The sequence below is a fragment of the Glutamicibacter soli genome (assembly GCF_003309065.1).
GTDB classification, from domain to species: Bacteria; Actinomycetota; Actinomycetes; order Actinomycetales; family Micrococcaceae; genus Glutamicibacter; species Glutamicibacter soli.
The window spans coordinates 115,344-172,364 of record NZ_POAF01000004.1; the positions used below are offsets into that span (position 1 = coordinate 115,344).

The following is a 57,021-nucleotide window of genomic DNA, read 5'->3' on the forward strand; positions in this document are numbered from 1 at the left end:
AGACAAATTTTCCTCAAAGCGCGCTGAGTCCAGGGCCCACTCATTGCTTTAATGTGTGACCCGAATTACAATCGAAACGATACGAATCGAACTTTTGGGGAAACACTTCGTTAGCTGCAACGTTCGTTACTACTAAGGAACAAATATGTGTGTTGATATACCGAATGAAATTCGTGCAGGCATTGGCCGACGTAGTCTCATGGCCGGGCTCGGCCTAGGCGCCGCAGGACTTGCACTCACTGCTTGCACCCCAAGTGAGACAAAAAAGGCGCAAGCCGGAGAGCAACGGCAGTTTGCCCCGGTGCCGAGCGTCGGCGCGAGAACTCGACTCGTCCTACTTGGTACGGCAGGCGGACCTACCCAGTTCCCGGGTAGCGAACATGCAGGCATAGCGTCCGCGTTGGCAGTTGGCGATCGCTACTACCTTATCGATACGGGACATGGAGTACTTTCGCAGTTGCACAAGGCAAATCTAGGCCCAGAGCATGCCTCGGCCCAAGACGGACCGCTTGACGTGTTGGGAGGTATATTCCTGACGCATCTGCACTCGGACCACGTGGTGGATTTGAACAATATCCTGGTCAATGGAATATACAACGGTTTGCAGAGCGTGGAAAAAATCCCTGTTTGGGGCCCCGGCAATCGCAACGCGCTGCCACCGTTGTTCGGCAAGGGGCCTGCACCTTCGCCAATCAGTCCGGCCAACCCAACGCCGGGTACCAAGGAAATGACCGAACTGATGGTGCAGTTATTTGCCACGGATTTGAATGACAGAATCTTTGACAACAGAAAACCTTCACCCGCTCAATTATGGGAGGGCATGGATGTTCCCGTTCCAGAAAAGTACCTAGCCAACCCCAATGGTGCCCCGGCTCCAAGCATGGAACCGTTCACGTTTTTCGAGGATGACCGGGTCAAAGTCTCCGCCATACTTGTGAATCATGCCCCGGTGTTCCCGGCATTGGCCTACCGCTTTGACACGGACGACGGATCCGTAGTGTTTTCCGGGGATACTGCCAGATGCTCGAATCTCATCCGGCTGGCCCAAGGCGCCGACGTGCTGGTGCATGAGGTGATCGATGAGGATTGGGTGGCCCAATTGTTCCCGGAACCACGTGATGAAGCAAGCGAGGGTTTGTATCAGCACCTACTGCAGGCACACACTCTGAAGACCGAGGTCGGACCTATTGCCGCCGAAGCGGGTGTGGGCACTCTTGTGCTCTCGCACCTCGTCCCTGTGGTGCAACCCGAATCCGTGTGGGCAGCCTGCGCCAAGGGATTTGACGGTCAGCTGGTTGTTGGCCGCGATTTAGATGTCATTGACGTTGGAAAGTAGCGCAGACAGTACTCGCCAATGCCTCCGGGCTAGGTGACTGAGAAGGTTTCACGCTAAGCAGCTAGCCGGGCATCCCGCGGTGAGTAACCATATACTTCGCGGAACGCCCGGCTGAAGCTTGCCGGGTGCAGATATCCCCATTTGGCCGCAATCGAGGCAACGGAACTTTCCGGGAAACGTCGTAGTTCCCCGGCGGCGCCTTCCAGACGGCGTTCGCGAATCCATGCCGAGACGCCTAGCCCGGTTTGCGCGAAGAGCTTGTGCACGTAGCGGGTCGAAACGTAGTGGGCCTGTGCGATCAGTTCGGGCCCGAGCTGCGGATCGTGGAGTTGGTCCAGCGCGAAGCGTTGCATCTGCGCCAAGAGAGTCTGCGGCCGGGTGGCTAATGCCGAAGGTTTTTCTCGTTCGAACATGCTGGACAGCATGGGCAGTAGCATTTGTGCGGCGCTTGGTCCGTCCCGTTCATCCAAGTTGCCGCCGAGCGCGGTGCGTGCCAGGTTCGCCAAGAACGGTGCCGTCAAGGTAGTGAGGCCACCTCTACTGCCGCCGCCAACCCGAATGGCGGTCTGGCCGACGATGGTTTCAGCCCGAGTCCCAATGAACCACTTGGGAACGCTGAATACAAGCACCTCGAAGCCCCCGCGGCTTTCAAAGATTGAGGGAGTTGAGGTGTCTTGGCAGGCTAAGTCGCCGGGTCGCAGCAGGCATTGGCGCTCATCTTGCCCTATGAGAATCTCGCCCTTAGTGAGCAAATAGAGCAAGATGCTTTCCGGGTCGGCTGCAGCGATCATCTGCTGGGTGCGTGCCACTCGGTGTGCGAGTCCTTGGATGGACTGCACTGCCACCGAGCCAAGCTGGCCGCTGGCCAAGCGTGCTTCGAAAGACGGGGACACAAATTCCTCGACGCGCATGGGGAAGAAGCGTTCGGCAATCCCTGCGGACCAGTAATCCCGGCGCTCGGCGGCGGGCACCGAACGGGTGTCGAGTACGGCGGTCATCGTTGCGCCCCGAAGGAAAAAATGAGCATGGTTGCCATGACCTTTCCCCAAAAGTTCGATTCGTATCGTTTCGATTGTAATTTGGGTCACAAGATAAAGCAATGGGCCCTGGACTCAGCGCGCTTAGAGGAAAATTTGTCTTTGAGTTGAACGGGGATAGTCAGCTTGGTTCGCTGGCCTCCAACGCCTCGATGGCATAATCGATGATGGCTCGGGCGCGGGCGCTGGGTGCAAATCCTGTCGGCCAGACGGCAACCACCGAGGTCACTCCGCCGCGCGGATTTAGGTGGCGCGTCACCAGGCCCAGCCCCTCGCTGGACACCGGGATCTGGTTGGGACGTGACATCAGCAGGCTGTAGCCAAGGCCGCGCCCGACCAATGCACGCACGAGGTCGATCTGCGGAACGATGGCGCCGAATATCGGGGTCAGCTCGCGCTGGGAGAACATCAATTGCGTGTAATCAGAGCTTGGGGCGGTATCGAGCATGATCAACGGCTTTTCTGCCAAATCGGCCAGATCGATAGACTGCGCACTAGCCAGTGGATCGGACTGCGCAAGCACCGCCATCACTTCAGTTTCTTAAACAACACTGCGCTGCAAAGTTGCCGGCAACCCGATATCGTAAACGACCGCAACATCGAGCGAACCGTCCGCCAAGGCGGGCAGAAGGTCGGAGTGGTCTCCTACGGTGATGCGGATTTCCACTTCAGGGTGCAGTCTTGCAATCCCTTCCAGTACCGCTGGCAGGACGTTGCTGGCTAATCCCGTATAACAGACCAGTGAGACCGGGCCGCGCAATTCACCGCTGACTTCGGAGAGCTCTCCAGCCAAGGAATCAGTGGCACGCAAAATTTCGCTGGCCCGCGAGGCGAAATGCGTTCCGGCAGGGGTGAGGTACATGCCGCGCGCCTTGCGCCGCACGCAAAGCTGCTCACCTACGGCCGTTTCCAGTTCGGTGATCGCGTGAGACAGCGCAGAATCTGACATGTGCAGGGACTGCGCAGCGGAGCTCAAAGTCTGGTGCTTAGGCAGCTGGGCAAATAATTCCAATTGGCGCAGGGTGAATTTAGCCAACGGCTATTTCCTAACTAATCGAAGAAGTATCGCTAATATTCGCAGTTTACTGTTGGTTAGTCCGATGTGACACTTAGTGAAACAACGAACCCAGGCCCAAGCTAGGAGCCAACCATGAGCGCGAACACAGCCCGTTGCCCAATGGGACATGGAACTACCGAACTGCCCGAACAAGCCGAGAGTCGCCCGACGCATGTAGGCGGCGTACAACATTCTGGAGCAAAAGAGGTTCCGGTAGTCAATTGGCTTCAACCGGCGCAGCTGCTCGCAGATCCGTATGGGAGTTATGCCCGGCTGCGCACCGAAGCCCCGGTCGCCTGGGTTCCGATGCTCAACAAATTCCTCGTCACCAGTTATGCCGGATGCCATGAAATTGAGCAGGATCAGAGCATCTTCAACGCTAATGTCTCCGGATCAACCATGAATCGTGCCATCGGAGCGCACCCGATGCTGCGCAAAGATGATCCGGAACACGCCACTGATCGACTTGCGGTCAATCCGGTACTGCGACCGAAGAACATCAAGGAAGCCTGGGCAGAGGTGTTTGCCCGCAATGCTGATATCTACCTCGATGAGTTGGAGGACGTTGGTCCGGATAACGCCGATCTTAACCGCGACTATGCAGCCCCGTTGGCCGCCAAAAACCTCGGAGATTTGGTGGGTTTGAAGGACGTCGATGTTCAAACGGTACGCACCTGGTCGCACGACTTTATTGCCGGGATAGGAAATGTCTTAGATGACCCGGAGATCTGGAGGCGTTGCGAGGCATCCACGGAGCAAGCCGACGCGCTGATCAACGAACTCATTCCGCACTATCAACTGCACCCCAATGCTTCCATGCTTTCGGCCTGGGCCAACAGTGGTTTACCCGATGCAAATATCGCGGCCAACGTGAAGCTAAGTATTTCCGGAGGCATGAATGAACCGCAACATATGGTCACCAATATCGTGTGGGCACTGAGCAATCATCCCGACCAACGAGAGCAAGTCCTGGCTGATCCTACGGGGTGGACCGCGGTCTTTGATGAGGCGGTGCGATGGCTCTCTCCTATCGGCATGTACCCACGAGAAACCACCGTGGACACGGTGTTGGAAGGGGTTAGGATTCCGGCCGGCTCGGGTATCGCAGTGGTGGTTGCCGCGGCCAATCATGACCCTGCCCAGTTCGGGGAAAACGCGGAGGACTTTGATATCAGCCGGCCTAAAAAATCACACCTCGCCTTTGGTGCCGGAGTGCACCTGTGCGCGGGGCATTGGGCGGCGAAGAGTGCCATCGGCCAAATCGCCGTGCCGAAAGCCTATGAACGATTCCCCGGGCTGCGCATTGAAGAATCTCGCCCCGGGCAATGGGCAGGTTGGGTCTTCCGTGGGTTGACCAGCCTACCGGTCACCTGGAACTGAGCAACCAAGAAACTTTTACAGGAGCAAACATGCCTAGCATTACCTTTACCCAGCCAGACGGAACCGCGCAACGACTCGAAGTTGAGCAGGGAACCACCTTGATGCGCGCTGCGGTGAGCAATGGAATTGACGGAATCGTGGGGGAATGCGGCGGACAGGCGATGTGCGCAACCTGCCACGTGTACATCCGTCCGGAATATGCGGACGCGCTTCCCGAACTCGGAGCAGACGAGGACGAAATGCTTGACTGCACTGCGGCAGAACGCACCGAACGTTCACGGTTGGGCTGCCAGATCAGCACCGGGGCATCGCTGCCCGAAATTATTGTTGATATTCCCGCGGGCCAGGTGTAGTCATGAGCGTAGTAATCATAGGCGGCGGTCAAAGCGCGCTGCAGGTTGCAGATTCGCTGCGCGGCAACGGATATACCGAGCAGATCACAATTGTTGCCGATGAGGCCGGGCTTCCATACCAGCGGCCACCGTTGTCCAAGGACTTCCTCTCTCCGCAAGGCACACCCAAGCCATTGCCGCTGCGTGGTGAAAATTTCTTTTCGCAGAAGAGCATCAAACTGCTCGACGGCGTTAGCGCCACCGACATCGACCGTCCGAACCGCCAGGTGGCACTGTCCAACGGAAACTCCCTGGGGTATACGCATTTGGTACTCGCTACCGGTGCGCGTAACAGGCTCATTGAATGTCCGGGTTCGAAGCTCGATGGCGTGCATTCGCTGCGCACGTTGGACGATGTGCAGGATCTGCACGCTGCGTTGCCCGCGGCCAAAAATGTGGTGGTCGTTGGGGCGGGATTTATCGGGCTCGAATTTGCTGCGGCCGCCAGAGCCCACGACTGCCATGTGACTGTGCTGGAATTCGCCGCACGCCCAATGGCCCGTGCGCTCAGTGAGCCGATGAGCCAGTGGTTCGCGCAAGCTCACCGGGACCTTGGTGTCGAGTTGCGGCTGAACGAGGGAATCGAAAGATTCGAAGCGGCGGGCGGGGGAGAAGTAATGGCTGCGGTCTCGAGCACCGGGCAGCGATACCCGGCGGATCTGGTGTTAGTGGGCGTTGGAGTTTTGCCCAACGTAGCTCTGGCTGAAAATGCCGGGTTGGAGACCTCGAACGGAATTGTGGTGGATCAGTGCCTGCGCACCTCGGATCCCAGCATCTTTGCCTTAGGCGACTGCGCCAATTTCCCTAATGTGCATTCGCCGGGCCGAACACGGCTTGAATCGGTGCAAAATGCTACGGACCAAGCTAGGCATTTAGCCGGCAGTATTCTCGGCGACGAGAGCCCTTATGCGGATCTCCCATGGTTCTGGTCCACCCAAGGACCTTACCGCTTGCAAATAGCTGGCCTCAGCCAAGCTGGTGACGATACCCTGGTGCTCGGCGATCCCCGGACCGCGAAATTTTCGGTGCTGTGTTTCCGAGGTGAGGCCTTGGCGGCGGTCGAATCGGTCAACTTGCCGGCAGATCATCTGGCAGCCCGGAAGCTGATCGGAGCAGGAACCCGCATTACCCGTGCCGAGGCCGAAGAAGCAGGATTCGCGCTGAAAAATCGGGCGCGAGTTATTGCAGGAGCCGTCTGATTGGATTATCGCTGATGTTTGGTTTGGGTTCTTCCTTGTGGAAGCCGACGGAAGCGCAAAATCTTGGAAGCGCCAGAGTGATTGTGTACGTTTCGTATTGAATGCGAAAACGCGTATGGTTGTGCCATGGCAATTAGAAGTGAAGGTAGTCGTCGAGCGATTCTCGAAGCAACCATGAAGTTGCTCGACAATTCAGGGTCCGCCGGTGTTTCCGTTCAGAAACTATCAATCGAGCGTATCGCCCGCGAGGCCGGAGTCAGCAAAACCACCATTTACCGTTGGTGGCCTAGCAAGGTTGCGGTGGTCATTGATACGTTCTTGGATAATCACGTAGCTCGCACTCCGGTTCGTGAAGATATCCCGGCTATCGATGCTCTGCGCGAGCACCTCAAATCCCTGACGGAGGTCTATGCCGGCGGCGAGGGCCGCCTGGTGGCCCAGCTTGTCGGTGAGTGCCAGCAGGATCACGCGGCACTGACTGAGTTCAAGGATCGTTTCTGGAATCCGCGAGCGGCAGCGGTAAGTGCGCTCATTGAACGTGTTATGGACGAAGGTGCGATGCGCTCGGACCTTGATCCGATGATGGTGACCGAGATGCTTTATGCTCCAGTGTATTTCCGACTGCTTGTTGAGTCTGGACCTCTGGACGCGGCCGCGGTTAACGAGATTTTGGAAACCGCCCTGGAGGGTCTCGCGGTGAGAAAATAAGACTCAAGAAATCCCTGCACCTTCACGAGCTCTGCTCGTGAAGGTGCAGGGATTTCTTCATGAGAAAAGAAGTTCACATTAGCCATAATCGATCATTGTGCTTGTAGGATACGATACGGTTCGTATATATTTATTTCAGAGCGCATTGATGGAACTTTTTCTACTCTATGGCGCAGGCCAGAGCTATTTTCATGCCAATCAAAACATTTCACGCGGTCTGCGGAGCTGAACCAGGCATGCTGCCGCCATGAAAGGAATCGTCAACGTGAGTACAGCCATTGCAGCGAATGATGCGGTGATAGTCGCCTATAGCAGGACGCCTATCGGTCGTGCACGCAAGGGTTCCCTTGCGGGGGAACGCCCGGAAGATCTTGGGTTAGCCGCAGTGCGCGGTGCTATGGCCAAGCTCCCGCAGCTTCAGGGCGAGCATATCGCCGACTCCTACTTCGGCTGCGCCATGCCGCAGGGCGCGCAAGGGGACAATGTGGGCCGCCGAATTATGGTGCTCGCCGGACTGGACAATGTACCCGCGGCGACGGTGAATCGATTTTGCGCATCCTCGTTGCAAGCTACCGCTATGGCAGCCCAAGCGATCCGTGCAGGAGATGGAGAGGTGTTCGTGGTCGGAGGCGTTGAGTCAACGAGCAGCACCCCACCGATCACCGACTCTCCATACCCCGGGTTCGCGCAATCCGCCCACCGTGCTGACGAGCTCTTTGAATCCGGTGCGCAGTGGAGCGACCCGCGAACCGCAGGCCAACTGCCTGATATTTACATCTCCATGGGCAAGACCGCAGAATTTGTTGCCCGGAAAACAGGTACGACAAGAGCGGACCAAGATCAATGGGCGCTGACCTCTCAACTACGCGCTTCCCAAGCAGTTAAGGACGGGTACTTCGCACGGGAAATCACGCCGTTCACCACCGATGCCGGCATGCTGGTGAAAGATGATGACGGGCCGCGGCCCAGCACCAGCTTGGAAACGCTATCCGGACTAAAACCGGTATTCCATGAATCCGGCACAGTGACCGCCGGCAATGCAAGCCCGTTGAACGACGGAGCCTCCGCGTTAGTCGTGATGAGCGCACAACGCGCGGATGAACTGGGATTGACTCCGCTGGCACGTATTCTGGGCAGCGCAGCCAGCGGACTGTCCCCTGAAATTATGGGTCTAGGACCTGTGGAGTCGTCCCGGCGCCTGCTGCAGCGACTGGGCTTGGGAATCAATGACATTGACATTGTGGAACTCAATGAAGCATTCGCCGCACAGGTAGTTCCTACGGTGCGGGAATTGGGTGCCGACCCGGAGAAGGTCAACCCCTTTGGCGGTGCCATTGCTCTGGGTCACCCATTTGGTGCCACAGGTACCAGGCTTGTGGGCACTCTGGTTAATGGATTGCAAGCCAAGGATGGAGCTCTCGGTTTGGCGACGCTTTGCGTGGGTGGCGGCCAGGGGATGGCGATGGTTGTGGAGCGTTTATCATGAGTCAACAAGCCCAGATTGCCGAACCGGCACACTCGATGCTTGCCGCAGACAAGAGTCTGGAACGGCTGGGGATCCGCGTGTTGAGCGCCAGCGAAGGGCGCGCCACCGCGGTGTTGCAGGTGGAAGCCGATATGGCCAACGGACACGGCATTGCCCACGGTGGCTACGTTTTTGCCGTGGCGGATACCGCATTTGCCATGGCTGCGAACACCTTCGGCGCGGGCATTGCCACGGCCGAGGCCGATATCTCTTATCTCAGCCCGGCCCATATTGGCGAAGAGCTGGTGGCGCAGGCCGAAGTGAGTTTCCATGAAGGGCGGCGAATGATTGTCGACGTCCTGGTGCGTGCCGGAAAGCGAACCGTGGCGGTTTATCGGGGCAGTGGACGAGCATTGCGCACGGGGACCGAACCGACCATGTAATGTCCAACGACAAGGCACCCGAGGAATGCTCAATCTCCTCGGGTGCCTTTTGTACTTCAATGACCAGAAGCACATAGCAAAACTGCGCCCGAGTTCCGTCTGGAATCCGGATGCAGTTTCCTAGTGGACTACTTCTTGGCGTCCTTGGCCATCTTGGCGTTGGCCAGCTTGTCGGCAAGGCCCATCAGCGACGGCGACCCTGCTGCGGCAATGACAAAGGCATCTACCGGACGCTTCAGTTTGGTAGCCAAGGATTCTTCGGCACCGGCCAGTGCCGCTTCACGACCCATGGCAGGGTTCAGGTGGCAACGAACCGGGACGTTGAGAATCAATCGACGCAAGCATGAATTGTCATGGTCGCACCAGTTGATCTTTTCCTGTTGGCCTTGGAGTACCTTATTGGGGAATTCGGGGTCGGCCAGCAGCTGGCGGGCGAGCATAATTCCGTCGGCATAGCCGTCCTCGATTGCTTGCGCAGCCTGCTGCGGTTCGTAGGTGTTGCTGAGCAAGAGCGGAACATTCGGCAAATACTTGCGGAAGATCTGCGGCTCGCTGTGCGCCAGCATCTGTCCGGAAGAGGACGGGAGATTGTCGTCCATCGACTCGTAATTCGCATCGGTCAGCGCGATGTACCCGACACCTTCCTTGACGACATAGGTCATGACCTCGGCAAAACCTTCCGGACCCTGCCCATCGGGCAGATGGTCGTTCACGCTCATGCGTACGCCCACCGGGTAGTCGGGGCCGACTTCGGCACGTATCGCTCTAATGGTGTCCGCTAGGAAGCGGGCGCGGTTCTCCGCGCTGCCACCGTACTCATCGCTGCGCCAGTTGGTGCGGGGGGAGAAAAAGGATGAGTAGAGGTAGCGCATATGGGCACCGATCTCGATCCCGTCGAACCCCGCTGCCTTGGCGCGAAGTACCGCGGCGACGGTCTCGTTCTGGACCTCGAGCAGCTCTTCCCTGGTGATTTCTTCAGGAGTTGGGTTGGTCCGTCCGCCGGGGATATACATTCCATGGGGCAAGCGCGGTGCCGCCATGCGCACCGGCTTCGGGCTGGCGGCGCGGGTGGTGCGTCCCTCTCCCGGTACTCCCATGGCGCCGAAGGCCGGAAAGATCTGCGCGAAGAGAGGAACGCCGTACGCGTGGACCGCGTCTACCATCTTCTTGAGTCCTGGAATGAACCGGTCATTATCAAAACGCATGAGTGGCTGGAAGGGTGCCTCCGCATATCCGCTTTCGGTGGCCACGGTGCCGCCAACGATCAGCAGACCCGCGCCGCCCTTGGCGCGGGTGGTGAGGAAAGCGATGGTCTGTTCGCTGGGACTTCCGTCCTTGGTTGGCTGCAGCACTGCCATCGGGCTGAGCACAAAGCGGTTCTTGATCGTCAGCCCGTCGATTTTCCAGGAGCTGGAAAGAACCTTGGAGGCGGACACGGTGCTGGTCTCGGTAGACATTTTTCTCCTTGAAAGGACTGCAAACGTTCGGAAAGCTCATCAGTAATTGAATTCGACTCGTTTCGTATCGTATCGCGTTTGTGACCTGGCGCATATCATTTTCGAGAATTTTTCAGACTATGACCTGCTGAAGACTTCCGCTCAGCTGGCGGAAAATGGGCCAACGAATCGCCGACTTGGGGTAATGGCCTCAATTCGCCGGAGGGGCAAGGGGCCGACGTTGACAATGTGCCCTAAGCCGCTAGCCTCCACCCACTCTTTTGCGTTAACCGCCGGGGCGCATTTGATGGAAGGATGTTTTGCCGGAGCAGGCTCATTCGACCACCGAATCAGAAACAGTGCCTTTCGCCGTGTGAGTCACCACCACAGTCGACGCCGCACACGTGGATGTCGCCAAGGTGCAAGGCTTCTTCAAGGAAGTAGGACTGGATGCCATGCCAACGATCATCCAAACCGCTGTGACTGTCGTCCTTCTCTGCTCAATGATGAACTTCAGAATGTGCTGATGGCTTCGGTTACAACCGTGGCCGCGACGTGGCGGAAATTGCCGGGGCCAAGCATCTGGTCCTAATCCATCTTGCTCCGGTCGATACTCCGTTCTCGCTATGGGGCAAGTCTCAGCAGGGGAATTCGGGCTGCTCATCGTTGGGGCTGAACTTCATGAGCTTTGGTGTGGGCTCTCTTAAGGGATCCCGCAAACCGCGGGAGTTATAGCAGACGAATCAAAGCAGGCGGTTGCCCAGGCCAAATGGCCTGGGCAACCGCCTGCTTTGTATTGTGCGAAAACGAGACTTTGCTTAGAACCTGTTGCGTACGTGCCGTTCGCGTCCATAGAGCGAAACCACGGCGAGGATGATGACGCCGAACACGATGCGGCTTTGCGCCTCGGATAATCCATTGCTCACAATGATCGTCGAAAGCAAGGTGAGAATCAGTGCGCCCAGCAGCGTGCGGGTATAACTGCCGTGGATTGAGCCGAAGATCGTTCCACCAACCAGCACCGCCGCTAGTCCGGAAAACAGGTAGGGATCGCCGATGGTCTGTGACCAGCCCGAACCATAGGCGGCAATGAATACCCCGGCAAGGCCAGCGAAGGCACCGGAAGCGGCAAAGACCAGAACCCAGACGATTGAGGTTCGTATTCTTGTCAGTCCCGCGGCTCTGAAGTTAACTCCCGTCGCATAAAGCCGGCGTCCTGCGGTGGTGCGGTTCAAGAAGACCCACAGGGCGACACCGAGCAGCAACACGATCAGAATGATTGGTGGGAACGGAAGCCCGAAGGTCGTTGCGCGAAGGCTGGCCAGGGAACGCAGCGAATCATGGGGTACCGAGGAATAATCGCCATCCGCCAAGAACAGCGTGGCGCCGGTTAGAGCTGCGCCGGTGCCCAGAGTGACTACCAGTGGTTGGACGGCAAAACGATGGCAGATCCAGCCAATCAGGGCGCCGATGCCGCCACACACGAGGATGGTGAGCAGTATTGCCAGCATTGGCGACAGGCCCAGTTTGCCCGTGGCATTGGCTGCCATGAAGGCGCCAAAGAGTATGTAGCCAGGCGTTGCAAGATCCAATCCACCAAGAATGACGACCAATGTTTGGCCCATCGCCGCTAGTGCCAGCAAGGATGCGATCAACAGCAACGAGGTCACCGAACGTGGGTTGAAGATGGAGGGAATGCTGATCAATAGCCAAGCCGCCAAGACGAGCAAGACCAAGGCTTGCAATACTGGCAGCTCAACAAGTATCCGCTTGATCTTCGGGCCGAGGCGTCGTTCTGCCGAGGCCGTTTGCTTTCTGATGGTGGTGCTCTTGCTCATGATCGAACCTTCTTTAACCGTGGAGTAAGTAACGTGGCTCCCAAGACGACACCTACGACGAGCAGAGCGCCGTAGGCGAACTGAATCAGGCTAGGTGCGACGCCGGAGGCGGTCAGCAGCTGTTGGAGCAGGTAGATGCAGATGGCCCCGAACAGTGCGCCGAGCAACCCGCCTCGGCCTCCGGCCAGGCTGGTCCCGCCAAGCACCGCCGCCGCCAATCCCAGCAGCGCGTAGGTGGTGGCCAAGGAAGACTGTGAGGACTGCACAATGGCAGTTAGCGCGATACCGGCGATACCGGCGAACAAGCCGCCTACCGAGTAGGCGAGAATGCGCACCGCGGTGGTATTCACTCCAGAGCCGAACGCCGAAATATCACTTTCGCCCGTGGCCAGCAGGTTGCTGACAAAGGCAGTACGGCGCAGTCCAAACCAAATCAGAGCGGCGGCACCGATGGAGATCAGTGCGCCAGGAATGATTCCAACGCTGCCTGCGAAGACCTCGGTCCAGTTATCCGGGGCTGCAATCGGGTTCTGCGCGATGGTCAGCGACAATCCGATGAGCAGGAAGAGCATTCCGGTGGTGGCGACCACGGGGTGCAAGCGCAAAACTGCGATCAGTACCCCATTGATTGCCCCGATGGCTGCGGCCAGCAATAGCACGAGGGGCGCAGCCACCTGCCAGTTGCCCAGCCCCGCGGGAATCAGGATGGCGACAAAGAAGCAATTGATGAAAGTTGCCAGCGGGCCCACCGAAATATCGATGCCTCCAGAGAGGATGGCCGGCGTTGAGGCAAACCCTACGAGCACAAACGGGGCCAGTGTGGAAAGCGTGGCGGGAAGCCGTTGCGGGGATAAGAAGGACGGGGAAATAAGGAGATTCAGTACCAGCAAAACGAGTGCAAGCAGCAGTGCAAAGGCGAAAGGCCAGCGTTGGAGGAGCTGTTGGACGCGGCTCATGAGTGCACCTCTGATTTCTGGCCGAAGTAGGCCGCGACAATTGATTCGGTGGATAGCTCGGGATGGGCGATTTCGGCAAATACTTGCTGATCGCGGAAGACCAAAACTCGGTCCGCCAGGTCAACGAGTTCGTCGACTTCACTGGAGAGCACCACTACGCTGAGCCCTTCGGCGCTGAGTCGGTCCAAGATTGCATAGATCTCCCGCTTGGTGCCGATATCTACTCCGCGAGTCGGGTCGTTCAGAAGCAATACCTTGGGGTCGGTGGCGAGCCATCGGGCGAGCAAGACCTTTTGCTGGTTGCCTCCGGAGAGGGTGGAAATCGCGTCTTTGGCGGTGCCGAAGCGAAGTGCCAGCGATTGGGCGAATGCGTTGAATCTCTGGGAGATGCTCTTAGTGTTCAGCAGCCCGCGGTGGCGATCTTGATGCAACGTGGGCAGAGCGAAATTCTCTTGGATGGACATCGACTCGAATAGCGATTCGCCGCGGCGTTCACGTGGCAGATAAGCCACGCCGAGGCGGTCGCCATTACGAGCAGTCAGCGGTGTCTGCGTATCTTTCTCCCCGGTGCGCACTACCGTTCCCGGACCGGAGGCAACACCTGCGAGGCGTTTGATGAATAGATCTTGGCCGTGGCCTTCGAGCCCGGCCAGTCCCACGATTTCACCGGCGCGCAGTTCCAGATTGATGGCTGTCGACGTGGGCGTCAGCCGCAGGTCAAGACTTCGAAGGAGCAATTCTCCGGGCGTATGAGGTTGGCGTACCGTCACCTCGTGATCGGAGCGCCCGGTCATTTCGGAAATAAGGGCGTCGATTGACAGGTTGTCGCGTTCAACGGTGAAGACGCTGTGCCCTGAGCGCAGCACTGAGACTCGATCCGAAATTTCTGCCACTTCGTCCATCCGGTGGGAAATGAAGAGAATCGCGGTGCCGAGTGTAGTGAGTCGACGCATCTCAGCAAAGAGACGGTCCCTGGTTTGTACATCCAAGGATGCCGTCGATTCGTCCAGCACAAGAACTTTCGGGCCTCGGACCAGTGCCCGGGCGATGCACACCGCTTGACGTTCGGACAGTGAAAGTTGTCCCGCCGGCTGGTCCAAATCAATGTTTGGGACGATGCGGGTGAGTACTTCCTGGGCAAGCATGCGCTGTTTGGTGCGGCTTAATTTGTGTCGAAAAATGCCGTGTGAACCAAGCCAGACGTTGTCGAGTACCGTTTGGCTCCCGGCGGTTAAGACTTCTTGGAATACCGTAGCGATTCCCAAGTCCGCCGCTTGTTTGGGTGAGCGGCTGTAGACCGGTTCGCCATTAAAAGTCAGGGTTCCCGAATCTGGCCGGTGCACCCCGCCAATGATCTTTACGAGGGTGCTTTTGCCCGAACCGTTTTCGCCCAAGAGTGTGTGAATCTCACCGGGTCGGAGGTGGAGCTGGCCGTCGCTCAGTGCTTGTGTAGCGCCGAAGCGTTTGCTCACCCCTTTGAGCTCTAGGCCTGCTGGCTGATGTGTCACTGGTGGTCCCCTTTTGTGAAAATTTGTGATGCCCGCTACATTCGAAACTAGACGAACCGTACCGCGTGTGTCTAGTCTTATGCGATACGCTACGAAGCGTTTCACTCGATGAGGAGTTCGATATGCAGAAAAACACCAAAATTCCACGAATCTCAAAGCTTGGGGCAGCGATTCTGGGAATTAGTGCCCTGGCATTGACGGGTTGTGCGGGAGGCACCAGTGCGGATCCTGCCGCCGACGGTGCGGCAGCAAGCAACCAATCCGGGCCTGTCGCAGACGGCGCATGTGGTTCGGTTCCCAAAGGTGCAGCCAATGATCCCAACGGTCTGTTGAAAGATTTCTCGCCAGAAATCGCTGATGGGTACTCCCTGCATCCGGACGAGGTACGCACGTCGGCGTGGGCCGACTATAAGTCAAAGAAGACCGAGGGCTTCACCGCCGCCGTGGTGGGGATGCCACCTGCCAGCCCCTTTATTGCCTCCATGTCCGAGTCGATTCGTGCGAGCTTGAAGAAGGCGGACGTTGAGGTTCTGGGCGAATTTGCTCCGGATGATCCATCCAACGTGCCACTGCAACTCCAGCAGTTCAATGAGGCCCTTGCCCTGAAGCCGGATGTCATCATCTATACGGCAATCGCTCCGGAACCATCGGTTGCACTGGCAAAACAGGCCTTTGATGCCGGTATCCCGTTGGTTGCCGCCCAGGTGCCTATCGACTCCGAATATGCCGTCACCGTAACGCGCAATGTGCCATTGGCGATTGCCGAAGTCACCGCCGGAACTATGCGTTCCATTGGCGGCAAGGGCGACGTGCTTCGAGTTGCCGGTATCCCAGGCATTCCAAGCTCCACCTTGGCCGATATTGGCATGGACGCCATTTTGGAGACTTGCCCGGATGTAAAGGTCGTTGGTTCGGTGACCGGATTCTTCCAGCCGGCCACCGCGCAGGCTGAGGTACAGAAGTTCCTTGCCACTAACCCGGCGGGCGTTGATGCGGTCATGCAGGCCGGAACCATGGGTGTTGGTATTCGCAATGCCTTTGAAGAAGCTGGCATGGACGTTCCACCGATTGCAGATGACGGTTCAAGCCACGGCTTTGCCTCCTGGGCCTTGGCCAATCCCGAGTACCCGTACTTTGGAACCACTACTCCATCAGTTCGCACCGGCGAAGTTTCCGTTGAGGTGGCCTTGCGCATACTGAAGGGTGAAGGCCCGAAGATCAACCAGATTGTGGAGCCTTCGGTGCTTGTGACGCGCGAGAACCTTGAGCAGGTTGCTGACGCCACGTGGGAACCTAGCGATCTGACCGATCTGGCCGGAAGCCCGGATGACTATCTGCCCACCGAGAAGCTTGACCAGTTCTTTTCGAATCCCGGCAAATAAGGCGAACTAGGCATGAATCACGACACTGAAAATGTTGTGCCTGCTGCGCATGCACCCCGTGAGCGTCTGACTGGGCGCCACTGGCTCTACTTCACGATGATTACGCTGGTGCTGTTGACTGACGGCATGGACGTGACGATAGTCAGCCACGTTTTCCCCACGCTCATCAAAGATTGGGGAGTTTCGGTGGGCGGCGGCATCGCCTTCGTCGTCGCCGTGGGATTCCTCGCGATGGGTTTGGGCGCCATTATTTCCGGTGCCTTATCAGTGAGGTGGGGACGCAAGACTATTCTCATCCTCAGTGTCGTTATTTTCGGCTCCGCCACCGCGCTGGGAGGTACGTCCGCAGATTTTACGCAATTTGTCATCTGGCGTCTTCTTGGCTGTGTAGGAATGGGTGCTGCGATGGCCTCCGGCAACACCTTGCTGGCGGATCTGGTTCCGGCACGTAGTCGGGCCGCCCTGCTCGCAGCGGCCTATGCCGGTGTTGGACTGGGAACCACCATTGGCGCCACCCTCGCAGGCTTCCTGCTGCCCACCGTAGGATGGCGGGCGCTGCTGATAGTTGGCGGCGTGATTCCCCTGGTGATTATCGTTGTACTGGCCTTCGTAGTACCCGAGTCACCGGCGCGCCGTGCGGTGAAGCTGGCTGGGAATATACCGGTGAAAGTGCTGGCAAAAGATCGGGTCTCGGTCCGCAGTGACCTGGGGAAGAAGTTTGTGACCACCACTTTGCTGCTGTGGATCTTTGGCTTCTTTTCGTTGGGCACTCAGCTGCTCATTGCACAGTATCTGCCTACACTGTTGCAGTTGCCCGTTCCTGGCTTGGGCACGGTGCAAAGCAGCACCATTGTGGGTCTCTACGGGTTCACCAGCGTGCTGGGAAGCATCGTACTGGGGTTGCTCCTGGTACGCGGCTCCCGATTCACGGTGATTGGTGGTGCCTTGTGTCTGGCCGCGGTCATGGCACTGGTGGTTTCTATGGCGCGTGAACCAAGTTTTGGTTCATTGCTAGTCATTCTGGGGATTACCGGCTTTATTTTGCCCAGTTCTTTTGGGCCAACTCGTGGAGTTCTTGCGGCCATGAGCTTCCCGGAGAGCGCGCGTGGTTTGGGCATGGGAGTCACTGAATTCGGTGGCCGACTCGGCTCCGCGACAGGCGGGGTAGTTGGAGGAACACTGATCGCCACCGGTATGGGCTTGTCTGGTATCTTTTTGGTGCTGTTATTGCCTATCGGGGTCCTGCTTGGCGCGTTGGCTGGATTGCGTCAGCAGTCCCGGCACTTCCAAGCAGCGGAAGAAACATTTGATGGTTCGAACGCTGCCAAACCAGGACCGAAAAGAAAAACACCATTGCAAAGCGTGGGGGACTGACCCACTGATCAATGGCGCATAGTCCGAGCGAGCTTTGAGGCTCTCGTTGCGGCGAAATATCTTCACGATACTTCGCTGCAACGGGAGTCTTTTTGCGCGCATGGCTACGCGCATCAGGCATAGCAAAAACGGTGTTCCGGCTTGGGTCATGTGTTGCTGCCACGCACTGAAAGCCCCCTGGAGAAGTATGCAATCCAAAGAGCTGGTTTGCGTTTCCTCAGGGGGCTTATGAACCCTCGTGCTGCAGTGCGCTGGCTGCTAGGCGGAGACGCGTCCGCGCATGAATTCTTCATCCGGTGAGTCGGTGACCGGAAGGCCGGAAGCTTCCAGGCTTGCGCGTAGCTGCTTCATGAAGCGGTCAGGAAGCTTGGCTGCAGGTGGACGCAGTGCACCGCCATTGAAGCCCGAAAGCCATTCCTGGTACTTCCACTGGGTGCGGTTGATCATATTGGTACCCGGGGTGGAGGTCGCGGAAACTGCGCCGTTTGCCGCGCGAGCTGGCTGGACCTTCCAGTACAGTTCCATGGCTTCTTCCCACTTGCCGGTCCGGGCCAGCTCGAACGCGCGTGGGTAGTAGTCACCCATCCAGTTGGTATTCGCAGTACCGGAGAACTGCATGTCCAAGACGGACATCAGCGGAATGATTTCGGACTCGATGGGGCAGGAGATGACGACCTCATCACGGAAGTGGTGGTACATCTCCATGACGCCGGGAATGCCTGGGTAACCCTGTTCTGCCTTGATCGCCACGATGCTTGGCATCGCGTCCAATATGCGGCGCACAAACTCAACGCTCATGCCAGCCGGGTGGATGCGTTCAAATCCCCACGCTGGCAGTGGGAAGAGCATGGCTGCCATGTTCGTTTCATCGGTGAACTTCTTGGTGTAGTCGAACACCTGATCATAATTTGTTGGCCAGAAGGATGCTGGGTAGGCAAGCAGCGTGCGGTCTGCGCCCGCGGCTTCGGCCAGATTTGCGGCGTGGATGTTCTCTTCCAGGGTGCCGAAGATCGCGTGGAAGAACAACGCGAAGTCCGGACCGGCCGCTTCGCGGGCAATCGCGGTGATCCGCGCGTTTTCTTCCGGAGTCACATTCGCTTCGGCCACAATCAGCGAACCGGCATAACCGCGTTCCTTGAGCAGCAGGATGTCATGGCGAATTGCGTTTTCATTGATTGCAGAAAAATCTGGCGTGAAAGACGGGTGGGTCACCGCGACGGTGCCGGTGAAATTCTCTCGGGCCCAGGAACGGGCTTCGGACTTGGCGTAATCCACCATGAGTTACTCCTTGTTTTTGGGTTGGTGTCTTAAAAAGTTAGTTATTTGCGGCTTGTAACGATGCCGACGGGCAGGGCCGTGCCTACTCCCTCAGTGCGTGCTCGGTTCAGCAGCATCTCAGCTACAACAATGTCCTGCAGGCCAGAGCCCGTTGACTTGTAAATCCTGATCCCCGTCTCGGTGTCGATCTGCCTCTCAGCACCTAGCGCAGCTTGCAATGGCAGTACTACGGCGTCTACATCGATTCCGGCTGCGCGCGCGGCGATCATGTCGCCGCTGTCATGGACTACTTCTTCATAGGTGTCCACCACGATGGTGCTTGCCCGGCCAATCAATTCGACGGGTAGTTCACGTTGGGTCGGGGTAGTGGAACCGATGGAGACAACCGAAGCGTTGGCGCCAACCCAGTCGGCTTGCACGGTGGGCGATTCATTGCGCGAGCGGGCGGCGCAGAGGATCAGGTCCGCGCCTTCGACAGCCTCGCGAGCCGAGCCGACAGCGAGTGCCGGAGCGTCAAAAACACCGTCGAATTCCTTCGCGAAAGCTTCGCGGTTGGCCACAGTGGGGCTGAACACGCGGATATCTGCGAACTTCATCAGGTGGGAGAAGGCGGTGAGGTGGGAGCGGGCCTCGAATCCCGAGCCGATAATGCCTACGCGCATTGCGCGCTGCGGCACGATAGTGGAAACTCCAACAGCGGTGGTTGAGGCGGTGCGCAAACCGGTTACCCGGTTGCCGTCTATCAGTGCCACCAAGTCTGCGGTGTTCTTATCGAACAAGGAGATCAGGTAGCTGACGGTGAGCCCATCGGTGAATGATCCGGCGATGGACTTAGCACCAAAGACCTTACCGCTGGCAGGGGCCGACGGCATGATGCGCAACCACTCTTGCGGGGACTGAGCAAAAATTCGTCCCGGGGTTCGCAGCTCGTCGTTGTCGGTGCTGTAGGCCTCGCGAATTGCCTCAATAGCACTGGGCCAATCCGAGAGGTGAGCGACATCAGCGTCGGTCAGGAACAGCGGAAAGTCCTGCGGCAGATTTCCTTCTGCACTCATGGGCGTTCACTCCTTTGAAAGTCTGGAACACGACGAAGCATGCTCAGTCATGTGCATCACATCACGTGGCGTTAGGATAGATACTATCCGATACGAATCGTATCTCATATACTCGGAGCAACAGGTTTTCGAAAATGACGAAAACGTACCCCAGCAAAGGAACTGAAAACCATGGCAATCTCAACAGTGAATCCAACCACCGGCGTCACCGAACAAGTCTTTGAGGCCCACTCCACCGAAGAAGTGGAGCGCCGCATCGCCTCTGCCGACGAGGCAGCGAAGATCCTGCGTGGAACCAGCTACGCGCGGCGGGCCGAATGGATGAAAGCAACCGCCCAGCTCCTGGAAGCTGAAGCTGAAGAGCTGGGAAGGCTGATCACCCTGGAGATGGGAAAGCCTATCGCGCAATCGGTCGCCGAAGTGCGCAAGTCCGCGGCGTCGATGCATTTCTATGCTGATAATGCCGAAAAGTTCTTGGCCGATACTCCTTTGGAAGACCCGTCGGTTGTTGGCGCTTCAAAGGCATGGACTACTTATCAGCCATTAGGCGCCGTGCTTGCGGTGATGCCGTGGAACTACCCCATTTGGCAGGTCATCCGCTTCGCAGCTCCTGCGCTGATGGCGGGCAATACCGGTCTGCTTAAACACGCCTCGAATGTGCCGCAGTCGGCAATCTACCTGGACACTCTCTTTGAACGAGGGGGCTTCCCTGCGGGCTCATTCCGCACGCTGCTCATCGGTGGCAGCGCGGTCGCCCCGGTTATCGCGGATCCGCGGGTTAAGGCCGTGACCCTGACCGGTTCCGAACCTGCAGGGCGTTCGGTGGCTTCGATTGCTGCGGATCATGTGAAGAAGTCGTTGCTCGAACTGGGTGGCTCGGATCCGTTTGTTGTCATGGATTCGGCCAACGTTCCTGCTGCGGCGGCTACTGCAGTGAGGGCGCGGATTAGCAATAATGGCCAATCCTGCATCGCGGGAAAGCGTTTTATTGTGCATACCGATGTTTATGACGAATTTGCTGCTGAATTTGCACGGCTGATGGGTGAGCTCGTGGTGGGCGACCCAATGGATCCGGCGACGCAAGTTGGTCCACTGGCCACCGCCGATGGACGCGACGAATTGGCCGGTCTCGTGGATGACGCGGTGGCCCTGGGTGCACAGGTGCTTGTCGGGGGCTCAGCCCCGCAGGGTGAAGGGTATTTCTACCTGCCTACGGTAATTGCCGGGCTAAGTGACGAAATGCGGCTGGTCCAAGAGGAAGCCTTTGGCCCGGTTGCCTCGCTATACCGGGTCCGGGACCGGGAAGAAGCACTGCAGGTTGCCAACCAGACCACCTTTGGCCTCTCCAGCGCGCTGTGGACCAATGACGCCGCCGAAGAGCAGTGGTTCCTGGAGCGGCTCGAGGCGGGAGCGGTGTTCATCAACGGGATGACGGTCTCAAATCAAGAGCTGCCATTCGGTGGGATTAAGCGCTCGGGCTTTGGCCGCGAGCTGGCCGCCGAAGGTATTCGCGAATTCTGCAACCTCAAAACGCTATGGAAGGCCTAGACGGGAGCATTCATTCAGTCCTGCCGGCCTGGCCACTTGTGTGCGGTCGTGACGGGTGTTACATTTATTCGAAACGATACGTACTGAACTTGAAGGAGTGAGATGGCAAAGATCGTTGAAGTTGACGTGGTGGTGGTTGGCGGTGGACCGGTGGGCGTTACTGCATTGGCCTTACTGGGTCGCGCCGGCCTGAGCGCCGTTGGGGTAGAGCGCGAGATTCAGGCGTGGCCGACGGCACGCGCCGTGCATTTTGATGGAGAGATCTTCCGCACTCTTCAATCCTTGGGAGTGGCAGAGCGCTTCGCCAAGGCCACATTGCCGATGGCCTCGATGCATATCGAGAACGAGGCGGGCGAAGTCTTGATTGCCGTGCCAACCGGCCAGCTCGGGGCGCAGGGATGGCACGACGATCTGACCTTCCACCAGCCTGAGATCGAATGCCTGTTGCATGAGGTCGTAGAGGAACTGCCAGGCGTTGAGCTGCGCCGCGGCATGACGGTGCTTTCAGTGCGCAATGTTGCCGAAGGCGTCGAAGTTGCGGTGCAGAACGAGGATGGCGAGGAATCCTTGATCCGCGCCCGTTGGGCCATCGCAGCTGATGGAGCCCGCTCGCAGAGCCGCAAAGCGCTGAACATCGAAACCGAAAAAATCGGCGAGGATGCGCAATGGCTGGTTGCCGACGGGATCCTTGAAGACAGCCCCGGATTGTCCTCGGACATGATCTTCTTGGGTCACCATACCCGCCCTGCTTTGTGGATACGGCTCCCCGGCAAACGTGTGCGCATGGAGTTTATGCTCATGCCGGGGGACGACCCCGAGGAAATTACTACCCCGGCGGGCCTTGAGCGCCTCAGCCGCGGAGTGCTGCCGGCAGGTAAATTCACTGCAGACCGCCTGGCGACCTACACATTCCGTGGACGCATTTCCCGGCGGTGGCGTGCCGGCAACATTTTCCTGGCCGGCGATGCCGCCCACCAGGCTCCACCGCTCTTCGGACAGGGCCTGTGCGCCGGAATGCGCGACGTCGCCAATCTGGTCTGGAAGCTGGACGCAGTCAAGCGCGGCGCTGCCGATGACAGCCTGCTTGACACCTATGAGTCAGAACGCTTGCCGCACGCACGGTTCTGGGTGGAGCAGGCTGCCAATGCCGCGGGCTTCCTGCAGACCACCGATGCAGAGGTCGCTAAGCAGCGTGATGCCTTCATCCGCGCCAATCCCGCGGCCTCGGCACCCGTCGCACCCCCACTGGGGCCGGGTCTGCACGAGGGGGAAATCGACAGCCGCGCCGGACATCTGGCCACGCAGCCGATCCTCGCCGACGGGGTGCGCCTGGATGACATGGTCGGTTCCCGCTTCTTGGTGGCAACAACTCCGGAGATCTATTCCGCCGTGCCGGCTGGGCTGCGCAGCCAGCTCGAGGACAACGATTTCGTTGTCGTCTTGTTTGATCCTGCCAAGGCCGGCCGGATTCTTGAAGCCGCCGGTGCCAAGGTCGTGGTTGTCCGTCCGGACCGCTACATCCTGGGTCTCGGGGATACCCCCGAAGCACTCGAACGCATCGCTGCCAGCATCCCGAAGGTCGGCCACGACGTGCCGGCGAACCTCTAGCCCAAAAATTCTCAAGACACACCTCCGCCCAGGCGGAAAGAACTACAGGAGAAAATCATGGCCTTCAGCCCAATCACACACCTGCGTCACTTCGATATCGCGGTGCCTGATTACAAAAAACAGGTTGACTTCTACAAGAACCACTGGGGATTGACCGAGATGCAGGACGACGGCGGAGTGACCTACTTTGCCGCCGAAGGTTCCCCGGAGCAATACTCGGTCCGCGTCCGCGAGGCCGACGAAAAGCGCCTTGACATGGTCGCGTTCGGCGCTGCCGACAATGCCGCGGTGGACCAGCTTGCCTCGGACCTCATTGCCAAGGGGGTGAAGCTCATTGGCGAACCCGATGACCTCAAAACGCTTGGCGGGGGGTACGGCTTCCGATTCTTCGACTTGGAAGGACGAACCATCGAGGTCTCCTCGGATGTCGAGGTGCGCAAGCACCGCAAAATCGAGGAACGCGAAGCCATCCCGGTGCGCCTATCCCATGTGGTGCTCAACTCCCCGGAACCGGAGAAGATGCTCGCTTGGTATGAGCAGCACCTGGGCTTCCGGCTCTCCGACACACTGAACCACCCGCGCGTGGGGGATCTGTTCTACTTCCTGCGATGCAACTCGCAGCACCACTCCATCGCCATTGCCCGCGGCCCGCACGCCTCGCTGCAGCACGCGTCCTTCGAACTGCGCGGGATCGACGAGTACATGCGCGGCAGCGGCAAGCTGTTGCGCTCGGGATTCAAGAAAATCTGGGGACCGGGACGCCACAGCGCCGGGGACAACACCTTCACCTACTTCCACGATCCCAACGGCAACACCATGGAATTCACCACCGAACTTGATTCGATCGACGAGGACACCTGGCACCCGAGCATTTACGACACTTCTGATCCGATGACCTCGGACCAGTGGGGCACCGGCGGGGATATGGATGAATTCATTGCCAAGGAAATGTTCAACGACAAGGACAAAGGTCTTTTCGTCCCGCCACCGGTATAGGCAAGAACATGATGGAACGTGGAGGAGTCATGAAGGAAAATCGCATCGGCGGATTCAAGCTGGGCACCTTCGAGGATGGCACGGAGCAATTTCCCGGGGCCGTCTTTGAGGACCAGGTCGTGAACCTGCGCAGCGTGCTGCCGGGCATCACCCGGATCGGGGACCTGTTTGCCGACTGGGACAACAATCTGGACTTAATCGAGTTCCTCGACCCGGCCGCCGCAGGTGCACGCCCGCTGGCGGGGTTGGGGGTGCTTCCACCGCTGCAGCCGGTGGGCACCATCATCGCCGCCGGGGCCAACTACCGTGAGCACGTCATTCAGATGAGCGTTGCCCACAAGCTGGGGAAAGAAGGTGCCGACGAGAATCAGTTGGCGGCCGACGCCGCGGCCGAAATCGACGAACGTGGCCGTACTGGTGATCCGTACGTCTGGACCGGGATCCCCTCCGCTGTCTGTGGCGCATATGACGACGTGCAGTTGCCCGATGTCGGCGGCAACGTCGACTGGGAGCTGGAGCTGGGTGTGGTCATCGGTCGTAAGGCGCACCGGATTGCGGCAGCAGGTGCCATGGATTACGTCGCCGGGTACACTATCGTCAACGATGTCACTTCGCGCGCTCTCGTGCCGCGCACCGACATTGCGATGATGGGTACCGACTGGTTCCGGTCGAAGAACCAGCCGACTTTCTTCCCCACAGGGCCCTATGTGGTGCCGAAGCGGTATGTGCCGGACCCGGCAAAGCTGCGGATCCAATTGAGCCTCAATGGCACGCTGATGCAAGATGCCCTGGCCGATGACCTGCTCTTCGACATCCCGAGCCTGATCGCCTACGCATCCTCTGTCGCGGTACTGCAACCCGGTGATGTGCTGATCACCGGTTCTCCGGCGGGCAATGGTTCGCATTGGGGTCGGTTCCTGCGTGATGGAGATGTGATGGAAGCGGAGATCACCGGTCTCGGGGCCCAGCGCTCGACGGTCCGCGGACCTTCCGGGCAGTTGCCTCCCTGGTACGCAGACCGTCCGATTGCGGTTGCCGCGGCCGGTGGGGCAGCCTCGTGATACTGCGCCAAAGCCACTTCGTTCCGCCGGTACCCTACCTGCTGGCTACCGAGCTGGGATTCTTGGATAGCGTTGAGGTTCAGTCCACCCGGACCACCTCCAGCGCGGAGCAGCTCGCCGGGCTGCTGGACGGCACCATTGACGTGGCCATCACCGCCATGGATAACTTGTTCGAATGGGACCGGGCCGGTGCTCGGTTGCGTCTCATTGCTCAAGTCGAGGCGACCACCCCGCTGGGCATCTATGCGCGTGATGAGATGGCAACTATGGCGGATCTGGCTGGATTCAGGTTCGCCGTGGACGCCCCGGATAACGGTTTTGCCCTACTTGCACGGCATCTGCTGGGCGGCGCAGGAATCGACGTGGATTATGTGGTGATCGGCGGGGTACGCGAACGATTTGAAGCACTGCTAGCCGGAGAAATCGACGCGAGCCTGCTCGGCCCGCCATTCGACAAGCTTGCTGAACAAGCCGGTATGAGGTGTGTGTCAGAGGTGAACGAACTTCTGCCGCAGCTGCCGGGCCAAGGTCTGGTGGTGCGTACTGAGTTATTGGGATCTGAGGAGCTCACCGGATACATGCGTGCGCTGGCACGCGGTGCCGCGTCCGGTGAATCGATGGACGAGCAGGCCGGCGTGGCGCTGCTTGAGCGTCATGGCTATCAGTCCGCCGCGGCAACTGCATGGGCTGCGCGGGCGAGGACATTATCGGTGGATCCCATGGGCCTGGAGCTGCTCACGCAGATTCGCCGTGGACTCGGAATGCTCTCAGGCCGCAAGCCGCTGGCGGAATTGTGCGAAACTGGGCCGCTGCTGCGGGCCAGCTGAACCATGAGTTTTTGAAGCATTGCATTTTCGTAACCTTAATGCGATACTATACGTATCGAATCTATTACAGAGCAGGAGAAGCCATGAAATTTGGGCGCATTGCAGTAGACACCCCCGATGGTGAACAGATTCGCCTGGTTGCCGCGGAGCCGGACTCCGGCCGAGTTATCGATCTGGCGAGGTCATACGCACTGACCTTGCAGCGCAAAGGTGCCGAACCAGAGCGCGCCCGAGAACTTGCTCTGGCGGTACTTCCCGGAAGCCTGGCCGCGGGACTCGGGGGAGGTTCTATCTTCCTTGACGCCGCGCATGACGCCTTGGGTGCAGCTGATGATGCTTCTTTCGCCATTGATGAAGTCTCTTGGCGCGCGGCCGTTGACTCCCCGGTCATCCGCGACGGGCTGACCTTCGAGAAGCACATCCAGAACTTCCACCGGATTGTTGCCAAGGCGCAGCCGGCACGCTCGATCTACGACCGCCCGGGCTACTTCAAGGGCACCACCGCCATGTCCTACGGGCATAACCAGGAACTGCCCTACCCTGATTTCACCGAACAATTGGACTGGGAACTGGAGATCGGCTACGTCGTGGGCAAGTCCGGCAGCAACCTGACCCCGGATAACGCGATGGAGCACCTCTTCGGCATTACCGTCTTCAACGACTTCAGCGCCCGCGACATCCAGGGCGCGGAAATGCCCATCGGCATGGGCCCGCAGAAGTGCAAGGACTTCGGCTACGGCATCGGACCCTGGGTCACCACGATGGACGAAATCGACTCCCTCGAGGGACTGCACGGCCAGGTCCGCGTCAACGGCGAGGTGCTCTCGGACACCAAGGTCGAGGACTTCGTCTACACCCCCGCGGAACTGCTGGCCTACGTCTCGATCTCGGACCGCCTGCAGCCAGGGGACCTCATCGGGTCCGGCACCATGGGCTTCGGTGCCGGTGTAGAAATCGGTACGTTCCTCAAGCCGGGCGATGTCATCGAGCTCGAGGTCGAGGGCGTTGGTACGCTGCGAACCCCAATATCCAAGGAACGCGAGAAGGCTCCTTGGTGGCCAGAGCCACGCCAGTACCCACACGAAAACTGGGTTGCGTAATGTCCCGCCCGCCAGTTCGCCGGATAGTTACCGGCCACAATGACCAAGGTCTCGCAGTCATACTGTCGGACGCAGACGCACCGCACCATTTCTCCTCGGACGCGATTCCAGGCTTTGGAGCCACGGTTCCGTGGATGACCAAGGCCGGCGTTATCGACCACGTCAGCGATACTGACATGGCCAGTGCTGACACGGAAATTCCAAGTTTCCCGGCCCCGGGAGAGACGATTATGCGGATCGCGGATTTTCCGCCTGATTCCGTCTACCCCAAGGAAGCAAATTCGGCGATCTTTGACGAGTTGGACGGCCATGAGGAAGCGGAAGTCGGTGCTGAACGCAGCGGAGGGAAGCACTTCTGGTTCCACCGCACCGAATCCTTGGATTACGCGGTAGTTCTGGAAGGCGAAATCACTCTACTCGTTGATGATGGTGAGGCCACGATGCGAGCCGGAGACGTAGCGGTACAGCGAGCTACCAGTCATGCATGGTCAAATCGAACTGACAAAACTGCCAGAGTCCTGTTTGTGTTGATTGGCACCGAACCGATCTCGGCTTCAGAGATTGCGAGTCAGCGTCGAGTAAATTCAACGTCTATGGATGCATCATGATTATCGATATCGCCGCAGCAGATGGTGAAATAATTTGGCAGCCGGATAGCGCAGGAATTACGCAGACCGGTGTCGCACGGTTTGCCGAGTTCGTTGCGCAGCATGGCCATGACTCCAAAAATGACTATGATTCACTCTGGCAGTGGTCAGTTGATGAGCCTGCAGAATTTTGGGAACTTTTTGCCAAATTTGCTGGAGTGGAATTTGGGGGTGTGGCCGGTGACGTTGTAAGCCAAGACCCAATGCCCCACACAAAATGGTTCCCCGGACGTACGCTGAATTTTGCCAGGCACCTGCTTCATGGTCATGAGGGCACCGCGTTAATTGCCATTTCGGAAGATGGCGGGCGTGAGGAAACGAGTTGGGAGTCTTTGCGCGGCGAAGTTGCGGCCCTCGCACAGTACTTGCGTACGCAAGGCGTGGGTCAGGGTGATCGTGTTGTTGCGATCCTCCCGAATGTCGCCGAAGCAGTGGTGGGTCTGCTCGCCACAGCTTCGCTTGGTGCCATCTGGTCGATTTGCGCCCCCGAGTTTGGTGCCGGCGCAGTCGTTTCGCGTTTTGCTCAGCTGGAACCGAAAGTAGTGCTTGCAGCGCCTGGCTACATGCTGGGTGGCAAGGACCGTGACCGTCGGGATGAACTGAATGAAATTATCGCTCAGTTGCCCACCGTGGAACAGCTTATCTGGGTTGAGCGACACACTTCGATTCCTACATTCGACACTAAGATCCCGGCAAGCACCTGGGAAAAGGCGGTAGCCGAACCTGCAGAACTGCGTTTTGCGGACGTTGAGTTCAGCCACCCACTATGGGTGCTGTTCTCCTCCGGTACTACGGGTATTCCTAAGGGTATTGTGCACGGTCATGGCGGAGCCTTGCTTGAGGAGCTGAAAATGCTTCTGATTCACTCTGACCTGCGGCCAGGAGATCGTTACCTAAACGTGGCCTCGACCAGCTGGGTGCTCTGGAATGCACTGGTCAGTGCTCTGGGTGTGGGAGCAACGGCCGTGCTTATTGACGGCAACCCGGTTTTCCCTTCACTGGATAGGGTCTGGCAAATTACTGCGGACGAGCGTGTTGCGGTTCTGGGTGTGGGTGCGGGCTTTGTCCATGCATGTGCCAACACGGATTTGGTGCCAAAGAGCCAGCATGATCTTGTGTCCTTGAAGAGCTTGCAAGTTACGGGTTCTCCGCTGTCCGCGGATGGATTCCGCTGGGTCTACGCACATGTGGGAGACATCTGGCTGGCTTCTATGAGCGGCGGAACGGATATTGCTTCGATATTCGTGGGTGGATCTCCGACTATGCCTGTCCACGTTGGGTATATCCAAGCGCCAGCGTTGGGCGTGCGGGTTGAATCATGGGATGAGCAAGGCGACCCGACTACGGGCAAGGGCGAGCTAGTAGTCACTCAGCCGATGCCTTCAATGCCCCTGAGTTTCTGGGGAGATGACGGTACTAGGTATCACGAGAGCTACTTCAGTACGTATCCTGCAGTATGGCGCCATGGAGACTTTATTGAGTTCACCCGTCGAGGCATCCTCATCCATGGTCGTTCAGACTCAACGCTCAACCGTAATGGATTGCGACTTGGCTCAGCAGATATTTATGCTGCTGTTGAATCCCTGCCTGAGGTTGTCGAAGCCTTGGTTGTTGGGGTGGAGCTGGGTACCGAGTACTATATGCCGCTTTTCGTTCAATTGACCAATGGGGCAGATCCAGAGGTAGCTAAGGATGCAATCATCGGGTCCATCCGGGAGAATCTATCGGTCCGGTACCTACCAGATGAGATTGTGTTCATGCGAGCTATTCCGCATACTCGTACTGGCAAAAAACTCGAGGTTCCGGTCAAGCGGATGCTTCAAGGGACCCCGCTTGAGAAGGTTGCAGATCTGGGTGCAGTGGATGATCCAGAACTGCTGGAAGTGTACTCCGAGTTTGCGCTGGAGAAGCAATCGGTGAATTTATAAGAACTAAAGCGGATCTTCAAGATTGAGAGTGTGATCAAAGAAAACCAGCCCACGGGAATCCGGGCATGTTGCCCAAGCACGAAAAAGTCGAGGTCTTCCAGAAAAATGGAAGTTACCACACTTGCCATTTTCGAGAGACCTTGACGTTGCTTACTTTACCTTCACTGCACCAGCCCTCACCGCTTTCACCGGCCTGGAGCATCTGGTCACCTGTGTGCCTGGTGCCTTGTTTATCCGTAGAAACTCACACGTAGCACAGGGTCTTAGACAGACCACCTGGCGTGTCCTTTCGAGGTATTCACAGGCGCAGGAAGCTTCTGCAAAACTGGCGTGTCCGAATTTCTGAACGAGCAGAGGGTGCCTAAATCGGTAACTTTCAAACGATCTAGATGAGTAAGTCCTAAACTACTCCAACACAAAAGACCTCCTGAAACAGATCAAAAATCTGGTCAGGAGGCCTTTTAATGCTTAGCGGAGAGTGTTAAGAATTATGGTGTGAACAAAAACCTAAACACCCTCCTGACAAAACTCTACGTGTTCGTCACCGACCATGTCATCCCAACCATGCCCGCAAGGCCACGACGAGGACGACGGCAATTACTCACCGACGCGGAACTGCTCTGCCTGGCTGTGGCCCAGCACCTGCTGCACGGGGACGCTTCCGAGTCCCGGTGGATCCGCTACGCCCGCACCCACCTGGCTGGCATGTTCCCGCATATTCCCCAGCAATCCGGATACAACAAGAGGATCCGCGCCGCCGCGCCCCTGGTGTCCCATACCCTGAGCGTCCTGGCCAAGGACGTCCCCACCTGGAACGACGTGCTGCGGCTGCTGGATTCCACCCCGGTGCCCTGCGGCCAGTCACGCGAAACGGTGAAACGCTCGGACCTGGCCGGGCAGGCCGGCTACGGGTACTGCGCCTCGCATTCACGGTATTTCTGGGGTTCCGGCTTTACCTGGTCGCCACCCCTGAGGGCATGCCGGTGATCTGGGGGTTGGCCAATCCGAAGATCGGTGAGCGTGAAGCGATCGCCACGATGCTTGATGCCAGTAGCGACCTGGTGGCCGACGGGCAGGTGATCCTGGCGGACAAGGGCTTCGCCGGCAAACAGTTCGAAGCGTTTATCAGCGGGGACCTCAAAGCGCATTTGCTGCGCCCTGATCGGAAGGATGAGAAGCCGCGGTTTGGGGATTTCGGCGGGATCCGCCAGTGGGTCGAGTCGATCTTCGACACCCTCAAAGGGCAGTTGGGTTTGGAACGCCACGGGGCCCGGACCTTGGAGGGGGTGATGGCGAGGGTGGCGTGCAAGCTGTTGGCCATGGCGGCAGGGATCTGGCACAACTGGAAGATTGGCGCCCCGCGCAAGCGCTCTCTGGTCGCGTATGACCATTGAGGACGCGGGGCGGTCATTAGGAATTAATCATCTGTGAGACTTTTCCTAGCTGGTCTGGGACTGGCTGGCAGGATAGGAACCGGCCCTCTCGCCCCTGGGAAGCGACTCGTTAATCATCTGACCCGCGATGGTGTCGTTCTCTAGACTTGCCCTTCCCGCAGGGCGGGTCGGCCGGTGCCAATCCGGCCCACGACGGTAGTTTGATCAGAAGATTGTCCACCCCAGCCGGGGCGTGACTCGTCACAGTTCTGTTCCGTAGTGACCCTTACCCGGACTGGCACCGGCCGTTTGCGGCCATCCGCCCAGATCCAGCACAGGAAAGCACGGTGACCGCCTTGACTATCGTCGCTCATTGCCACCCATTTGTCGTGGGTGTCGACACTCACGCCCGCAACCACGTCTACGCCATTGTTGATGCCGGCAATGGTGCACTCATCGACACCCAGACGTTCCCCGCCAGCGCAGCTGGCATCAGCCGGGCCATCGCCTGGGTTTCCCGCCGCACCAACGCCGATACCCAGACCCTCTGGGTGATCGAAGGCGCCGCCTCCTACGGGGCCATCCTGGCCGGCACCGTCGATACCCGGGGCTACCTGGTCGCCGAAGCGCCGCGCATGAGCCCCAAGGCCTACCGCGGAGTCGGCAAGTCCGATGTGTTGGATGCCCACCGGATAGCCACCGCGACGCTGCCCTTGGACACGGAGAAGCTACGCCGTCCGCGCCTGAATGAAGGGATCCGGCAAAGCCTGCGCATCCTTGTCACCGCCCGGACCTCCATGAGAAAGGATCGCACCCGCTCGGTGAACGCCTTGAACGCGTTGGTACGTACCAATAGTCTGGGCATTGACGCCCGCAGAAAACTCACCGGTAGCCAAATGCAGGAGATCAGCCGCTGGCGTGAGCACGACGAAGAGCTGTCCTTGTCGGTCGCCCGGAGTGAAGCGGTCCGGTTGGCCAAGCATGTCCTGGAGCTCGATGAGCAACTCTCGTGCAATGAGAAGGCTCTGGATGATCTTGTTACGGTCAGCGAAGCAGCACCGCTGCTGGAAGAAACCGGCATCGGCGTGGTGACCGCAGCGAAGTGTTTCGTCGCCTGGTCCCACGAAGGACGGGTGCGAGATGAAGCGGCGTTCGCCTGTCTGGCAGGCGTCAACCCGATCCCTGCCTCGTCGGGTAATACCACCAGGCACCGGCTCAACCGCGGTGGTGACAGGGCGTTGAACAGCGCCCTGCATCTGGCTGCCGTGGTCAGGATGACCCACGATGAGCAAACGCGTGCGTACGTTGAGAAACGACGCGCCGAGGGCAAGACCGACAAGTAGATCCGGCGGTGCATCAAGCGCTACCTGGCCCGCCGGATCTTCCGCATCCTGAGCAATTCGGTCAAAAGCCAGAGGGCTCAGAACGCAGCTTGACAGATATAGAAGAGTCTAGCTCAGGGTGAGGCAATCGATGGATTTCCGCTAGCGTAAAAATTCAATTGGCCATTAATGTTAATGATTTTGAAGTTGTCGCCAGTAGGCGACGAGTAGGTGAAAGACTCCCCATTTTTTAGAGACCTCATTTTTTCTGCCAGATTGTTGGTTTCAGGCTGAGAAGCTGCTGTCACAGCAGTTTCACCTGAAGCAACGACGGCAGGAGCCGCTTTTGCGGGCATGCACATCGTTGTAGCAAGTGCAAGAGAAACGACAACGGCGATTGAAGTGGAAGTAATTTTTTGAATGAGACCATGCTATGAGGACCACCTGATAGATTTAATCTTCATTTCGACCTTATACATGCTTAACTTGAGCTGTAAATCATGCTTTCGTAGGAGGATCAGTGACGTGCCGTTCATGAGTTGCACGTCACTGGGTGCACGTGATCGATCGACCGAATCAGGGAAACATTTGATTCGGTCCACGATGAACTTAGAGACCGCGCCAATGGGGCCCAGCTGGTTCGTAAGGCTTTCGATGAGGCCTTGCATCCCACCGATGCGTCACCCACGCTTCCCCGATCAGCCTGCGGATCACGATGACACTGTTCGAGGGGCTGATCATGGCATCATTGACCCGGACCTTGCCCTTGGTGCTGATCCTTCAATCGCAACTCAGGTCGGTGTACAGGTCCCTGGTCTTGGCGCTGTCATAATTAGCATCCAGGTGCGCGGTGATCTGCTCTGGCCGTCGGTAGCCGAAACGGGCAAGGCGTTCGAGGGTGGGACGCAGCAACGGGGAGTCATGCCGGTTCGCGCTTACGGCGACGCAGCCGACCGGGATGCCTTTCCCGTCGGTCATCAGCGAGCTCTTGGTGACTTGCATGTCGCGGTCCACTGGGGATTTCCTAACGGCTTCGCCGTCGTAGGGTGCTTTGACCATGTAGCCATCGATGACGAGGTTCTCCAAGGTCCAGTCCGATGATCCGGCCGGAGGGCTCCAGACAGATCTGCTCCAGTTCGCGGAAGATCCCTGAGGTGATCCATTCGTCGCGGCGGCGTCGGATGGTAGTGGCCGAGCAGGTCGTGTCGCTGATTTTCTCGTAGGCAGTGCCCAAGGCGAGGACGTGGATGGGCTTGTCGAAGATGATCCGGTCGCTGATCCTGGGTTTGTGGCAGCCCAGTGGATGGGTGCGTGGCCGTTCGGGGATCAGTGCCTCGAATTGGCGCCAGAGGGGCTCGATGTAGGACGACGGGAGGGCAGGCGCGTGACCTTCTCGTGTAAACGGTTCCCGGCAAACCCTGCTTGACGCTGTCTGTGCCTGCTTCACTGCCTGATGACGTGCCTGGCGTGGTTGATCACGCTGGCGTTAATACTTACTGCGGATGTTTCACTCCTATTGGCGCGATCTCTAAGCTGGATCGTGATGGAAGACTTCGGCTACGACTTAATTTCCCTGGCGTTCCTCGCGGTGCTGTGGACGGCATTCATCCTGCTGTACCGCAAGGAGCCGCGCAGGCTCGTGCTCGCCGCGGCCCTGCTGCCGCTGGTGCTGCTCACCTTGTCCACGATCTCCGAAATGCTCACGAGCTTCGTGCCCGGTTTCGGGTTCCTGATGGCGATCCTGGTGGTGCTCATGCCGCTGATGCTGGTGGTGTTCGGCGGGGCGCTGATCTACAACGGCATCCTGATGTGGCGGCGCGAGGGCGCGAAAATCCCCAACCTGCTCTCGCTGATCGCGGGAATCCTGGTGTTCGCGCTACCGGTGGCGGCCCTCGGCCTGGTGATGATCTCCCAATGGTGGAGCTTGTCCCTGGCATTCATCATGTTCTTCGCCTCCGTGTTCAGCGCCAGCATCTTCGCCATGCTGCTGCTGTATTCCTGGGTGAACGCCAGGTTCCCGGCCAAGGGCCGGGGCGCCGCGGTGATCGTGCTCGGTGCCCGGACCATCAACGGCCAGGTCACCCCGCTGCTGCGCGGGCGGTTGGACAAGGGCATCGAGCTCTACCGGTCCCAGCGCGACCCGAAACCCTACATGGTTCCCACCGGGGGACAGGGGCGCGACGAGATCGAGCCCGAAGGCGTGAGCATGGGCTGCTACCTGGCGGAGCAGGGGATCCCGCAGGAGCAGATCCTGGTCGAGGACCGGGCCAAGGACACCATCGAAAACCTGGAATTCTCCAACCAGCTGGTCCGGGCACAGCGCGGTGACGGGCGCCTGTGGCTGGTCACCAGCGACTACCATGCGCTGCGCGCAGGGCTGGCCTCGCGGACGCTGGGGCTGGACGCGCGCTCGTTCGGCGGCAAGACCGCCGCCTACTACCGTCCCAGCGCATTCCTGCGCGAATGCGTGGCGATCGCCCGCGACAACCTGAAGTTCATGCTCCTCCTGGCCCTGCCGTTCGCGCTGATGATTGTCGGCGCGCTGTTCGTCGCCACCTCGGTCTCCTAGGAGCCGCACCCCGAAACCCGGAGCACACCTCGATTAATGCACCCTCGGGTGCATGGAACGGCGCCGGGGCGGATGCGGATCCTCCTTTCGAGGGAGGTCCAAGATCAGCATTCCGGGCGGTTCGCCAACCCCGGCGGGTTCCTATGCTGGATATATGATTCAGGTACAGGAACTGACCAAGAACTACGGTGCAAAAACCGTGGTCGACCACGCGTCGTTCACGGTTCAACCGGGGATCGTCACCGGATTCCTCGGCCCCAACGGCGCAGGCAAATCAACTACCATGCGAATGATCGTTGGATTGGCAAACCCCACCCGCGGGCAGGTGCTCGTGAACGGGAAGAACTTCAAGTCCTCCACCCACCCGCTGACCGAGGTCGGCACCCTGTTGGAAGCCAAATCGGTCCACAAGTCGCTGACCCCGCGCTCCCACCTGAGGGCCATGGCGGCCACCGCGGGCCTGGGCAAGTCCCGGGTGGACGAGGTGCTGGAGCTGACCGGCCTGGGGCCGGTGCAGCGCAAGAAGGTCGGCGGCTTCTCCCTGGGCATGGGACAGCGCCTGGGCATCGCCACCGCCCTGCTGGGCGACCCGCAGGTGCTCATCCTCGACGAGCCGGTCAACGGACTGGACCCCGAAGGCGTGGCCTGGGTCCGCAACCTGGCCCGCCAGCAGGCGGCCGCCGGCAAAACCGTGTTCATCTCCTCTCACCTGATGAGCGAGATGGCGCAGACCGCGGACCACCTGATCGTGATCGGCAAGGGCCGGATCATGGCCGATGCCCCGATCAGCGAATTCATCGACAACGGGCTGGCCCAGACGGTGGTCCGCGCCCGGGACATCGAACTGCTGATGAACGCGCTGGCGGCCGAGGGGGTGCAGCTGCGCCGGCTGGACGCCACCACGCTGGAGGTCACCGGGCCGGAATCCGAGGACATCGGCCGCCGTGCGCTGGAAGCCGGGATCGTGCTCAGCGAACTGCGTCCGCTGCAGCGCACCCTGGAAGACGCCTACATGGAACTGACTCGCGACGCCATCGAGTACCGCTCGCAGATGTCCAACGACAATCCGGCTGGGAAGTAGGAAACCATGAGCACCGAACTTGCGGCAGCGGCCGCACCGCGCACCGGCGGAAAGGTCACCCTGAGCGGTGTGCTGCGCAGTGAAATGATCCGCTTCTTCTCCCTGAACTCCACGCGCATCCTGATCCTGGTCTCGATCGCCGTGTACGTCGGCATTGCCGCGCTCGGCGTATGGGGCGTGGGCTCCTTCATGCAGAGCGCACCGGATGCCGGGCAGATCCCTGGCACCGAAAGCATGGGCACCGCCGACTTCACCGTGGAAACCATGGCCTCCGGGCTAATGTTCTCCCAGCTGATCCTCGGCGTGCTTGGCGTGCTGCTGTTCAGCGGCGAATTCACCACCGGTTCTGCGGTGAGCACCTTCCTGGCCAGCCCGCAGCGGCTGCGCGTGCTGGCCGCCAAGATCATCGTGATCACCGGGCTGAGCGCGGTGGTGCAGCTGGTATCCACGCTGGCCGCCTACCTGGTGTGCCGCCCGCTGGCCGAGAACTACTCGCTGACCCTGGACCTGGGCGGCGAGGCGTTCCAGCGCGTGCTCTGGTACGGGGCGCTCGCCGTGGTGATGGCCTCCCTGCTGGGACTGGCGCTGGGCCTGCTGCTGCGCAACTCCGCCGGCGGCATCACCAGCTTGGTGGCGGTGTTCTTCGTGCTGCCGCTGATCGCGCAGATCCTGATGGCGGTGACCGACTGGTTCAAGGACTACGCGCGGTTCATGCCGGACCAGCTGGGGCTGGGGCTGGCCCTGCCGCTGAGCTACCCGAGCACGCTGGAAAGCTGGCAGCAGCTGGCAGGGGTGGCCGGATGGATCGTGCTCCCGCTGCTGCTGGCGGGCATCCTGCTCAAGAGCCGCGATATCAAGTAGGAACCGGAAAACTAGACTGGAAACCATGAGCAACCTTTCGCTGCAGGAGTCGGTAGCCTCCTTCGACGAACTGGCCGCCAAGCGGATGGGCCGGGTACGCAGGTACCTGAGGACCCATCCGCGTTTGGTGTCCGTCGGCGTCGTGATCTTCTACCTGCTCGGAACCCTGCCCGGGGTGCTGTTGATGGCCGACATGCCGGGCAACCACGGGCTGGTGCTGCTGCTGATCACCCTGGCCACCGCCGGCACGCTGCTGTTCCGCCGCCGGGCGCCCATGACGGTGCTGTGCATCGTGTTCGCCTTGGAATGCATCTCGATCCTGGACGTCGGCTCGGTCTACGGGACCGAGGGCCTGGGCATGATGCTCGCCCTGTACATGGTGGCCACCAGCTACTCGGCCCGGCGCTCGATTCCGCTGGCCATCTTGGCCGGCAGCTTCCAGATGGTCCTCATGGTGCTGGTCGGCTTCCCCGACATGAGCGGCATGGAGCTCGACACCTCGGACGGGATCAGCGAATCCACGCTGGCCGTGATCATCATCGGGGTCTTCGCGGCGTTCCTCATCGGCTTCTACGTCACCGCCGCCGCCATCGGCGTGTACATCCGCAACGCCCGCATCCACGAGGCAGAGCTGAACCATTGGGCTTCGCAGGTCTCCCGGCTGGCGCAGGTGCAGGAACGCAACCGCATCGCCCGCGAGATGCACGACGTGGTGGCGCACTCGCTGTCGGTGATGATCGCGCTGGCCGAAGGCGCCCGCGTGGTGGGCCGCCGGGACCAGGACCGCGCCGAGGAGGTGCTCGCGGAGCTGTCCGGCACCGGACGCGCCGCGCTGGCGGACATGCGGCGCATGCTCGGCGTGCTGCGTGAAGGGGAGGGCGGGGAGCTGGCGCCGCAGCCCACCGGCGGCAGCATGGAGAACCTGCTCGAAGGCTTCCGCGCCGCCGGGCTGCCGCTGACCTACACCTACGTGGGGGAGCCGCTGCCGGAGGACAAGGCGTTCGCGCTGACCATCTTCCGCATCGTCCAGGAGTCGCTGACCAACTCGCTGCGCTATGCGCGCAACGTCACCGACGTCCAGGTCCGCCTGGAACGCGGCAGGCACCAGGTGCGGCTGGAGATCTTGGACAACGGGGACGCCACCCGGGTGCCCAGCGTGGGCAGCGGCCGCGGGCTGCGCGGCATGCGCGAGCGCGCCGAGCTGTTCGACGGCACGGTGGACGCCGGCCCCGTGGCCAGCGGCGGGTGGATTGTCAAGGCGATGTTGCAGCTGCCCGAGTGCAGCGCGAAGAATGGTAACCAGAAGGCATCAAAGGGGTAGGACATGGACGAAAACATCAAGGTACTGCTGGTCGACGACCAACCCCTGCTGCGGATGGGCTTCCGCCTGATCCTCGAAGGCGAGGCGGACATCCAGATCGCCGGCGAGGCGGCCGACGGGCTGGAAGCGCTGACCCAGACCGCGGCCCTGCACCCGGACGTGGTGCTCATGGACGTGCGCATGCCCAACATGGACGGCATCGAAGCCACCGAACGCATCGCCAAGGCGCACCCGGAAACCAAGATCATCATCCTGACGACCTTCGACCTGGACGAATACGCGTTCTCCGGGCTGCAGGCCGGCGCCAGCGCCTTCCTGCTCAAGGACGTCGCTCCGGAGGAGCTGGTCTCCGCGGTCCGCCTGGTGGCCTCCGGCGACGCCGTGGTGGCGCCGCGCGTGACCGCCAGGCTGCTTGAGACCTATGTGCGCAACGCGGGGCAGGCCCCGGCGAGCACCGCCGCCCCGCAGCGCGACCCGCTGCTGGACGACCTGACCCCGCGTGAGCAGGAGGTGCTGCGCGCGCTCGCCGAAGGCCTGTCCAACGCGGAGATCGCCCATCGCTTCTTCCTCTCGGAAGCGACGGTGAAGACCCACGTGCGGCGCATCCTGACCAAGCTGCACCTGCGCGACCGGGTGCAGGCAGTGGTCTACGCCTACGAGACAGGGCTGGTCATTCCCTCGCAGGGACTGGACTTCTAGCTACCGGCCCTTGCGCTCGGCCCGGCGCTTCTTGCGTTCGGAGGCGCGCAGCTGGATGACGCGTGCCGCGCCGATGGCCGCGACCACCAGCGCGCCGCCCAGCGCCGCGATGAACAGAGCCAGGCCCAGGCTGATCTCGCCGCGCAGCCCGAAGTACAGCACGGTGACAGGGTTCTGGTTCTGCGCGATGAAAACAATCAGCAGGATCAGCAGCAGCACGCTGATGACGGTCGCCGTCCACAACCGGGCGAGCCTGGTCGAGTGGGCGCGGTCCTCGGAGTCCTCCACGGGCAGCGGCCGCAGCCCCTCGGGATCCGGCTCCGCCGGAACATAGGGTTCGGTCTCAACGGATGCCGGGCTGGAATCCAGCGTGGTGCCCAGCCCATCAGCCTGCTCAGGGTCTACTCCGGCCTTGGTCTCCGACTGCGGCTCGAGGGAATCACGGTGCTCCGGGAAATCTTCGGGCGTGCGGTTGGTCTTTGGCATGATGTACTCGCTTTCTTGGTCGGCGTAGGCCTGATCACAGCATTTACGCCGTCCGCGATCCGCGTCAAGCCCGGTGGGGCAATTCGCGGGCTTTTCCCCGCCTCGCGCAGTCCAAGCCCTTCGCCGGGAGATTCCCTGCACCTTCGACCGCACTGGATCCTGCGCTAACTGACTGTCAGGCGCGCCAGTGGGTGAAGATGTTTTTTCGCGCGAGAATCACGAAACCCACCAACCTCCGATCGGTACTGGGGTTGACGGGTTTCTGACTTCATTGAAGGTTTGGGATTGATTCCGTTGTTGGTATCCCCAGCTTTCAATACGCGCCCAATATGGCCAATCGCCTGAGTTGAATTTTGACTTTTTCGGCAAATTTGGGTGCCTGTGCGTCTTCAAGCGCTTCGTAGAGTGACTTAGATTTTGGGCGTTTTGCCCAATAAGGGAGCTGCCTCTGGATAACAGTACGAACGACATCAGGTCTGCGTTCGTTGATTAGGCAAAGTATCTCGTCCGCCGTGTAGATTTCAAATTCATATTCATCGGCAAATGATTGAAAATCCTTGACGTTCTCAGTGACTAGATAATCAACGCCACCATGTTCGGCTGCAGCGACTACATGCGCATCAAATTTGTCGCGTCCGGACTGCACGAGATCTTCTCTGATCAGATAATTGGAAATTAAAGCTTCGGGGCAGGTCATCTCGATGCGCCGGCGCAGACCACCGGTTTGTTCCTCGGATGCTGAAGGATTTTTCTTGCGTAGGTGGTATACGAACTCTGCGAGAACGTCCTCGCTCCAGCGAAGTTGTATCCCCTCATGACCGGATTCCTGATCGATAAGGCAAAACCAATCTCGAAATGTTCGTGACAGGAGGATGTTCGCATCAAGAAATATTAGTGTGGGCCCCTGCTGCATAGAGCCAATGATATGCATCCAGAGCCCACTTCGATGTTTATGTTTCGTTCAAGTCCAAAGAATCTTCGAATTCCCGGAGTTCATCAAAGGCGCGGCGTCGGTCTTTCAATCGTTTTTCTTGAAAAGCCCGGATATCTTTGCGGGCGAAGCGCGAATGGGACCCCACCTTGTGGAACTCGATCTCGCCTTGTGCCGCTAGTTTCAGAAGCGTTGGGCGTGACATGCCCAGCATCTTGGCTGCTTCAACGCTGGTTAGATCTTGAGTAATTTGAGAGATGGAAATCGACTGTCCCGATGCAGCCATCCGAAGGATTTGCTGCAACAATTTTCCCAAGTCACTGGGAATGACGATTTCTTCGCCGGAAGTAGACTCAATACGAATCTTCAAGTTTTTTAGGTCAACTTTGTCGAGGCGACGTTCAACCTCTGCAGCTTCTTCATGCTGGGAAGAAGTCACGTCGAGGACTTGGAGGTTTTGGGTGGTGGCACGTGAGCTCACTACTCTCTCCTTTCACTTATTTTAACTATGCACCATAAGTGAAATAAGTGCAATGCCTGCGAAGTGGTTCTTGGGGCTTTCATGACCCGTGTCTGCTGAGTTCGAAGCAAGTGCTGGAATCTACGGCTCATCACCCGAAGGACAAACCGAGCGAGCTAAGCTGGAGACTGCCCGGCAGATCCCGCCGGCAGCAGCACTTGATGACAACCGATCTCGAAAGAAGTGAGCATCCAGTCATGGCACAAGCCGCGGCAATGGCACACATTGCAGATTTGGCCGAATACGTAGCGACCTCCCCGTCGAGTTACCATGCAGCCGCGAGCGCGGCGAAGCGGCTGGATGCCGCCGGGTTCACGGCGCTGGACGAAGCCGAGGCATGGGCCCTCGGGGCCGGCTCCTACTATGTGGTGCGCGACGGCGCGGTCATCGCCTGGGTGCAGCCCGAGGGCGCCACCGCCACCTCCGGCTTTCGCATCCTCGGCGCGCACACCGACTCGCCGGGCTTCAAGCTGAAGCCGAAGCCCACTACCGGATCCAATGGGTGGTGGCAGGCAGGGGTCGAGGTCTACGGCGGACCGCTGCTGAACTCGTGGCTGGACCGCGAGCTGGTGCTCGCCGGCCGTCTGGTGCTGCGCGACGGTTCGGTGCATCTGGCGCAGACCGAGCCGCTGCTGCGCATCCCGCAGCTGGCCATCCATCTGGACCGTCAGGTCAACGACGGGCTGACCCTGGACCGCCAGGCCCACACCAACCCGATTTTCGGGGCCGGGGACCTGGCTGACGCGGACATCCTGGCCGTGCTGGCCGCCTCGGCCGGCGTGGATCCGTCGCAGATCGCTGGCTACGACGTGCTGACCGCCCCGGCGCAGCGCGGTGAGGTCTTCGGCGAAGGCAAGAACTTCTTCGCTTCCTCGCGCCTGGACAACCTGTCCTCGGTGCACGCGGGCCTGGTTGCGCTGACCGACTACGCACGCAAGCCCGAGGGCCATCGCATCGCCATGCTGGCGGCCTTCGACCACGAGGAACTGGGTTCCGAGTCGCGTTCGGGCGCCAGCGGCCCCTTCCTTGAGGAACTGCTGCAGCGCATCCAGGCTTCGTTCGGTGCCACGGTGGAAGACACCGCCCGCGCGCTGGCCAACTCCGTGTGCCTGTCGGCCGATGCCGGCCACGCCGTGCACCCCAACTACGCAGAGCGCCACGACCCTGCGAACCGACCTCAGGTCAACGCCGGTCCGCTGCTGAAGATCAACGCCAACCAGCGGTACGCCACCGATGCCGTGGGCGCCGCCGCCTTCGCCGGCTGGTGCGATACTGCCGGGGTGCCCTACCAGGAGTTCGTCTCCAACAACCGGGTTCCCTGCGGATCGACCATCGGCCCGCTGACCGCGACCCGCATCGGCATCCGCACCGTGGACGTGGGCGTGGCGTTGCTGTCCATGCACTCGGCCCGCGAGATGTGCGGCGTCGACGACCCGTGGTACCTGTCGAAGGTGGCCCGCGTCTTCTTCGGGGAGTAGCCGCCCAAAAGGCCGCGACCGGAGCCTCCGTTGGAGGACATCCGGTCGCGGCCTTCGAATTTAACGCATATGCCGTATCAGGCATATGAAATTCGCGCGGAGTGCCACCATGCCGAGCAGCTTCCAGGAAAACCCGGCCATAGGTCTTCCGAAGCCGAAAATACGCGGTGACGTGACATTGTCGGGTAGCTGTCGGGAGAAAGTCGTGGTGCTGTCGTGTCCTTCATGGCTAGTGTGAACTGCATGAACGAATCACGAATATCGGAAATTCGCCGCACCGTGGGATGGACGCAGGAACGCCTCGCGACCGAAAGCGGAGTCACCGTTAGAACAGTCCAACGTCTGGAAGCTGGCCAGGATGCCAGCATGGATACGCTGTCGAGAATCGCCGGCGCACTGCAAGTGCCGGTGGGAGATTTATTTGCCCGGGTGGAAACACCGCAGTTCCAAGCCTCGGTCGATGGGCTGGAATACCGCGTTGCGCAGCAACAGGAAAAGCGTGACTCGTACACCAAGGGCGTGGTGCTGGTCTATCGGGGTTTGGGGATCGCTGTCCTCTTTGCCACGCTCATCCTCGCCCTCACCATGGATTGGGGATGGTACATATGGCTGGCGATCCCGGTGTACTGGGGCGTCGGACGGCTGCTGCTCGAAGCATTGTTCCGGCTGGCACTGGATCCGAAACTGGATGAACGGTATCCGCTGTCCAAGGCCGACCGCGGCATCCTGGGATGAGCCCACGCGCTGGGCCGGGGCCGCAGGTGCCGGTGGCATAATCGCAGGCATGACGATCTTCGAACCTGACGTGCTGGTCATCCAGCAGACCAAGAACCTCATGAAGAACGATTTCTCCATCATGGACGGCGAGGGCGTGCAGGTAGCCCACGTGGAGACCGGAGGGAGCGCACTGGGACGCATGTTCGCCGGGTCCCGGCAATTGACGGTGTTCGATGGACCGGACAACCCGGTACTCCAGGTGAAGGACACCATGAGCGTGGGGCGCGACCGCATGGAGATCATGGACGGCCAGGGCAACCAGATCGCGACCCTTGTCAAGCGGATCACCTTCTTCAAGACCAAGGTCACCGTGAATTTCCAGGGCGAAGAGATCGACCTGGATGGAAATCTCTGGGACTTCGAATTCCAGATCAGCGCCCGCGGCCAGGTCATCGCCACCGTTTCGCGCAGCTGGTCGGGCCTGGGCAACGCGCTGATCGGCAAGTCCACCTACGCGGTGCGGCTCGCACCGAACCTCAGCCCGGGGCACCGCCTGATGACCGTCGGCGCGGTGCTGGCCTTGGACCTGATCCGGGAGAAGCAGTCCCGCGGTTAGGCGATGCTCCTGGAGACCAGCGAATCTACGATGTACTCGGCGATGGCCAGGGAGCTGGTGGCGCCGGGAGACGGCGCATTGCGGATATGCGTGGCATGATCGCGGTAGTCGATGGCGAAGTCGTCCAGCAGCTTGCCGTCGGCGTCCATGGCCTGCGCCCGGATGCCGCGGGTGAGGCGGGTCGCCTTGGCTCCTTCCAGCGACGGAACGTACTTCGCAGCTTCCCTGAGGAAAAACTGTTCCGAGACCACGGTGCGGATCTCGCGGACAGCCGTGGGCAAGTTCCGCGACGCGAACTTCCAGAAACCAGGGTTGGCCATGACCTCCCCGAGATCCTTGAAATCCAGTCCCAGGCCGTGGTACTTCTCCCGCGACAGGGAGAGGAAGGCATTGGGTCCGACCATCATCTGGCCATCCACGCGCTTGGTCAGGTGGACGCCGAGGAAAGGGTATTTCGGATCCGGGACCGGATAGACGAGCCCGTTGAGGATGGTGCGGTAGCTTTCCTCCAACTGGAAATACTGGCCGAAAAACGGCACAACACTGGGCTGGGCGTTGGCCCCGGAACCGCGGGCCAGCCGGTCGGACTGGGATCCTGCGCACACGATGACGTGGTCTGCAAGGAACTGCCCGGTGCTGGTATGAAGGCGCACCCCGGTGGCTAGTTCCTCGATACGCTCGACGGCGCAGCCGAAACGCACTTCTCCGCCTGCCAGCCGCACTTCGTCGAGCAGGGCTTCGGTCACCGCGGCATAGCTGATGATCGCCGTACCTGGGGAGTGCAGGGCCATCCGCCCCACCGCGTTGGGTTCGATGTCTTTGATGCCATCCGGACCGAGCATCCCCACCCCGGGAACACCGTTGGCTTGCGCCCGTTCGAAGATGTTCTTCAGCCGCTGTTCCTCGTCGGCTTCCAGCGCCACCACCAATTTGCCGCATTGCTCATAGGGAAGAGACCTGGCCTGGGCAAGGTCTTGGAGCAGTTCAACGCCGCGTCGGCACAGCTTGGCCTTGAGGCCTCCCGGCTCGTAGTAGAGCCCGGCGTGGACTACCCCGGAGTTGTGCCCCGTCTGGTGCCCGGCTGCCGCCTGTTCCTTCTCCACGACGGTGACGCTCGATCCGGGATATCTGGCCAGCAGCTCCCGGGCCACCGCGGCGCCGATGATCCCGGCACCTACCACTGCAAACGACTTGGCTTGGGGCATTGCGGGTCCTAACGTCGGGCAGCGCGGAAGATCACGGGAACATCTGGAAACGCTACCGATGAACGGCTTGCGAAACAATTGAATTACGCCAGCCTTTTCAGTCATTTCAGACGCGCAGTTTCTGCGCCCGTTGATTGGCGCTCACCGGATGTTTACCCGGGGCTGATTCGATCAAGCACTATGAGTTCGTTTGCCGCCCCGATCAGAAACTTCCGGCCCGAAATCCAGGCGTTGCGCGCACTGGCGGTCCTGCTGGTGGTGGTCTACCATCTGGAACCGCGGATCCTGCCCGGCGGGTATATCGGGGTGGATATTTTCCTTGTCATCTCCGGGTTCCTCATCACTTCCCATCTGCTCCGCGAAGCCGACCGCACCGGCCGCATCGACCTGCTGTCCTTTTACGCCGGGCGGGTGCGGCGAATCCTGCCTGCGGCGCTGCTGGTGATCGTGGTGGTCGTGGCGGGAACGCTGCTGCTCCTGCCCAGCACCTTGTGGGAATCGCTCGGCATCCAGGCCGTAGCCTCCGCCCTGTCGGTGCAGAACTGGGTGCTGGCCGCGTCGTCGGTGGACTATCTCGCAGCCGAGGAAGCCCCGAGCGCGCTGCAGCACTTCTGGTCTCTGGGTGTGGAGGAGCAGTTCTATCTTTTCTGGCCGCTGCTGGTGGTGGCCGCCTTTGCCGGACCGCTTCGCCGCTGGAGAACCAGCGCCTTGTGGATCGGTTTCTCGGCCACCGCGCTGGCTTCGCTGGCCTATTCGGCCTATTTGGGTTTCTCAGGTGATCCCAGCGGATATTTTGTCACCACCACCCGGGTCTGGGAACTGGCGGCTGGCGGTCTGCTGGCCCTGGTTGCCGCACAGCGGGCGCAAACCGGACGGCGGATTCTGGAAGGAATTCCCGCCGTGCTGCGCAATGTCCTGGTGCTTTTTGCGCTGGCCGCGCTGGCCGGCGCGGCATTCACATACAGCGGGGATATCGTTTTCCCCGGTGTTGCCGCCCTGGTCCCGGTCCTCTCCACGGTGCTGATCATCGCCGCGGAGCGCACCGAAGGACTGCTGTCGCTGCACCCGGTGGTGGACAGCGGACCGATCCAGTGGGTCGGCGCAGTGTCCTATTCCCTGTACCTGTGGCACTGGCCGTTGATCGTCTTTGCCGCGCAGCTTACCGGCGGTGATCCCGGCCCGCTGGAATCCGTGGGCCTGCTTGCCCTGTCGCTGCTTTTGGCGCAGCTCAGCTTCCGCTATGTCGAGAATCCGGTGCGCCGCTGGCCGACCTTGTCGCGCGGAGCCGGCCGCACCGTGCTGGCCGGGGCAGCTGCCGTAGGTCTTGTCGCGACGCTGGGATTCGTCCCGCAGCAGGCGCAGTCCGCCCTCGCTGAGAAGCAGAACAAGCAGGCGGCCGAACTGACCAGCAACCCGCCTCCCGGTTTCGGCGCCGCCTCGCTGGCGCAGGGCATGCCGGCCTATCTGGGCGAGAACCGTCAGATTGTTCCCACGCTCAGCGAAGCCAGCGGTGATTTTCCGCAGCTCGGGGACTGCGTGCAAAAACCCCAGTCCACGCAGGCCAAGGAATGCGAATTCGGCAACCCGTCAGCAAAGACCACCATTGCGCTGGTCGGCGATTCGCACGCCACGCACTGGTACCAGGCCGTGCAGGCGCTGGCTGATGCCAACGACTGGAAGCTGGTTACCTATCTGAAGGACTCCTGCCCGTTCTCCAAGGCGCAGCGCACAGCGGAAGCCGACGGGTCGATTTCCTGCAGCGAGGCGAACAGGGAAACCGCGCGGCGTTTGGCCGAGCGCGGCGACATCGACGTGGTGCTGACTGCCAATTGGGCCGAACCGTCCTACACTTCGGACGCTGCACGGGGATTTGCCGAGGCCTGGTCAGAGCTCGAAGATGCGGGGATTGACGTCATCTCGCTGGTGGACACACCCCGTCCGGCGCTCAAAGGCTACGCCAGGGACTGCCTGGCCGAGAATCCCGAGAATCCCCAACGGTGCGTCACCCCGCGGGACAAGGCCCTGCCGCCGGGGGATGTCACCGGAGAAGCAGGGAAGCTGGAGCCGCGTGTGCAGGTCCTGGATCTCACCGATCAATTCTGCACCGAGGAAACCTGCCCGTCGCTCGTGGGCAACGTTCTGGTGTACCGGGACAAGCACCATGTCTCAGACACCTACATGCGCACCCTTGCCCCGGACTTCATCAACCGGATCCAACCGCTGATCGACCGCGACCTGGAGGGCTAATACAGGTACGGGTCGCGAGCGCGGAGCGCATTTCATGATCTGCGACACCTTGACTACTACAAGGCGGGCACCCTCGGGTAAGCTTGGAAGGTCTGTGCTACCGCACGCCCGAAACTTGGGTGTGTCCGGCTCAGGCAACGCAAGAACCTCCTGTTGCGGAAAGGCCGCGACCGTTTAGCCCAAAGGAGGTGGGTTCACATGCGTGCTTATGAACTTATGGTCCTCATCGATCCAGAGGTCGATGACCGCACCGTAGAGCCAACCATCGAGAAGTACCTCGAGGTTGTTCGCTCCCACGGTGGCACCATCGACAAGGTTGATGTCTGGGGTCGTCGCAAGATGGCTTACGAGATCAAGAAGAAGGCAGAAGCCACCTACATCGTGGTGAACTACACCGCAGATCCAGCTACTTCGGCTGAGCTTGAGCGTCAGCTCAAGATCAACGAACTGATCCTGCGCCACAAGGTCACCCGTCCGGAAGAGGCTCGCGTTTAATTACGCAAGTACTTCCGTCGTAGGACAAACGTTCAAACTTTTCTAAGGAGAGTCAATGGCAGGCGAGACTGTTATTACCGTTATCGGAAACCTGACCGCCGATCCGGAGCTGCGTTTCACGCCGTCCGGCTCAGCCGTAGCGAACTTCACGATCGCTTCGACTCCTCGCACCTTTGACCGCCAGACCAATGAATGGAAGGACGGGGAAGCCCTGTTCTTGCGTGCATCGGTATGGCGCGAGGCTGCAGAGAACGTTGCAGAAACGCTGACCAAGGGCATGCGCGTCATCGCCCAGGGTCGTTTGCGCTCGCGTTCTTACGACACCAAGGAAGGCGAACGTCGCACCGTTATGGAGCTCGAGGTCGATGAAATCGGCCCGTCGCTCCGCTTTGCGTCCGCCAAGGTAACCCGCACCCAGCGCTCCGGCGGTGGCGGCGGCGGATTTGGCGGTGGAGGCTTCTCCAACGCACCACAGCAAAATGCACCACAGCAGCCGCAGCAACAGCAGCCGCAGCAGGGTGGTGGCTGGAACGCTCCAGCCAACGACCCGTGGAGCACTGGCGGAAACAACGGTGGCGGCTGGGGCAACCCGGGCAACGACGAACCGCCTTTCTAACCACTATTTATTCACCATCCCGCAGAATAATCTGCGGGCTCCCAAACTAAAGGAGCTCCACGATGGCTAAGGCTGAAATCCGTAAGCCCAAACCAAAGTCCAACCCCTTGAAGGCCGCTGACATCACCGTCATCGACTACAAGGACACCGCATTGCTGCGCAAGTTCATCTCCGATCGCGGTAAGATCCGCGCTCGTCGTGTGACCGGCGTTTCCGTGCAGGAACAGCGCAAGATCGCACAGGCAATCAAGAACGCACGTGAAGTTGCCCTGCTGCCTTACTCCGGCGCTGGCCGAGGCTAAGGAAGAAGGGATAGCAAAATGGCAAAGATCATTCTGACTCACGAAGTATCCGGTCTCGGTGCTGCTGGCGATATTGTCGAGGTAAAGAACGGCTACGCCCGTAACTACCTGCTGCCACGCGGTTTCGCAATCGTTTGGACCCAGGGTGGTGAGAAGCAGGTTGATTCCATCAAGGCTGCTCGCGCTGCTCGCGCCGTTGCAAACCTTGAGGAAGCTCAGGCTCTTGCAGCATCGCTGAAGTCCCAGCCGGTCAAGGTTACCGTCAAGGCTGGCGCCAACGGCCGCCTGTTCGGCACCGTGAAGACCGCAGACATTGCTGCTGCTGTTGCAAACGCTGGTCTGGGCAAGATCGACAAGCGCAACATTGAGGTCAGCGACCACATCAAGTCGACTGGCAACTACACCGCAACCGTTCGCGTTCACGAGGACGTTGTTGCAAACCTGCGCCTGCAGGTTGTTGCTGCTGCAAAGAAGTAAGTCCTCCAGACCTGCTTCCTGTCCGACGGGTGGGGCACTCTCCGCGAGGGGAGCGCGCCACCCGTTGGCGTTTAATCAAAGCACTCCGAAAGAACGGCAGGGGCTCCCTCTCGTTAAGATATGGGTGTGGAACAACAGGATGAAAACAGCGCATTGTCGCGTGAACGGTGGGAACTGGATTCCTGCCCGGTGGATATCATTGCCATCGGATCCCAAGTGGTTTACGGCACGGTCGGCCTGAGCGCTTCGGTGCCGGTGTTGACGGAGCGCGGCCTGAAGGTCGCGGCGCTGCCCACCGCCATGCTCAGCAACCTGCCGCACTACCCGCAGGTGCACGCCGCCGACCTGTCGGGCCCATGGGTTGCGGACGCGCTGCATGACCTCACCGCGCTCGGCATCGCAGATGAGGTCTCCACCGTCTACACCGGGTACTTCGCCGGCCCGGCCCAGGTGGTCGCCGTAGCCAGCTGGCTTCGCATGCTGCTCGAACGCCGCCCGCAGCTGCGCGTCGTCGTCGATCCCACGCTTGGGGATTACGACGTGGGCGCCTACACCGATCCCGAGGTCGCCGCTGCCCTGCGCAAGGAGCTGCTCCCGCTGGCTACCGGGATCGTTCCCAACCTCTTTGAACTGCAGCACCTGCTTGAAAGCCCCCCGGCGCGCGAGCAACCCGTCGACCAGATCATCAAGGACGCGCGCCGTCTGCTGTCCGGACGTTGCCAATGGGTGGTTGCCAGCGGCTTGGAGGGGCAGGATAGGCAGCACGGCGAGGATCTCGTCGTGACAGCAGATGAGGCCGCCGGCATCGGCTACGAGCGCCTGGACGTGCGTGTCAAGGGAACCGGGGACGTCATGGCCGCCTCGATCGTGGCAGGGCTGCACCAAGGTCTGGGCATCGCCGACGCCGTGGAACAAGCCGGATCCGCAGTACGCCGACGGCTCGAAGCGCGCCGAATCGGCCGTATTTAGAAACACGACGGACATCACGGACCATCCTGCCCAGCTGCCGAAGCGAGCAACCGATGGTTCCTCCCGTGGCCTTGTTGATAGTTCGCGTGCATCGAGAAAGCCGAATCTCTTGTGTACCGTTCTCCCCGAATGATCGAAAATCTGGCTAAGGAATCCCAGAAGAGGCGTGCCAGATTTCCCAAGGATTGCGACGGATATACCTAGCTGGCGCAGCTTCGCGAAGTGGCAGGTTTGAGCACCAAGGATCTCGTCGGAAGCCCTAAGGTCAGCGCCGACCGGGTCAAGAAACTTGAATCAGGAGATCTGGACCGCGTCCAGCTGGCAACCCTGCCTCGGCATGCGGAGGCCATCGGCTGCCGCTTGGAGTTGCGCTACGTCGCCGAAGGCACCCCACGCGGCATTCAACTAAGCGGCTGGTTCGGATGCATCCCAGCGCTGGGACATCTCACGGAGCTGGGCGAGCCAATTGGCACCTGAACAACTAAAAAAACATTGCCTGGGCTCCGGATCGCCAATCATCCGGAGCCCAGGCAATGTGAATGCACTGGTCTTTCAAGAGGAATCTAGTGTGCGGTGCTTGAGCCGCCTGTTGCGTGGCGCATTTCCATGGCCGGGGCCAAGGCCATCAAGCCCGCTGCGATGCCAACGGCACCGCAAATCCATGACACCCATGTGCTCATGGCGTAGCTGGTGAACTGTCCCATCCACGGCGAGGCAAAAAGCAGTGCACCGGAAATGGCAAGTGCCCATTCCATCGAAACGAGACGCGGCATCGCAACGCTCCACACTGCGGTGACGACCATCAGCAAACCGAAGACCATCATCAGCGTCATGGATGTTGTCGTTCCATTGAGCCAGATAGATGCGATTGCGGCATACAGACCTGCCGCGACACCGACCCAGTCTTGCCACCGAGTCCATTTCTTCATTTGAATCCGACCTCCAACATGAATTTTCAGAGGGCCCCCGACGGGAGTCACCTTAAATGTAGGAGCGACCCCATGACGGGTCAACGGCAATTCGGGGACAAAACGGTAACAGCCAGATTTCCTTAGGAATTTGGCGATTTTCGCACCAAGCGAGCGTCTCGAAGCTCCGGAACTCGGACGTGGCGACGTTCATGGGCCCATGCCCACACCGGTTCGGCACGCAGTGTACTGCCGTGCCGAACCAGGTGAAGGGGAGCCGGTCCTAGACGACCTGCATGGTCGTCAGACAGGTGGCGTCCTCGGACTCTGCCGTGGAGATGGACTGCGTCGAGGTTTTGCCGCCGGCGGTGATCGTCAGTTCACCGGTGACTCCGCTGGGCAGCCAGAGACCGACGAAGCCGTTGTCATTGGTTGCCAGCTGCTTGCCGTCCAGGACCTTCGTGCCATCGTTTGTCGTGAAATCGACGATGACGTCAGCATTCTGCAGCTCCCCGAGGCAGGTGGTGAGACTGTGGAAGTGGCAGTCGTGGGTCTGGCTCTCGTAGGGAGCGACGGAAAGGTAGAATTTGTCCGCAGGCAGCTGCATGGCGGCCTGGCGACCGGCTTCGTCGCTGAGCACCAGCTGCCCGGGGCGGACCGAGGCCATCAGATTGGCCGGGCGTTCGGCAACCGGTAGCTGCTCCAGCTGGTCGATGATCTGCGCCGCGTTCAATCCCTGCAGGCCGAACCGTTCAAGCAGTTCGACTGAATCTGCGGTAGATTCGGCGTCGGACTGGGATGCCGGAGCAGGTGCTGGGGCCGGTGCCTGCGAGCAGCCGCTGAGCACCATGGCAAGCATGGCCAACGGAGCGGCGAGCCGCACCGCTTGGCGGCTCCAGGCGCTTGGTTTTTCGGTGGAGTTCATTGCTTCCTTCGGGCTTAGTGTGCGGAAAGCAGATCATTCATCTGCTCAATTTCTGCGGTTTGGGTGTCGACGATGCGCTGGGCCATGTCCTTGGCTTGGGCGAAACGTCCTTCTGAGAGCTCTTGTTCTGCCATCTCAACGGCACCTTCGTGGTGGGTGATCATCTGCTCCAGATACAGCGTGGTGCCTTCCTCTGTCGTGGCCTGGCGCAGCTTCTCCAGATTCTCGTCGCTGACCATTCCGTCATCCTCGCCCATCGAATGGGGCTGGTTCGACGGGACGTTCCACTGTTCCTGCCAGGTTCGCAGAGTCTGGATTTCTGGGCCCTGAGCCTCCTTGATGTCCTGCGCCAGCTGCTGGATTTCCGGGGCCAGTCCCTGCTTTGACAGCAGGATGTCGCTCATCTCAATGGCCTGTTCATGGTGTATCACCATCATCGAAGCGAACATTTCGTCGGCCTCGTTCTGCGCGACGTTCACGGATTCGTTCGAAGGCGGGGCGGCACTCATGTCGTGGGTTGAATGCTCCGCCGGGTCGTTTGGTTCTGGCGCGGAACAGCCTGCCAGGGCCAGCGCAGCCGCCGCCCCGAGGGCGCTGAGAGTCAGAGGGGTGGACTTCATGGAAGATCTCCTGTGTTGTTGTCGAGGGCGCGCAAAACGCGCCGGATTACCGGGAGGCGGCCAGGGAATCGGCGAAACGCTTCCGGCCGCCACCGGTCATCACGTGCGACTAATACACAGGCTGATTAGGCTCGGCGCGCGCAGCACGCTCCAGTTTGCCCGGGAACATCGCGGCCCGGCCCGCGACGGGGAGACCCGGCGGACCAGTACGCTGCCGCGGCGCGGCAAGAGCAGGAAAAAGAGGATGAACGCGAGGACGCATCCGGCGGCGGCCGCCTGTGCGCCCTGCTCATCGCAGTCGGTGCAGGCCAGCGCGTTCGGCTGGCCGACAAGATGCTGGGTTCCCGTGGCGACGAGTCCCGATCCCGGCGCCAGGGGTCCTGCCGCGTGCCCGTGGGCGCTCTGGGCGGGAGCCGCGGCGCCAGTACCGGCCGCATGCTCGTTGTGCAGGTTCATCCCGTGCATCAAGAGCAGGCCGAGAATCAGCAGCAGGGAGAGAAGCACTGCGCGCGGCAACAGGACCAGCGCCGCAGTGAGGCGGTGCCGGGGTGCGGCGGCTCGTGCTGTAGTCATCACTACCCAACCTAGCCACCGAGCCTGTCAATGGACTTAGAACGAGGTTGAAACTGCACCGCGCACGGTGTTCGGGAGAATACTAGTCGCACGCGGTGAATTTCCGGCGACCGGTCACCGCAAACTCTGGACAGGTCAGCGCTTTGCCCCTGCTTTATTCGGCATTGGGCCTAGAAGCTGGCCCCGGACGGTCGAAAGCGACACTAGAGTAGTAGGTTGAGATACTCGTTACAGACGTGGATCACAAAGAAGTGAGAAAGGGCTATTTTGCACCAGCGTATCCACCATCGCGCCTTCACCGAACGACTGATGAGCGCAGAACAGGCTGCCACTTTCGTTAAGCCGGGCATGACCGTGGCCATGAGCGGCTTCACCGGCGCCGGCTACCCGAAAGCCGTGCCAGGCGCTTTGGCAAAGCTCATCGGCGACGAGCATGACGCCGGCCGAGACTTCAAAATCAACGTTCTGACCGGTGCCTCCACCGCTCCGGAACTGGACGGCGTACTGGCCAAGGCCGAGGGCATGAACCTCCGCCTGCCGTACATGTCCGACCCGGAGCTCCGCCGCCGTATCAACGAGGGCAACATGGAGTACATGGACATCCACCTGTCCCATGTCGCCCAGCACGCTTGGTTCGGCTTCTACGGCAAGATCGACCTGGCCATCGTCGAGGTTGTCGGCGTCACCGCCGAGGGCGACCTGATTCCTTCCTCCTCCGTGGGCAACAACAAGACCTGGCTGGAAATGGCCGACAAGGTCATCATCGAGGTCAACTCCCAGCAGTCCGCCGCCATGGACGGCATGCACGACGTCTACTACGGCACCGCCCTGCCTCCGCACCGCAAGCCGATCGACCTTACCACCGTGCGCGACCGCATCGGCCAGAAGTACCTGAACGTCGACGTGAACAAGATCGTCGCCGTCGTGGAGACCGACGCCCCGGACCGCCTGAGCCCGTTCGCCCCGGTCGACGCCACCAGCGAGAAGATCGCAGACCACCTGCTGGGCTTCCTGGACTACGAGATCCGCGCCGGCCGGCTGAGCGAGAAGCTGCTGCCACTGCAGTCAGGCGTGGGCAACATCGCCAACGCCGTGCTCGCGGGCCTGGCCCGCGGCGGTTACAAGGGCCTGACCGCCTACACCGAGGTCATCCAGGACGGCATGCTCCAGCTGATCAAGGACGGTACCATCGAGTTCGCCTCCGCCACCAGCTTCTCGCTGTCCGAGGCAGGCATCGCCGAGTTCAACAAGAACGTCGACCACTACCGCGACCGCATCCTGCTGCGCGCCCAGGAGATCTCCAACCACCCGGAGATCATCCGCCGCTTGGGCTGCATCGCCCTGAACGGCATGATCGAAGCCGACATCTACGGCAACGTGAACTCCACCAACGTGCTCGGCTCGCACGTCATGAACGGCATCGGCGGTTCGGGCGACTTCGCCCGCAACGGCTACCTGTCGGTATTCATGTCCCCGTCCACCGCCAAGGACGGCAAGATCTCGGGCATCGTCCCGTTCGCCTCCCACGTGGACCACACCGAGCACGACACCATGATCCTGATTACCGAGCAGGGCCTGGCGGACCTGCGCGGCCTGTCGCCGAAGCAGCGTGCCCAGATGATCATCGACAATTGCGCGCATCCGGACTACCGTCCGCTGCTGCAGGACTACTTCGACCGCGCCCGCAAGGAAAGCTACGGCAAGCACACGCCGCACCTGCTGGGCGAGGCATTGTCCTGGCACGAGCGCTTCCGCACCACCGGGGACATGCGCCCAGCGCAGTAGCGCCCGAGGTCATATCGGCGGCCGGCACTTCCCCTGACGGGGCGGTGCCGGCCGTCGGCGTTTGCAGGGTGGAAGCCCGCTATCCGGTCCCTGACGGCGGGAGGGAGATCAGCCGGTCGTCTTGCGGGCCCGGGTCGCCGCGCCCGTCGGTGTTGTTGGTCAGCACCAGCAGCCGCCCATCCGGCCCCGGGACCACGTCGCGCAGCCTGCCCAGCTCGTTGACCAGCAGCTCCCGCTGCTTTTCCGGGTCGTCCAGCTGCACCGCGCGCAGCCGCTGCCCGCGCAGGTTGGCCAGGTAGAGCACGGAATCGATGATCGCGATGCCGCTGGGGCTGGCCTGGTCGGTGCTCCACTGGGCGACGGGGTCGGTGAACTCCCCGGTGCCGCCGGTGCCTTCCACTTCCGGCCAGCCGTAGTTGCCGCCTGCGGTGATCTTGTTCAGCTCGTCCCAGGTGTTCTGCCCGAATTCGCTGGCGTACATGGCGCCGTCGGCGTCCCAGGCCAGCCCCTGCACGTTGCGGTGGCCGTAGCTGTACACGTAGGAATCCGGGAACGGGTTGTCCGCCGGAACGCCTCCCTCCGCGTCCATCCGCAGGATCTTGCCGCCCAAGCTGCCCAGATCCTGCGCGCTCGCCGGCCGCGCCGCATCCCCGACGCTGGCGTAGAGCATGCCGTCCGGTCCGAAGGCCAGCCGCCCGCCGTTGTGGTTGGAGGCTGAAGGCAGCCCGTCCAGCAGCGTCCTGGGCTCGGACAGCGAATAGCTTCCTACCGCCCCGGCCAGCGTGAAACGCTGGATCCGGTTGCCGTTCGGGCCGGTGGAATACGCGTAGAGCCGGTCCGGGGTCTTGAAGGCCAGGCCCAGCAGCCCGCCCTCGCCGCCGAAGTCCACATCGGGCAGCCGGCCGACCTCGCGCACGGCGCCTGAATCGAGGATCTCCAGGACGCGCCCGGAGTCCCGTTCACTGACCAGTAGCGCATCCCCGGCATCCGCCACCGACCACGGAGCGTTGAGATTCGAGGCCAGCGTTTGGAAGCTTGCGCCCTGGGTGTTTTCCGCCCCGGAGGGCGAGCCGCTGGTGGGTGCATCGCTGGTGGGAACGGGGCCGGCCGGCGCCGGGTTGTTGGGAGTCGAGCAGGAGGCCAGCGCCAGCGCCCCGGCCGCTAGCAGCCCCAGGGCGCGCAGGGAAAGCGTGGAACGCGTGCGGTGCGCCGGTGCGCCCTTCCTGGCCACCTGGACCTCCTCTCAGCCGCCGGGGGCGGCTAGCCGTGCCGGGTCGGGCGGTAGGTGAATTCCTGGATGCTGCCATCCAGCAGCCGGGAGTCGACAAGCTCCAGGTCGTAGTCGTCCACCCCGGCGAACACCGGCGAAGCGCCGTTGCGGCCGGTGAGCACCGGGAACACGGTGACCTGGATGAAGTCCACCAGGCCGGCGGCCAGCAGCGAGTGGTTCATCGCCAGAGAACCGTGGGAACGCAGCGGCACCGCGGATTCGGCCTTGAGCCGGGCCACCACGCACAGCGCGTCCTCGCGTTCGAGCACCGCGTCGGGCCAGTCCAACGGCTCGGACAGGGTGGTGGAGATGACCGTGGCGGGCTGCTCGTGCATGGCGATGCCCCAGGGGTCCTCGACTTCCGGGTTGTCCGCGATCTCGTTCCAGAAGCGCTCGAAGAGCCGGAAGGTGTTGGCGCCGTAGACCATGCGGCAGGCCGGGGTGTAGAGCTGCAGCCGGCGCTCGAGCAGCTCGGGGCCCTGCTTGCCCCAGTAGCCGCCCCAGTCGCCGCCGGCGCTGCCGAAGCCGTCCAGGGAGCTGAAGACGTCGAAGGTATAGGTTGCGGGCATCGCGGACCTTCCGGCCGGTAGGCTATGCGGTGCGCCAACTCTACGCCGTTGCGGTGCGCCGCGGAACCCCGCCGGGGCTTATCCGGCGGCCTCTTCCAGCGCCTGCGCGCGCAGCACGTTCTTCTGCACCTTGCCGGTGGAGGTGCGCGGCAGATCCTGCGGGAACACGATGGTGCGCGGCACCTTGTATCCGGCCAGGCGCTCACGGGCGAAACTGATCAGCCCCTCGGCATCCAGCTGCGAGCCGCTGGCGCGGATCACGTAGGCCACCGGGCGTTCACCCCACTTTTCGTCCTGCACGCCGACCACCGCCAGATCCAGCACCTCGGGGTGTGCGGCCAGCGCCTGCTCGACCTCGATGGTGGAGATGTTCTCCCCGCCGGAGATGATGATGTCCTTGGCGCGGTCGCGGACCTGGATGTAGCCGTCGGGGTGCATCACGCCCAGGTCCCCGGTGTGGAACCAGCCGCCGGCGAAGGCCTGCTCGGTGGCCTGCGGGTCGCGGTAGTAGCCGATCATCACGTTGT

The 57,021-nt window shown here is 60.6% G+C and carries 52 protein-coding genes and 4 pseudogenes (1 of these 56 cut by a window edge); 35 read left to right on the forward strand and 21 right to left on the reverse strand.

Translation table 11 applies throughout. The features are described 5' to 3' along the window. Positions 1-199: 199 nt before the first annotated feature. The gene (locus C1H84_RS09650; RefSeq protein WP_113607289.1) at positions 200-1,336 is read left to right on the forward strand and encodes an MBL fold metallo-hydrolase; all 1,137 of its coding nucleotides are present in this window, start codon (positions 200-202) and stop codon (positions 1,334-1,336) included. Between the two features lie 53 nt (positions 1,337-1,389). On the opposite strand, the gene C1H84_RS09655 is transcribed toward C1H84_RS09650, so the two are convergent. Further along, positions 1,390-2,424 carry a helix-turn-helix domain-containing protein gene (locus tag C1H84_RS09655; RefSeq protein WP_146956010.1) on the reverse strand — a complete coding sequence of 345 codons (1,035 nt, stop codon included), beginning with the start codon at positions 2,422-2,424 and terminating at the stop codon, positions 1,390-1,392. 70 nt (positions 2,425-2,494) lie between these two features. Then, a pseudogene (locus C1H84_RS18520) lies at positions 2,495-3,409 on the reverse strand (LysR family transcriptional regulator). 114 nt (positions 3,410-3,523) lie between these two features. Here C1H84_RS18520 and C1H84_RS09670 point away from each other — a divergent pair. From C1H84_RS09670 to C1H84_RS09695, 6 genes are all read left to right on the forward strand, one after another. Further along, positions 3,524-4,810 (forward strand): cytochrome P450, encoded by a 1,287-nt coding sequence (locus C1H84_RS09670; RefSeq protein WP_244910872.1) that lies wholly within the window; start codon positions 3,524-3,526, stop codon positions 4,808-4,810. Positions 4,811-4,839: 29 nt separating this feature from the next. Beyond that, positions 4,840-5,163 (forward strand): 2Fe-2S iron-sulfur cluster-binding protein, encoded by a 324-nt coding sequence (locus tag C1H84_RS09675; RefSeq protein WP_105658716.1) that lies wholly within the window; start codon positions 4,840-4,842, stop codon positions 5,161-5,163. A gap of 2 nt (positions 5,164-5,165) precedes the next feature. Next, positions 5,166-6,401 carry an NAD(P)/FAD-dependent oxidoreductase gene (locus C1H84_RS09680; RefSeq protein ID WP_113607294.1) on the forward strand — a complete coding sequence of 412 codons (1,236 nt, stop codon included), beginning with the start codon at positions 5,166-5,168 and terminating at the stop codon, positions 6,399-6,401. Between the two features lie 126 nt (positions 6,402-6,527). Continuing rightward, entirely contained in the window at positions 6,528-7,109 is a 582-nt protein-coding gene (locus tag C1H84_RS09685) for a TetR/AcrR family transcriptional regulator (RefSeq protein ID WP_113607295.1), read from the forward strand. 247 nt (positions 7,110-7,356) lie between these two features. Beyond that, positions 7,357-8,595: an acetyl-CoA C-acyltransferase gene (locus C1H84_RS09690; RefSeq protein ID WP_113607296.1), complete on the forward strand. Its 1,239-nt coding sequence runs from the start codon at positions 7,357-7,359 to the stop codon at positions 8,593-8,595. Further along, positions 8,592-9,017, forward strand: a complete 426-nt coding sequence (locus C1H84_RS09695) for a hotdog fold thioesterase (protein ID WP_113607297.1) — start codon at positions 8,592-8,594, stop codon at positions 9,015-9,017. Before C1H84_RS09690 ends, C1H84_RS09695 begins: the two co-directional genes overlap by 4 nt. A 128-nt stretch (positions 9,018-9,145) precedes the next feature. On the opposite strand, the gene C1H84_RS09700 is transcribed toward C1H84_RS09695, so the two are convergent. From C1H84_RS09700 to C1H84_RS18000, 4 genes are all read right to left on the reverse strand, one after another. Further along, positions 9,146-10,453 carry an NADH:flavin oxidoreductase gene (locus C1H84_RS09700; RefSeq protein WP_181728097.1) on the reverse strand — a complete coding sequence of 436 codons (1,308 nt, stop codon included), beginning with the start codon at positions 10,451-10,453 and terminating at the stop codon, positions 9,146-9,148. Positions 10,454-11,271: 818 nt separating this feature from the next. Then, a complete protein-coding gene (locus C1H84_RS09705) occupies positions 11,272-12,291 on the reverse strand; it encodes an ABC transporter permease (RefSeq protein WP_053799260.1) in 1,020 nt (339 codons plus the stop codon). Then, positions 12,288-13,247 carry an ABC transporter permease gene (locus C1H84_RS09710; RefSeq protein ID WP_113607299.1) on the reverse strand — a complete coding sequence of 320 codons (960 nt, stop codon included), beginning with the start codon at positions 13,245-13,247 and terminating at the stop codon, positions 12,288-12,290. The genes C1H84_RS09705 and C1H84_RS09710 overlap by 4 nt, the downstream gene beginning before the upstream one ends. Further along, a complete protein-coding gene (locus C1H84_RS18000; RefSeq protein ID WP_146956012.1) occupies positions 13,244-14,755 on the reverse strand; it encodes a sugar ABC transporter ATP-binding protein in 1,512 nt (503 codons plus the stop codon). The genes C1H84_RS09710 and C1H84_RS18000 overlap by 4 nt, the downstream gene beginning before the upstream one ends. A gap of 122 nt (positions 14,756-14,877) precedes the next feature. Between C1H84_RS18000 and C1H84_RS09725 the strand changes: the two genes are divergently transcribed. After that, complete coding sequence (locus tag C1H84_RS09725) at positions 14,878-16,137, forward strand: substrate-binding domain-containing protein (RefSeq protein ID WP_113607300.1); 1,260 nt, start codon at positions 14,878-14,880, stop codon at positions 16,135-16,137. A 12-nt stretch (positions 16,138-16,149) separates the two neighbouring features. Further along, a complete protein-coding gene (locus C1H84_RS09730) occupies positions 16,150-17,511 on the forward strand; it encodes an MFS transporter (RefSeq protein WP_082344921.1) in 1,362 nt (453 codons plus the stop codon). A gap of 258 nt (positions 17,512-17,769) precedes the next feature. Here the strand turns inward: C1H84_RS09730 and C1H84_RS09735 are convergent, their stop codons facing one another. Then, entirely contained in the window at positions 17,770-18,789 is a 1,020-nt protein-coding gene (locus tag C1H84_RS09735) for a dihydrodipicolinate synthase family protein (RefSeq protein WP_053799255.1), read from the reverse strand. A 41-nt stretch (positions 18,790-18,830) separates the two neighbouring features. After that, the gene (locus tag C1H84_RS09740) at positions 18,831-19,844 is read right to left on the reverse strand and encodes an ornithine cyclodeaminase family protein (RefSeq protein WP_113607301.1); all 1,014 of its coding nucleotides are present in this window, start codon (positions 19,842-19,844) and stop codon (positions 18,831-18,833) included. 171 nt (positions 19,845-20,015) lie between these two features. Here C1H84_RS09740 and C1H84_RS09745 point away from each other — a divergent pair, with 171 nt between their 5' ends. The 10 genes and pseudogenes from C1H84_RS09745 (at position 20,016) to C1H84_RS09790 (ending at position 32,368) form a co-directional block, all read left to right on the forward strand. Next, positions 20,016-21,392 (forward strand): aldehyde dehydrogenase family protein, encoded by a 1,377-nt coding sequence (locus tag C1H84_RS09745; RefSeq protein WP_113607302.1) that lies wholly within the window; start codon positions 20,016-20,018, stop codon positions 21,390-21,392. 102 nt (positions 21,393-21,494) lie between these two features. Next, positions 21,495-23,000: a bifunctional 3-(3-hydroxy-phenyl)propionate/3-hydroxycinnamic acid hydroxylase gene (locus tag C1H84_RS09750; protein ID WP_082344920.1), complete on the forward strand. Its 1,506-nt coding sequence runs from the start codon at positions 21,495-21,497 to the stop codon at positions 22,998-23,000. A gap of 57 nt (positions 23,001-23,057) precedes the next feature. Next, positions 23,058-23,996: a VOC family protein gene (locus C1H84_RS09755; protein WP_053799251.1), complete on the forward strand. Its 939-nt coding sequence runs from the start codon at positions 23,058-23,060 to the stop codon at positions 23,994-23,996. Positions 23,997-24,025: 29 nt separating this feature from the next. Next, positions 24,026-25,057 (forward strand): fumarylacetoacetate hydrolase family protein, encoded by a 1,032-nt coding sequence (locus tag C1H84_RS09760; protein ID WP_113607303.1) that lies wholly within the window; start codon positions 24,026-24,028, stop codon positions 25,055-25,057. Then, entirely contained in the window at positions 25,054-25,884 is an 831-nt protein-coding gene (locus C1H84_RS09765) for an ABC transporter substrate-binding protein (protein WP_053799250.1), read from the forward strand. Before C1H84_RS09760 ends, C1H84_RS09765 begins: the two co-directional genes overlap by 4 nt. 83 nt (positions 25,885-25,967) lie before the next feature. Next, positions 25,968-26,984 carry a fumarylacetoacetate hydrolase family protein gene (locus C1H84_RS09770; RefSeq protein WP_053799249.1) on the forward strand — a complete coding sequence of 339 codons (1,017 nt, stop codon included), beginning with the start codon at positions 25,968-25,970 and terminating at the stop codon, positions 26,982-26,984. Between the two features lie 134 nt (positions 26,985-27,118). Continuing rightward, the gene (locus C1H84_RS09775; protein WP_053799248.1) at positions 27,119-27,592 is read left to right on the forward strand and encodes a cupin domain-containing protein; all 474 of its coding nucleotides are present in this window, start codon (positions 27,119-27,121) and stop codon (positions 27,590-27,592) included. Beyond that, positions 27,589-29,559, forward strand: coding sequence for an acetoacetate--CoA ligase (locus C1H84_RS09780; RefSeq protein ID WP_053799247.1), 1,971 nt, complete (start codon positions 27,589-27,591; stop codon positions 29,557-29,559). The genes C1H84_RS09775 and C1H84_RS09780 overlap by 4 nt, the downstream gene beginning before the upstream one ends. Before the next feature lie 495 nt (positions 29,560-30,054). Beyond that, a pseudogene (locus C1H84_RS09785) lies at positions 30,055-30,953 on the forward strand (IS982 family transposase). 326 nt (positions 30,954-31,279) lie between these two features. After that, a pseudogene (locus C1H84_RS09790) lies at positions 31,280-32,368 on the forward strand (IS110 family RNA-guided transposase). 20 nt (positions 32,369-32,388) lie between these two features. Here C1H84_RS09790 and C1H84_RS18005 read toward each other — a convergent pair. Further along, positions 32,389-32,610: a hypothetical protein gene (locus tag C1H84_RS18005; protein ID WP_146956014.1), complete on the reverse strand. Its 222-nt coding sequence runs from the start codon at positions 32,608-32,610 to the stop codon at positions 32,389-32,391. 253 nt (positions 32,611-32,863) lie between these two features. Further along, positions 32,864-33,614 (reverse strand): annotated as a pseudogene (locus C1H84_RS09795) (transposase). Positions 33,615-33,797: 183 nt separating this feature from the next. Between C1H84_RS09795 and C1H84_RS09800 the strand changes: the two are divergent. From C1H84_RS09800 to C1H84_RS09820, 5 genes are all read left to right on the forward strand, one after another. Continuing rightward, a complete protein-coding gene (locus C1H84_RS09800; RefSeq protein WP_244910884.1) occupies positions 33,798-34,823 on the forward strand; it encodes a YdcF family protein in 1,026 nt (341 codons plus the stop codon). 154 nt (positions 34,824-34,977) lie between these two features. Further along, positions 34,978-35,904 carry an ATP-binding cassette domain-containing protein gene (locus C1H84_RS09805; protein WP_113607305.1) on the forward strand — a complete coding sequence of 309 codons (927 nt, stop codon included), beginning with the start codon at positions 34,978-34,980 and terminating at the stop codon, positions 35,902-35,904. A gap of 6 nt (positions 35,905-35,910) precedes the next feature. Continuing rightward, on the forward strand, positions 35,911-36,765 hold the full coding sequence (locus tag C1H84_RS09810; protein ID WP_113607306.1) for an ABC transporter permease: 855 nt from the start codon (positions 35,911-35,913) through the stop codon (positions 36,763-36,765). A 25-nt stretch (positions 36,766-36,790) separates the two neighbouring features. Next, a complete protein-coding gene (locus C1H84_RS09815; RefSeq protein ID WP_113607307.1) occupies positions 36,791-38,086 on the forward strand; it encodes a sensor histidine kinase in 1,296 nt (431 codons plus the stop codon). 3 nt (positions 38,087-38,089) lie between these two features. Beyond that, a complete protein-coding gene (locus tag C1H84_RS09820) occupies positions 38,090-38,785 on the forward strand; it encodes a response regulator (protein ID WP_047120544.1) in 696 nt (231 codons plus the stop codon). Here C1H84_RS09820 and C1H84_RS09825 read toward each other — a convergent pair whose 3' ends face one another. The 3 genes from C1H84_RS09825 to C1H84_RS09835 all read right to left on the reverse strand — a co-directional run bounded on the left by C1H84_RS09825 (position 38,786) and on the right by C1H84_RS09835 (position 40,683). Next, positions 38,786-39,271: a LapA family protein gene (locus C1H84_RS09825; protein WP_052772557.1), complete on the reverse strand. Its 486-nt coding sequence runs from the start codon at positions 39,269-39,271 to the stop codon at positions 38,786-38,788. Between the two features lie 313 nt (positions 39,272-39,584). Continuing rightward, on the reverse strand, positions 39,585-40,184 hold the full coding sequence (locus tag C1H84_RS09830; protein ID WP_113607397.1) for a PIN domain-containing protein: 600 nt from the start codon (positions 40,182-40,184) through the stop codon (positions 39,585-39,587). Positions 40,185-40,221: 37 nt separating this feature from the next. Continuing rightward, positions 40,222-40,683, reverse strand: a complete 462-nt coding sequence (locus C1H84_RS09835; RefSeq protein WP_113607308.1) for a helix-turn-helix domain-containing protein — start codon at positions 40,681-40,683, stop codon at positions 40,222-40,224. Between the two features lie 254 nt (positions 40,684-40,937). Here C1H84_RS09835 and C1H84_RS09840 point away from each other — a divergent pair, with 254 nt between their 5' ends. The 3 genes from C1H84_RS09840 to C1H84_RS18265 all read left to right on the forward strand — a co-directional run bounded on the left by C1H84_RS09840 (position 40,938) and on the right by C1H84_RS18265 (position 43,533). Beyond that, positions 40,938-42,200 carry a M18 family aminopeptidase gene (locus tag C1H84_RS09840; RefSeq protein WP_244910873.1) on the forward strand — a complete coding sequence of 421 codons (1,263 nt, stop codon included), beginning with the start codon at positions 40,938-40,940 and terminating at the stop codon, positions 42,198-42,200. Between the two features lie 243 nt (positions 42,201-42,443). Next, a complete protein-coding gene (locus tag C1H84_RS09845) occupies positions 42,444-42,935 on the forward strand; it encodes a helix-turn-helix domain-containing protein (protein ID WP_181728100.1) in 492 nt (163 codons plus the stop codon). A 49-nt stretch (positions 42,936-42,984) separates the two neighbouring features. Further along, entirely contained in the window at positions 42,985-43,533 is a 549-nt protein-coding gene (locus C1H84_RS18265; protein WP_181728101.1) for an LURP-one-related/scramblase family protein, read from the forward strand. Here C1H84_RS18265 and lhgO read toward each other — a convergent pair. Next, positions 43,530-44,738 carry an L-2-hydroxyglutarate oxidase gene (gene lhgO, locus C1H84_RS09855; RefSeq protein ID WP_113607311.1) on the reverse strand — a complete coding sequence of 403 codons (1,209 nt, stop codon included), beginning with the start codon at positions 44,736-44,738 and terminating at the stop codon, positions 43,530-43,532. The genes C1H84_RS18265 and lhgO overlap by 4 nt on opposite strands. Positions 44,739-44,918: 180 nt before the next feature. Here lhgO and C1H84_RS09860 point away from each other — a divergent pair, with 180 nt between their 5' ends. The 7 genes from C1H84_RS09860 to C1H84_RS09890 all read left to right on the forward strand — a co-directional run bounded on the left by C1H84_RS09860 (position 44,919) and on the right by C1H84_RS09890 (position 50,321). Further along, positions 44,919-46,985, forward strand: coding sequence for an acyltransferase family protein (locus tag C1H84_RS09860; protein ID WP_052772554.1), 2,067 nt, complete (start codon positions 44,919-44,921; stop codon positions 46,983-46,985). Between the two features lie 198 nt (positions 46,986-47,183). Next, a complete protein-coding gene (gene rpsF, locus C1H84_RS09865) occupies positions 47,184-47,480 on the forward strand; it encodes a 30S ribosomal protein S6 (protein WP_047120541.1) in 297 nt (98 codons plus the stop codon). Between the two features lie 55 nt (positions 47,481-47,535). Continuing rightward, positions 47,536-48,096, forward strand: a complete 561-nt coding sequence (locus C1H84_RS09870; protein WP_047120540.1) for a single-stranded DNA-binding protein — start codon at positions 47,536-47,538, stop codon at positions 48,094-48,096. A gap of 62 nt (positions 48,097-48,158) precedes the next feature. Then, positions 48,159-48,398: a 30S ribosomal protein S18 gene (rpsR, locus tag C1H84_RS09875; RefSeq protein ID WP_013350683.1), complete on the forward strand. Its 240-nt coding sequence runs from the start codon at positions 48,159-48,161 to the stop codon at positions 48,396-48,398. A gap of 18 nt (positions 48,399-48,416) precedes the next feature. Next, positions 48,417-48,875, forward strand: a complete 459-nt coding sequence (rplI, locus tag C1H84_RS09880) for a 50S ribosomal protein L9 (RefSeq protein WP_047120539.1) — start codon at positions 48,417-48,419, stop codon at positions 48,873-48,875. Positions 48,876-49,001: 126 nt separating this feature from the next. After that, positions 49,002-49,844 (forward strand): bifunctional hydroxymethylpyrimidine kinase/phosphomethylpyrimidine kinase, encoded by an 843-nt coding sequence (locus tag C1H84_RS09885; protein WP_181728102.1) that lies wholly within the window; start codon positions 49,002-49,004, stop codon positions 49,842-49,844. 222 nt (positions 49,845-50,066) lie between these two features. Next, a complete protein-coding gene (locus C1H84_RS09890) occupies positions 50,067-50,321 on the forward strand; it encodes a helix-turn-helix domain-containing protein (RefSeq protein ID WP_146956016.1) in 255 nt (84 codons plus the stop codon). 86 nt (positions 50,322-50,407) lie between these two features. Here C1H84_RS09890 and C1H84_RS09895 read toward each other — a convergent pair whose 3' ends face one another. The 4 genes from C1H84_RS09895 to C1H84_RS09910 form a co-directional block, all read right to left on the reverse strand. Then, positions 50,408-50,773 carry an SPW repeat domain-containing protein gene (locus C1H84_RS09895; RefSeq protein WP_047120537.1) on the reverse strand — a complete coding sequence of 122 codons (366 nt, stop codon included), beginning with the start codon at positions 50,771-50,773 and terminating at the stop codon, positions 50,408-50,410. 262 nt (positions 50,774-51,035) lie between these two features. Then, positions 51,036-51,677: a CueP family metal-binding protein gene (locus C1H84_RS09900; protein ID WP_113607314.1), complete on the reverse strand. Its 642-nt coding sequence runs from the start codon at positions 51,675-51,677 to the stop codon at positions 51,036-51,038. Positions 51,678-51,691: 14 nt separating this feature from the next. Then, entirely contained in the window at positions 51,692-52,297 is a 606-nt protein-coding gene (locus tag C1H84_RS09905) for a DUF305 domain-containing protein (RefSeq protein WP_113607315.1), read from the reverse strand. A gap of 99 nt (positions 52,298-52,396) precedes the next feature. Beyond that, positions 52,397-52,870, reverse strand: a complete 474-nt coding sequence (locus C1H84_RS09910) for a hypothetical protein (protein ID WP_113607316.1) — start codon at positions 52,868-52,870, stop codon at positions 52,397-52,399. Positions 52,871-53,137: 267 nt separating this feature from the next. Here C1H84_RS09910 and C1H84_RS09915 point away from each other — a divergent pair, with 267 nt between their 5' ends. Beyond that, the gene (locus C1H84_RS09915; protein WP_272926260.1) at positions 53,138-54,655 is read left to right on the forward strand and encodes a succinyl-CoA:acetate CoA-transferase ScpC; all 1,518 of its coding nucleotides are present in this window, start codon (positions 53,138-53,140) and stop codon (positions 54,653-54,655) included. A 79-nt stretch (positions 54,656-54,734) separates the two neighbouring features. On the opposite strand, the gene C1H84_RS09920 is transcribed toward C1H84_RS09915, so the two are convergent. The 3 genes from C1H84_RS09920 to C1H84_RS09930 form a co-directional block, all read right to left on the reverse strand. Then, positions 54,735-55,886, reverse strand: coding sequence for a PQQ-dependent sugar dehydrogenase (locus C1H84_RS09920; RefSeq protein ID WP_244910874.1), 1,152 nt, complete (start codon positions 55,884-55,886; stop codon positions 54,735-54,737). A 29-nt stretch (positions 55,887-55,915) separates the two neighbouring features. After that, positions 55,916-56,494, reverse strand: a complete 579-nt coding sequence (locus C1H84_RS09925; protein ID WP_053799233.1) for a dihydrofolate reductase family protein — start codon at positions 56,492-56,494, stop codon at positions 55,916-55,918. Between the two features lie 78 nt (positions 56,495-56,572). Then, positions 56,573-57,021, reverse strand: partial view of an AMP-binding protein gene (locus C1H84_RS09930; protein ID WP_047120532.1) — the 3' portion only. 1,156 nt of this gene lie beyond the right edge of the window; only the last 449 of its 1,605 coding nucleotides appear in the window; the start codon falls outside the window, past its right edge — the gene reads right to left on this strand; the stop codon is at positions 56,573-56,575.

Excerpts from the sequence above, each read along its gene's own strand:
- C1H84_RS09650 (WP_113607289.1), top strand. The coding sequence starts at position 200 with ATGGCCGGGCTCGGCCTAGGCGCCGCAGGACTTGCACTCACTGCTTGC.
- C1H84_RS09670 (WP_244910872.1), top strand. The coding sequence starts at position 3,524 with ATGAGCGCGAACACAGCCCGTTGCCCAATGGGACATGGAACTACCGAA.
- C1H84_RS09675 (WP_105658716.1), top strand. The coding sequence starts at position 4,840 with ATGCCTAGCATTACCTTTACCCAGCCAGACGGAACCGCGCAACGACTC.
- C1H84_RS09680 (WP_113607294.1), top strand. The coding sequence starts at position 5,166 with ATGAGCGTAGTAATCATAGGCGGCGGTCAAAGCGCGCTGCAGGTTGCA.
- C1H84_RS09685 (WP_113607295.1), top strand. The coding sequence starts at position 6,528 with ATGGCAATTAGAAGTGAAGGTAGTCGTCGAGCGATTCTCGAAGCAACC.
- C1H84_RS09690 (WP_113607296.1), top strand. The coding sequence starts at position 7,357 with ATGAAAGGAATCGTCAACGTGAGTACAGCCATTGCAGCGAATGATGCG.
- C1H84_RS09695 (WP_113607297.1), top strand. The coding sequence starts at position 8,592 with ATGAGTCAACAAGCCCAGATTGCCGAACCGGCACACTCGATGCTTGCC.
- C1H84_RS09705 (WP_053799260.1), bottom strand. The coding sequence starts at position 12,291 with ATGAGCAAGAGCACCACCATCAGAAAGCAAACGGCCTCGGCAGAACGA.
- C1H84_RS09710 (WP_113607299.1), bottom strand. The coding sequence starts at position 13,247 with ATGAGCCGCGTCCAACAGCTCCTCCAACGCTGGCCTTTCGCCTTTGCA.
- C1H84_RS09725 (WP_113607300.1), top strand. The coding sequence starts at position 14,878 with ATGCAGAAAAACACCAAAATTCCACGAATCTCAAAGCTTGGGGCAGCG.
- C1H84_RS09730 (WP_082344921.1), top strand. The coding sequence starts at position 16,150 with ATGAATCACGACACTGAAAATGTTGTGCCTGCTGCGCATGCACCCCGT.
- C1H84_RS09735 (WP_053799255.1), bottom strand. The coding sequence starts at position 18,789 with ATGGTGGATTACGCCAAGTCCGAAGCCCGTTCCTGGGCCCGAGAGAAT.
- C1H84_RS09740 (WP_113607301.1), bottom strand. The coding sequence starts at position 19,844 with ATGAGTGCAGAAGGAAATCTGCCGCAGGACTTTCCGCTGTTCCTGACC.
- C1H84_RS09745 (WP_113607302.1), top strand. The coding sequence starts at position 20,016 with ATGGCAATCTCAACAGTGAATCCAACCACCGGCGTCACCGAACAAGTC.
- C1H84_RS09750 (WP_082344920.1), top strand. The coding sequence starts at position 21,495 with ATGGCAAAGATCGTTGAAGTTGACGTGGTGGTGGTTGGCGGTGGACCG.
- C1H84_RS09755 (WP_053799251.1), top strand. The coding sequence starts at position 23,058 with ATGGCCTTCAGCCCAATCACACACCTGCGTCACTTCGATATCGCGGTG.
- C1H84_RS09760 (WP_113607303.1), top strand. The coding sequence starts at position 24,026 with ATGAAGGAAAATCGCATCGGCGGATTCAAGCTGGGCACCTTCGAGGAT.
- C1H84_RS09770 (WP_053799249.1), top strand. The coding sequence starts at position 25,968 with ATGAAATTTGGGCGCATTGCAGTAGACACCCCCGATGGTGAACAGATT.
- C1H84_RS09775 (WP_053799248.1), top strand. The coding sequence starts at position 27,119 with ATGACCAAGGCCGGCGTTATCGACCACGTCAGCGATACTGACATGGCC.
- C1H84_RS09780 (WP_053799247.1), top strand. The coding sequence starts at position 27,589 with ATGATTATCGATATCGCCGCAGCAGATGGTGAAATAATTTGGCAGCCG.
- C1H84_RS18005 (WP_146956014.1), bottom strand. The coding sequence starts at position 32,610 with ATGCCCGCAAAAGCGGCTCCTGCCGTCGTTGCTTCAGGTGAAACTGCT.
- C1H84_RS09800 (WP_244910884.1), top strand. The coding sequence starts at position 33,798 with ATGGAAGACTTCGGCTACGACTTAATTTCCCTGGCGTTCCTCGCGGTG.
- C1H84_RS09805 (WP_113607305.1), top strand. The coding sequence starts at position 34,978 with ATGATTCAGGTACAGGAACTGACCAAGAACTACGGTGCAAAAACCGTG.
- C1H84_RS09810 (WP_113607306.1), top strand. The coding sequence starts at position 35,911 with ATGAGCACCGAACTTGCGGCAGCGGCCGCACCGCGCACCGGCGGAAAG.
- C1H84_RS09815 (WP_113607307.1), top strand. The coding sequence starts at position 36,791 with ATGAGCAACCTTTCGCTGCAGGAGTCGGTAGCCTCCTTCGACGAACTG.
- C1H84_RS09820 (WP_047120544.1), top strand. The coding sequence starts at position 38,090 with ATGGACGAAAACATCAAGGTACTGCTGGTCGACGACCAACCCCTGCTG.
- C1H84_RS09825 (WP_052772557.1), bottom strand. The coding sequence starts at position 39,271 with ATGCCAAAGACCAACCGCACGCCCGAAGATTTCCCGGAGCACCGTGAT.
- C1H84_RS09830 (WP_113607397.1), bottom strand. The coding sequence starts at position 40,184 with ATGCAGCAGGGGCCCACACTAATATTTCTTGATGCGAACATCCTCCTG.
- C1H84_RS09840 (WP_244910873.1), top strand. The coding sequence starts at position 40,938 with ATGGCACACATTGCAGATTTGGCCGAATACGTAGCGACCTCCCCGTCG.
- C1H84_RS09845 (WP_181728100.1), top strand. The coding sequence starts at position 42,444 with ATGAACGAATCACGAATATCGGAAATTCGCCGCACCGTGGGATGGACG.
- C1H84_RS18265 (WP_181728101.1), top strand. The coding sequence starts at position 42,985 with ATGACGATCTTCGAACCTGACGTGCTGGTCATCCAGCAGACCAAGAAC.
- lhgO (WP_113607311.1), bottom strand. The coding sequence starts at position 44,738 with ATGCCCCAAGCCAAGTCGTTTGCAGTGGTAGGTGCCGGGATCATCGGC.
- C1H84_RS09860 (WP_052772554.1), top strand. The coding sequence starts at position 44,919 with ATGAGTTCGTTTGCCGCCCCGATCAGAAACTTCCGGCCCGAAATCCAG.
- rpsF (WP_047120541.1), top strand. The coding sequence starts at position 47,184 with ATGCGTGCTTATGAACTTATGGTCCTCATCGATCCAGAGGTCGATGAC.
- C1H84_RS09870 (WP_047120540.1), top strand. The coding sequence starts at position 47,536 with ATGGCAGGCGAGACTGTTATTACCGTTATCGGAAACCTGACCGCCGAT.
- rpsR (WP_013350683.1), top strand. The coding sequence starts at position 48,159 with ATGGCTAAGGCTGAAATCCGTAAGCCCAAACCAAAGTCCAACCCCTTG.
- rplI (WP_047120539.1), top strand. The coding sequence starts at position 48,417 with ATGGCAAAGATCATTCTGACTCACGAAGTATCCGGTCTCGGTGCTGCT.
- C1H84_RS09895 (WP_047120537.1), bottom strand. The coding sequence starts at position 50,773 with ATGAAGAAATGGACTCGGTGGCAAGACTGGGTCGGTGTCGCGGCAGGT.
- C1H84_RS09900 (WP_113607314.1), bottom strand. The coding sequence starts at position 51,677 with ATGAACTCCACCGAAAAACCAAGCGCCTGGAGCCGCCAAGCGGTGCGG.
- C1H84_RS09905 (WP_113607315.1), bottom strand. The coding sequence starts at position 52,297 with ATGAAGTCCACCCCTCTGACTCTCAGCGCCCTCGGGGCGGCGGCTGCG.
- C1H84_RS09910 (WP_113607316.1), bottom strand. The coding sequence starts at position 52,870 with ATGACTACAGCACGAGCCGCCGCACCCCGGCACCGCCTCACTGCGGCG.
- C1H84_RS09925 (WP_053799233.1), bottom strand. The coding sequence starts at position 56,494 with ATGCCCGCAACCTATACCTTCGACGTCTTCAGCTCCCTGGACGGCTTC.